Source organism: Bacillus sp. ME78, assembly GCF_903970865.1.
Taxonomy (GTDB): domain Bacteria; phylum Bacillota; class Bacilli; order Bacillales; family Bacillaceae_G; genus Bacillus_A; species Bacillus_A cereus.
The window spans coordinates 1-57,671 of the sequence record NZ_CAJCKK010000024.1; the positions used below are offsets into that span (position 1 = coordinate 1).

The window sequence follows — 57,671 nt, forward strand, 5'->3', positions numbered from 1 at the left end:
AATTTCTCCAATTGTTTATTTATCAGGATTGGGATATGTTATTGGACAAATATGTATAGGTACATTATCACAAAACGGTTTAGCGACGGTCTTAATTTTAGTCTTTTCTTTATTGGCTGTTGTGTTTAGTATATCTGGAGCGTATATATGCATATATATTGATTTAAAGAGAGAGGAAATGGATGGGATGCATAATGGACAAATATAATGGCAACAACATAGTGGATTGTATACGAATATTAATACCATTTGATATAAGGAATGTTGTAGGGGCCTTTATGTGGGTTATCATGAATTTTATGCTACTTATCATTTTATTCATATTTCCACCGTTCAATATATACTCTTACGTAGCCTTACCATTTTATGTGATATGTAATCTATGGGGAATTTGGGTTTCTATTCATAAGCCTCGGCAGCCTCAATTGCAACATTTACTATATTCTGGATTTGTTGCTTTAAGTATTTCATTTTGTAGCTTCATAGCTGTACAAAAGTTAGCTTACGAATTCGTAGAAATAGAGTCACCTTTATTTTTTACTCTATCGCTTATTGCATATAGTTTAATTGTTTATAAATCTGAATTATTCTGGATTAAATATTTTACAGCCCGCTTAAGGGGGACAACTGATCAAGATGTGAAAATTCCTAAAATTGTATATTTTTCTGGTTTAGGTTATATGATTGGTCAAGTTATTATTGGGATTTTGAGCCAAAAAGCTATGGCGATTGTGCTAATCGTTATATTGTCATTTATTTCAGTTGTTTTCCTAGCGCTAAGTACACATTTGTATTTTTACTTTGATTTCAAAAAACAAGGTATTACTTCGCGACATTTAAAAAAATTACATTCTCAAAAGAAGCCTAGACTGTCAAGAAAGGAAAGGAGACAATCCACGGCTGCTTCGGGACATGTAAATATACCACATTCTCAAAAGAAACCTAAACTTACAAGAAAAGATATACGAAATTAAGAATTTGTAATTAAATAAAACCTAGGTTTACGTAAATATCACGTCAAATGATAATAGAATTTTATCTTGTATGAATGGAAATTAAAGAAGTTAGATAGGAATCAGGCTGTACAGAAAAATTCGATAGGTTCAAATACTAATTAGTATGAGATATATAACTTATACTGGTTAAAGCTTCGTCGTACTGAAAAAATAATATTCACAAATATTAATAGGTTTGGTATGATTAATTTCGACAAGTTAATCGAGGCCGGAGATATTTGAGATAAGCCATACATTTATTTAGGGATACAGAAGTGTCCTCTAAATAAATTATGGCTTTTTTTATTGATGAACTGTAATCAATAAGGAGTTACATGTGAATAGGAGGGATATGGAAAATAAATAGTATAGTAATAACATAGGGGAATTGTATTTGTAAGATTGGAATTTTCATATAAGCTTATAAAAATAATGAAAGTATATCTTCTATTTCGTGTAAATCTCATTAACTTGTTGAAATTTGCAACGTAGGAAGGGTTAGAAGGATGAGAAAAATTATTAGCGTTTTAGTTATTTTCTTTATGACGGGAAGTATCTTTGCTGGGGGAGCTGTTCATGCGAAAGCAGAAGGGAAGCATGAATGGAATACGAATAAGTTTTTAAATATTGCACATCGCGGAGCAAGTGGACATGCACCTGAGCACACTTTTGCTTCTTATGATTTAGTGAAAAAAATGAAAGCGGATTATTTAGAGTTAGATATTCAATTAACAAAGGATGGCCAATTAATTGCAATGCATGATACAGCGGTTGATCGCACTACAAATGGAACAGGCGAAGTACGTGATAAAACGTTAAGCGAAATAAAGAGTTTAGATGCAGGATCATGGTTTAATAAAGCGTATCCAGAAAAGGCTAAGCAAGAGTATGTTGGGCAAAAAGTTCCAACTCTTGAAGAAATTTTTCGAAAGTATGGAAGAAGTATGAAGTATTATATTGAAACAAAATCACCAGATGTGTATCCAGGAATGGAAGAGAAATTGTTGGCGTTGTTACAAAAATATAATTTAGTAGGTCAAAACATGTCTTCTAGCCGTGTTATGATTCAATCATTTAGTAAAGATAGTTTGAAAAAGATTCATAGTATGAATGAAAATATTCCGTTAGTTCAATTGCTTTGGTATTATCCAAATGAAAACAATGAAATTGTCGAATGGTCTGGCATTACACATGAACCGAAAAGTGTAACGAATGATGATTTTCAAGAAATTAAAAAGTATGCAGCTGGTATTGGACCAAACTTACGTAATGATAACGGAGAACTAATTATTGATGAGTCATATATGAAAATGGCTAGGAAAAATGGACTGTTAATTCACCCTTATACAATTAACGAGAAACCAGATATGAGATTGTTAATCAAATGGGGTGCTACAGGAATGTTTACAAATTATCCGGATCGATTACATAGTGTATTGAAGGAAAAATAAGTGGAAAAGGGTATACCAGTGTTTTAGGTATACCCTTTTTAATTTAACTCCCCGATAAACAGAATCTCTTTTTCATAGCATTCATCTTCATCATAAATAATTTCTTGAAAGCGAAGTGTTTGGAAGGAATGATAAACTGAAATTTCCTATGTCTCCCCAAAATCAATTTCATTTGAAAGAAGGATCCATTTTTGACATTCACTATTTCTATTAAAGAAATTATGAAAATAGTCCTCATTTTTAAATATAATGATTTGCGAATCCCACAAATTATTTATAGAAATCAAAACAACAACTCGATATGTATGTGTATCGCTCGGTTTCATATTTATTAAATGATTTGCTTGATTTAATAAGGTTTGAATACACAATCGCTTTACTTTTCTAGGTGTTTTACGAGAGTCAATAAAAGCTTGCGAAACTGGCAATAGCATATTCCAATATTCATCGTTATAGAAAGTAGAAGGGAATGTTTTTGTATGTTCCTCAATTCGCTTTATCATAGTGTTTGTTTTTCGTTTCATACCACGTATTTTCTTTTCACGCATTGAGAGTCATCTCCATAAATTTTTGTAATGCAGCAGAGTGATATATATCTTTTCTAGTAATAAAAGTAGTAGGAACTTTTTTGAAGCTATTTGGTAAAGGATTGAATGATATGTCATGTTTGTGACCATTTAAAATAGACTTCATCATAATTGCTACGCCCATACCTGATTTTACACATGCGAGTATCGCTTCAATTGTTCCAAACTCTAATACTCGTTTAGGTGAAATTCCTTCTTCTTGAAGCCAATCTTCTAATAAATTTCTATAATAGCACCCGTGACTAAATGCAAGTAAATTCATGTCTCCTATGTCTTTAAAGGAAGATAAAGGCTTTTTGCTAATGAGAACTAATTCTTCTTCATGAAATATATTTGTATGAAGTTCAGCATGCTGAGTGGTTCCAGCGATAAACGCCCCGTCTAGTTTTCGTTCTAATACAAGTCTAATCAATTGTTCCGTCGTATTTGATTCTAAAATCAATTCGACTTTTGGGTATTCCTCATAATAGGCCGTTAATATAGATGGAAGTCTTACAGCGGTTGTAGATTCTGTACATCCAATTTTTAAAGTGCCTCTTGGTTCGATCCTATTACTTTGAACTGCTTTAACAGACTGATTCATTAAGTGGATAATTTGTTTGGCGTATGGTAATAAAATCTCACCGTTAGAAGTTAAAGTTACACCTTTTCCGTTTCGGTAAAATAAAGGCACACCTAATTCGTTTTCTAGTTGTTTCATACGCATTGTCACGCCAGACTGTACATAGTTTAAATTTTTAGCTGCGTGAGATATGTTTTTTTCTTTCGTAACTTCGTAAAATACAGTTAAATCTTTTATATCCAAGTATCATCCCTCCATAAAAGGTATCATTTTTTTTGATGGATTATATGATAAATCTTTATTTTATATGATATCAGAACTTTCATACAATGGAAGGGGATGGAGGGATTATTGTGTTAATGGAAGAAAGGATGAATGGTACTTATAAGTGGGTTATGTTAATTTTTGCGACAGTTGCTCAAACAACAGCGACACTTATAACGTATGGTGTTGGAGCATTTGCTTTATTTTGGAAAGAAGAATATGCACTTACGAATACGGAGAGTGGATTGTTAGTAAGTGTTGTAAATATAGGACCGCTATTTTGTATGCTTTTTGTTGGGCGGCTACTGGATCAATACAATGAAAAGTTGTTAATTTCGATAAGTTTATTTTTACTAGGGGGTTCGTTTTTACTGACTAATATGGTCAATGGATTTAATGGGTTACTCTTTGTACTTTTATTAGTAGGAACGTTTTATAGTGTTTCGCAGCCAGGAGGAAGTAAGGTGATAATGAAGTGGTTCTCAAAAGAAAATCGCGGGTTAGCGATGGGGATTAGACAAGCCGGTATACCGATTGGTGGTACATTAGCGGGAGTATTGATCCCGTTTCTTACAATAAAATATAATATGGCCTATGCGGTAAATAGCATTGCATGCATTTGTATAATTGGAGGGTTTTTATTTTTTATATTTTATAAGGAACCATATATTCAAGAGAAAGTTAAACAAGAACGTAGTAAACTTTCTTTTTGGATGCAGTTAAAAGAAGTGATGTGTAAAAAAGAGTTGTATGCAATTTATATAACTGGCATTTGTATGATTTCATTGCAAATGGTGTTAGTTGCACATTTTATAAAATTTTTAGTATTGGAACAATCAATCACGCCAATTTTAGCTGGAAAAGTATTTTCCGTTATGTTCTTTTCTGGAATGGTTGGTAGGGTTATATTAGCAGCTACTAGTGATTTATTTTATAAGGGGAATAGGCGTACCCCCTTATTTATAACTGTTTGTATTTCTATTTTCTTCATTCTAATATTAGTAATGAGCATACATACAATAACGAATGTATTGTATGGCGTAAGTGCATTGTTAGGGTTCTTTTCAATTGGATGGTTTAGTCTTTTTATAACTGAAGTTGCGGAATCAGCAAGTGAAGAATCGGTAGGGATGACAGTGAGTTTTGCACTTACATTAAATCAAATTGCTATTATTGTTGCGCCTGCTTTATTTGGTTATATTGTAGATAAGAAGGGATATACGTACGCGTGGTTATGCATAGTTGTATTACTAACTATTTCAGCGGTTAGCTTATATAGGAAGTATAGAAAATGAAGGAATGTTAGCAATGTAAATTTTTTATGAAGAAAGTCTAAAGAAATGTTGAATGAGCGACATTTCTTTTTTATTTGTTGTATAATCAAAATGTAAATGAGATTCGTTTTCAATTTCGTTCATTACCTCTTTTGAAATTACCTGTAATTTTAGCCATAATTAGCTGTTTTTCTTTATCGTTATTTGCATGATTTATTTTATTTAAAAATTTTTCAGCATCATTTCCTTTTAATACCATAATCTGTTTTCCGTAATATTCAATTAATACCATGTTGTTTTTTATTATCCGATAATGAAACATTTTATCATCTAAACGATTGCGTTTATCGGTATTTTTCATATTACATCTCCATTCTTTTTAGTATGTAACAAATGTTACAAAAGAATTTGAAATTATAGTTTAATGCATCCGATTGTATGTTGGAAATTTTGCAAGAAAGAAATACAATAGAGAGTAGTAAAAATTGAAAATGAGAAAAAGGAATCTAGTTTTAACAGAGTGAATATTAAATAATATTATAATATACTTGATAATTAAAAGATATAAAATAGAATGGATGTACGTTAAGTGAAACTAGATAAAAGAGGGTTCCTAGTATGTTAAAGAAATGGTTAATCGTTTTCTTTATTTTTGCTGTTTTTTGTGGAAGTGTTGTTACACTAATACATGCAAATAAAGGAAAAAAATATGATACAAAGGCATTTTCTAATGTAAATAGTAAGCAAAAAGATGTTAAGCAGGAAGTTGATGCGAATGAGAAAAAGCGTTATGAAATTGCAGCTGGAAAACTAGATCAGTACTTAAAAGATAAAGGATTTAATGGGAGTGTTCTTGTAGCAAGTAAAGATCATGTCATTTTACGAAAAGGCTACGGTTATGCGAATATGAAAGATCAAGTATTAACAACGCCAAGAACGAAATATCGCATTGGGTCTATTACGAAAACAGTAGTTGCAATATCTATTATGCAACTAAAAGAAAAAGGGAAGTTGAACATTGAAGACAATGTAAATAAATATATCCCATCGTTTCCAGCAGATAAAAATATTACGTTACGAAACTTGTTAACACATACGTCTGGATTACCAGAACAGGGACAAGGTAGTGTTGACGCAGCATCACGGTTAAAATTAGTAACGTGGATTGGGGCACAAACGTTACAATTTCCAGCAGGGACAGGCTGGAAATATACAGATTATAATTATATGGTGCTTGCATATATTGTAGAAAAAATATCGAATAAACCACTTGCTGAATATGTGAAAGAAAATATTTTGACTCCTGTTGGAATGCATGAATCTGGAATGGGCGCAACACTCCCAGAAGATATTTTCTTAGCAGAAGGGTATACGAAAAAAGATAATAAGTTAATAGCCACGCCTCGCTTAAAAATGAACTGGTTGTATGGCTGTGGTGAAATGTATACGACTGTTGAAGATATGAAAAAGTTAGATGAAGCTATTATGGATGGTAAACTACTTTCTAAACAGAGTATATCAGATATGTTTTCTGCATCACCTGCAAGAAAATATGGATTTAGTTTCTATATTTACCCAGATTATTATCATAACCACGGTGTATTAGCTGGCTGGAACACTTTTAATAATTTTAACTGGGATAAACGAACGTTTGTCATATTATTTTCTAACGTCCAAAATGGTATGAATGATGCATTTAATCAAGAATTTAGGAAAATGGCGAATGATTTAATAGAAGGAAAGTAATTATAAAAAAATCGGTATTGATATGTAATTATCAATACCGATTTTTTTATTTTGTAAAGTTTTACTTACTGAATAAAGTGAAACTTTAATCAGCAGGGCCCCACCTAACTTCTTTGCTTTCGCTGAATTTTGAGGTGGGGGTCTTACTGCCCACAAATAGCGGGATAAATAGGTGAAAAAGGTGATTGGCATTTGAATAAATCTAAATAGGTCGTTAAATGCTAAGTAATGCAAAGAACAATTGGTAATTTTTACATTGATAAAAAAGCTTGAGCTTCACACTATGTGAAGCTTTACAGTATTGGAGACAAGAACAGGAGGTTGAAAAAATGAAAAAAGCAATAAAGTTTTGTTTAATAGCTACATTATCTACAACGATTATTAGTGGATGCTCTTTTGAGGGTAACAATGAAAATGTTAAAGGGAAAGAAGGAGAAAAAGTAGAGGTACAGAAAAATGCTGGGAAATATACGATGCCAGATGAAAAAGATAAACATGAAGGTACATGGCTACAATGGCCACATGAATACACATATGGTGAAGAGTATAAGCAGGAAGTTGAACCTATTTGGGTTAAGATGGCAAGTGCTTTAACTGAGGGTGAGAAAGTCCACATTGTTGCATATGACCAGGAAGAAAAAGAAAGAATCAATAACCTTTTAACAGATGAAGGGTTAAATATGGAGAAGATTGATTTCTTTATCTCGCCTACTGATGATGTATGGGCAAGGGACAGTGGACCAATTTTTGTTTATGACAGCAATAAAAATCTCAAAATATTAGATCCAGCATTTAATGGTTGGGGGAAGAAAACACCTTATAAAAATGATGCTCAAATACGTAAGAATGTGAGTAAACAATCAGGAATTGAAAGAATTGATTGGGGGAAATTTGTCCTTGAAGGCGGCGCAATTGAATTAGACAGCAATGGGACTGCGTTATTAACTCGAAGTGCGGTAACGAATAAAAATAGAAATCCTGATTTATCAGAAAAGGAAATTGAAAAATATATAAGTGATCTTGGGGTATCAAACTTTATTTGGTTAGACGGAGTACCTAATTTAGATATTACGGACTTTCATATTGATGGATTTGCTAAATTCCATAATAAATCTACCATTGTAACGATGAAAGAAGATGACCTAGCTGAATGGGGTTTATCCAATAAAGATATGGATACATTGTTAGATGCCAAAAATGCTTCAGGACAGAAATATAAGTATGAATACTTGCCGCTTAGTAAAGAAAAGGTTGCTTTAGAGAATGGAAAAACTCTCGATTATAAGGGATCGTATATCAATTATTATATTGGGAATACAGTTGTATTAGTGCCTAATTATAATGATCCAAATGATAAAATCGCAAACTATACGATTCAGAAGTTATACCCAGATCGTAAAGTAGTCGGTATTGATGTGAGGGAGTTGTATAAAAACGGCGGTATGATACATTGTGTGACACAACAACAACCAATTGCATTGAAGTAATTAATTGTAATTTCGTTGTGCTGCTATATAGACAAAATAGGTGAAATCTTATCTTTACCTATTTTGTCATTCCTTATTATTTGTAAAAATAAAATTTAAATATGATGATAATTGAATTGTAGTGTATGTTCGCTTTTCGTTTTATATGGTAAAGGAGAAAAATGTTTGTGTTAAAGAATTTTAAAATAGTGTTTTCGTATTTCCCTATCGTTTTACAGTACATTTTAAATGTAGCTTTAATTTGCTTAGGGGTTGTTCTAAGTGTGTTTCTTATGAAAGAAGTCATTCAGTTTATACAAGAACTGAAATTGGATAGTAATGAATCTAGTTATCATTTAATTGATAGTATCGTCGTATTCTTTTTGTACTTTGAATTCATCGTAATGATTATAAAGTATTTTCAAATGAATTTTCATTTTCCATTACGATATTTTATATATATATAGGTATAACAGCTATTGTGCGTCTCATCATTATAGATCACGATAGTCCGTTAGATTTATTGTTATATGCCTGTGCAATCTTTGTATTAATTAGTGCGTTGTTCATTGCGAATTCTAAAATGATGCGTCGGGATTTAGAATAGTGAACATTTGTTGTTGAATTAAATAAGATATTTTATCTTTTTGCAAAAAAGGAGTAACGGTATTGAAAGAAATAATCTTAACCAGCCTCATAATGATAGGGTTTATGATTCTATTATTTAATTGTATACTTTCGTGATTTAAAAGAATAAAAGGTTAATAGAGAAAGAGGTTTTTGTAAATATGGTTCATTACAATAATCAAAATAGTTTACATTTATAAGTTTTGCATTCATAGGTATTGAAGCAATAGGGGGTGAAATTGAAGATCCCTTTGGTCAGGATCCAAATGATCTTCCGCTAGAAGGAATTTGTATAGGAGTAGAAGCGCATTTAGTGAATTTATATAATCAAAACGATCTATTAGAAGTAATGGGTTTGAATCTTGATAAAAAAATCATTTAATCATTTATTGTTGTTTTAAAATATGGTATTTAAAAAACTTGTCAAGAGTCAATTTAAGGCTTAACGTCAGCTTTATATTTTTTATATAAATATATAATATTTCTCCATGCTATAATCCATTCATGAAATATACGCGGTTCATGAGTTGTAATGAAAAGAGAAATGAATTGAGGAATAGTTGGCTTTGTGAAATCAGTTATGTAACTACTATTAAAAAGCGAGGTAAATAATATGGAACAAAAACATAATGGGATTATTTTTACTGCAATACCAGACGAATCGAATGAATATTATCAACCATTTTATGAAGACTTGATTTACTTTAATGAATGTTTAAATGAAAAGAAATCAATTGCGGATCAACTTATATCTTTATCTGTTGAAGAACAAGACTTTCATACGAGCTGTTTTGAGTATGATGATATTTGGCTAAGAGATGTTGCACCGGTTGTCACAAATCATCTAGTTAAATTTAAATATCGACCAAATTATTTGCCAGATGATCAAGGGCGATATTTAGATCAACAGTTTAATAAATGGTTGAAAAAGAATGACTTTGAATATGTGAAATCCCCATTAATATTAGATGGTGGTAATCTTATTTGGAATAAAAAAGATACCGTAATATTAACAGAACGTATATTTGATGATAACGATGATTGGACAGAAGAGGAAATTATTGAGCAGTTAGAATGGGATTTAGATGTGAGTCGAGTTATTATTATTCCTGCTGAAGAAGGGGATGTACTAGCACACGCAGACGGAATGGTTAAATTTATTGATGAACATACAATGTTTATTAGTGATTTTTTAGGGGATCATGAATTTAGATATAGTGTTCAAGAGATTATTCAAGAACAAATGCCAGAAGCTGAATTTATAGTTGTTCCTTCATCATATACAGAGAAAGGACAATATGATCAAGAGATAGCATCAGCAAAAGGGTTGTATATAAATATGTTAGAATCATGTGATGCTCTTTATGTTCCTAAGTTTGGACTAGCCAAAGATGAGGAAGTTTTACGATATATTCAACAGTATACGGAGAAGCAAGTTATTCAAATTCATGTAGGAGAAATATCAACAATGGGAGGCGCAATGAATTGTTTAACGTGGTATTGTCCAAGCCATTTGTTACCTTCGAAAATGAGAAGATTGAAAAATCAGAATGAAGATTTTTCAATGAAGAAGATTTTTGATTGGTTTTAATAAATAAGTAATGAAAAGAAAATATATTCAAGGAGTATTGATATGTATACCATCGCTGAGTTTTCTCGGATTTGTAAAATGAGTACGCGGATGTTAAGACATTATGACAAAGAGGAGATATTAAAACCGGCATATGTGAATCCGGTTAATGGGTATAGGTATTATGAACAAGAGCAGCTGGAAGTAGCATTGAAAATAAAAAAGCTAAGGGAGTATAAATTTCCTCTTCCAAAAATTAAAATTGTTTTGCAGTCATCGGATCAAGATTCGTTTGTTCAACATATACAATCACAAATTATCGAGTTGTCTCATGAAGTGAAGCAAAATTTACAGGTTATTTCAGAAATGAATGAAATGGTAATGGTGAATAGTAGTCTAAATATTGCTCGCCATAGAAGTTACGATATATTAATGGGAATGAGGAACGAAGTAACGATAATTACTCAAAGAGTAAAAATAGATATAGATGATATGGATGATTATTTTTATGACTTATATGAAGAGGTACAAAAAAATAACTTTCAAATAGTCGGTTCTCCATCTGCAGTCTTTTATGATGAAGAATATATTCCAAGTAACAGTGATATTGAGTTAAGAATTCCGGTTATGCAGGGGAATGATGAAGACGTAGCACCAAAGTATGAAATGAAACAACTAAGTCCACATCATATCGTTACTACTATGCATTATGGAAGTTATGACTATATAGGTTACGCTTATATAGCGTTAGAAGAATGGGTTGAAAAAAATGGGTGTGTAATAGTTAATTCGCCATATGAGGTTTATATAAAGGGACCTGAATGTGATTGTTTAGCAGAAGAGTATGTGACACAAATTTGTTTTTTAGTTACGAAAATAGAATGAGAATAAGGATTGACATTAACATTATGTCAATCCTTATTCTATGTACGAAAGCAATTTATCATAATAAAAAGGCGAAATAAAGAGTCACCTTATAAAGTTGCTACAAGTAAATGAAGATATTCCTGTTGACCTTAACACGATGTCAAAGTATAGACTGTACGTACATTCATATAAGGGGTGAACACGTATGAGAAATATAGAAAATAGTTTGTTTTATATGCCTGCGGAATGGGGGAAACATGAAGGTACATGGCTCCAATGGCCACATGATAAAGCACATAGAGGTGAAGGTTATAGAGCTAAGTTAGATGATATTTGGATATCGATGGCAAAGGAGCTTCACTATGGAGAAAATGTCCATATTGTTGTATGTGATGAAGAAGAGAAAATACATGTCCAATCGAAGTTAATGGAAGCTAATGTAAATATGGATAAAATTGATTTCTTAATTCAAGAAACTGATGATATTTGGATAAGAGATAACGGACCAATCTTTGTAACGGATAAGGAAGGGAATCGCTGCCTAACGCACTGGATATTTAATGGTTGGGGAAATAAATATCCGTACGAAAAAGACGCTAATATTCCGAATAAAATAAGTGAAATGTATCGCATTCCAAAAGTTGAATCTAGTGTCTGTCTAGAGGGCGGGGGAATTGAGATAAACGGAAACGGGACCTTAATGGCGGCGAAAACGTCTATTATAAATGAAAATCGAAATCCCACACTAAGTCAGAAAGAAATTGAAATGGAATTAACGAAATATTTAGGAGTAACGAATTTTATATGGATAACTGGTATACGCGGAGAAGATAATTATGATGAAGATACGGATTATCATATTGATGGCGCGGCACGGTTTGTAAATGAAAATACGATACTGTATGAATATGATCCTTTCGGTGAAGGAGAGCCATACCTTTTGGAGGCGTACGAAAAGCATTATCAAGAATTACGACAAGCGAAAAATATAGATGGAAAGCCATTTCAGCTCATTCCAGTACCAGTAACAAGAAAAGTGGTAAAAGAAGCAGACTGTAAGGGTTCATATTTGAATTTTTATATTGGTAATGAAGTTGTATTAGTTCCTGTATATGGTGATGAACATGACAAGTTAGGGCTGCAAATTATTGAAGGTCAGTTTCCAGGAAGAAGAATTGTCGGTATTTATGTGAATGAATTGTATGCGTATGGTGGTATGATTCACTGTGTGACGCAGCAGCATATAGAATAGAGTAATTCAAATGAAAAAGCATGCAGAGCATATACTCTGCATGCTTTTTATAATGCTGAAAACTCCTCAACAAGTTGAGTGAATTGTTTCAATGCACTTTCAATCGGTTCTGGCGTAGTTAAATCAACACCAGCTTTTTTCAATAGGTTTAGTGGATAATCAGAACTTCCACCTTTCAGGAATTCAATATAATTTTTCTGAGCATTCGGATCACCGCTTAATAGTTTATCAGCGATTTGAATGGCAGATGCGAATCCAGTTGCATATTTGTATACGTAAAACGGGCGGTAGAAATGAGGGATTCTAGCCCATCCGTATTTTACTTCTTCATCAAATACAAGTGAATCACCGTTATATTCTTTAAATAGTTTTTCATAAATTTCACTGAAGACTTGTGCATTTAATGGTTTACCTTGTTCCGCCATTTCATGTGTGATTTTTTCAAATTCTGCAAACATAATTTGTGTAAAGAAAGTACCTTTGAATTTTTCAATAAAATGGTCAACTAAATGGTTACGCACGTTCGTTTCTTTTGCTTCTTTTAATAAATAGTGAATTAATAACACTTCATTTACTGTAGAAGCGACTTCTGCCACAAAGATAGAATAATGTGCAGAAATTCTTGGTTGGTATCCATGTGAATAGTGCGTATGCATACCGTGCCCGCATTCATGAGTAAGAGTGAACAGGCTATTTAAATCATCGTGATGATTTAAAAGAATGAAAGGATGAACACCATATACACCAAAGTTATAAGCACCAGAACGTTTTCCTGGTGTTTCTCTTACGTCTATATATCGTTTATCTTTAAAACTTTTTAATGTCTCAATATATTCTTCTCCTAAAGGAGCTAGTGATGCAATCATAATGTCAAATGCTTCACTATATGGGATGTCTTGTTTTGCACCTTCTACTAAATCGACGCCTAAGTCGTATTGTCTTAGTTCATCTACGTTTAATTTTTCTTTTCGAATTTCATTGTATGTATGTAATGTTTGAATGTTTTTTTTCGTTGTATCAATAAGGTTTTCATATACTTCTTTCGGAACCATATCGCCAAATAATGATTTCTCTAGCGCTGATGGATAGTTTCTTAGCTTCGAAACGGTAACATTATTTTTAATAGCAGCGGATAAAGTAGATGCGATGGAATTCTTTAACTGAACATATGGTTTGTAATATGCTTTATAAGCTTCTTTACGCTTTTCACGATTCGTATCTTCTATTAACTTTGCATACATTCCGCGTGTTAAGTTCACTTTTTCTCCATCGTCAGTCGTCACTTCACCAAATAATATATCTGCATTGTTTAACATACCAAATGTGTGCTGTGGAGAAGAAAGAGCTTCACCCATCTGTGATAAAATTGCTTCTTGGTCCTTATTCAATACGTGTTTTTTATAACGATATAATTCAAATAAGTCTTCTTTATAATATTGTAAGCCTTCTGTTTCTTCTATGTAAGAATGTAATGTGCTTTCGTCTATGCTAAGTAAGAAGGGGGAAAAGAAAGATTTAGCTGCACTTACTTTTACGTGTAATTGTGATACTTTATCGACAAGAGACTGCGCGTCAGTATCGCGTGTATCAAGGTCAGATTGTAATCGTGCATAAGCGAACATTAAAGATATTATGCTAGAAATTTCTTCACTCTTCGTTAAATAAGCTAATAAACTATTGCCATCGTGAATATTGCCATTAAACTCGTGTAATTCCTTCGTTAATACTTCAATTTTATGAAAATCACTTTCCCAATCTTCAATTGTATGGTAAATGTCTGTTAAATCCCATTTTTCTATATCAGCTACTTGTAATCGATCTTTAAGTTCTGTCATAATCATTTCCTTTCTAAACATGTAGTTATATTTCTATATAACTATGAAATACAACAAATTGCAAAAAATCCCTGCTGAAAATTGAAAAGCCTTGCTAAAATAACAAGGCTTACATACTTATAGTGTAATTCCAAATTTTGAATGTAAAAGGTTTGTAAATTGCATGTCTGTAACGGTTTCTTTCGTTTTTTTACCATTTTTCGCTACTGTAAGGCTATCTTTCGTTAAAGAGGCATGCCCATCTTCAGTTAGTTTTACAATAAGAGGTAGTTTATTAAAGGGTGACCCTTCATGTTCAACGATAATTTTTTGTGCTGTATTTGCTTTTTCTTCATCCACTTCTTCTATATAAAATGCATAGCCTAACGTCCAATCATCAGCAGAAGATTGATCCGAGAACTCATTGTTTTTCCGCATCTCTAAAATGTAGTTTCCCTTTTCGGTCATTTCTTTACGAATACGATAATCTCCTGTAACAGAGTGAATGACTTCACCTGAGAAAGGGACAGGGGTAAGAGGTAAGTATAATCCGAATCCTACTTCAATTAAATAAAGTTCATTATGATGTGTTAAAACGGTTGCGATATGGCCAGAATCAACAGCCCATATGGAGTTTGCAGCGTTATAAACTGTTCCTGAAACGAGATGAACATCGAATCCAAAATCTTTCAGGAAGTAATACATAGTAGGATTGAGTTCATAACAAAGACCGCCACGGTTATTTACTAAAATTTTCTCTTTCAAATTTTCTTTTGATATTTCTTTAAAATTCTTTTCGAGAATATTTAAGTTTTCAAAAGGAACAGTTTGTGCCATTGCGTACATAATGTTAGATAAATCTTCAAATGAAACTGTGTCTTTTTCTTCTATATGTAATCGTGCGAAAAATTGTTTTTGAAAGTCTGTCATAGAAATCCCTCCGTTATGTTTTTATAGGTAAATTGTAAACAATCTTGAATAGGATGTGAAATTAAAACTACGTTGAATATTTGAAGTGAGATTAAAAATAATGTGGGAGAGTGAGAGATTGCTACTTTACTAACGGTGGGACGAATATTATAATAATTCTGATAAACTATGCAAACGCTTTCTTAGAAGGGGATGGTGTACAGATGTTTAAAAGAATAACAATAGTCGGATTGTCAGTTGTTTTGTTTTTACCTAGTATATATGAGGGGAGTAAAGCATATGCAGATACAGTTAACAATGGAACGTTAATGCAGTATTTTGAGTGGTATGCTCCGAATGATGGGAATCATTGGAATCGTTTGCGTACTGATGCTGAAAATTTAGCGCAAAAGGGAATTACATCTGTTTGGATACCACCTGCATATAAAGGAACTACGCAAAATGACGTAGGATATGGAGCATATGATTTATATGATTTGGGGGAATTCAATCAAAAGGGAACAGTGCGGACGAAATATGGGACGAAAGCACAATTGAAGTCTGCAATTGACGCTTTACATAAGAAAAACATCGATGTATACGGTGATGTAGTTATGAATCATAAAGGTGGGGCTGATTATACGGAAACTGTCACAGCAGTTGAAGTAGACCCGAGCAATCGAAATGTTGAAGTATCAGGTGATTATGAAATTAGTGCGTGGACAGGGTTTAACTTTCCAGGGCGTGGAGATTCTTATTCTAATTTCAAATGGAAATGGTATCATTTTGACGGAACAGATTGGGATGAAGGAAAGAAATTAAACCGAATTTATAAATTTAGGGGCATAGGTAAAGCGTGGGACTGGGAAGTGTCTAGCGAGAATGGGAATTATGATTATTTGATGTACGCGGATCTTGATTTTGATCATCCAGATGTTGCGAATGAAATGAAAAAATGGGGAACGTGGTATGCGAAGGAATTAAATTTAGATGGCTTTCGTTTAGATGCTGTTAAACATATTGATCATGAATATTTGCGCGATTGGGTAAATCATGTTAGACAGCAAACGGGGAAAGAAATGTTTACAGTAGCTGAATATTGGCAAAATGATATCCAGACTTTAAATAATTATTTAGCGAAGGTCAATTATAATCAATCTGTGTTCGATGCACCACTTCATTATAATTTTCACTATGCTTCAACAGGAAATGGGAATTATGATATGAGAAATATTTTAAAAGGAACGGTAGTTGCGAATCATCCTACACTTGCGGTTACTCTAGTTGAAAATCATGATTCACAGCCTGGTCAGTCATTGGAATCTGTAGTGAGCCCTTGGTTCAAACCGTTGGCATATGCATTTATTTTAACGCGTGCAGAGGGATATCCTTCTGTTTTCTATGGTGATTACTATGGTACAAAAGGAAATAGTAACTATGAAATTCCAGCGTTAAAGGACAAAATTGATCCGATTTTGACGGCACGAAAAAACTTTGCATATGGTACGCAGCGGGATTATTTTGATCATCCAGATGTAATTGGCTGGACAAGAGAAGGTGATAGTGTACATGCTAATTCTGGTTTAGCAACATTAATCTCTGATGGACCAGGAGGGTCAAAGTGGATGGATGTTGGGAAGAATAACGCAGGGGAAGTATGGTACGATATTACGGGTAATCAAACAAATACTGTAACAATTAATAAGGATGGTTGGGGACAATTCCAAGTAAGTGGAGGATCAGTTTCCATATATGTTCAGCAGTAATTTGGTGATGAAAAAGAAGAGGTAGACTGAAACATAAGTCTACCTCTTCTTTTTATATTGTGCATATTTATCCCGCTATTTGTGGTCAGTCCGATTGGTGAGGGCTTATTAAAGTTTCACTTTATTTTTCCTGAATCTTTATTGTAATAAAAGAGTTAGTCGACCTTTATAACAACAAGAGAGGCATTGGAATATATAATGTCACCCGTGGCTTCTCTTATTCGTACTCGAAGAACGTCCCCTTGATTTAAAGGTAGTAAATCAGTTCTGGCGGATGTAGCTCTCACCCCAGAAGCACCACCAACTCGCGTTTCAATTGCGAATTGAATGGAATCGTTTATTGTAAGATTTAATATACTAGACGATATAGTTTGTATTACAAATACAATTGAAAAGGATACAGAGTACACGCCAGTGGTATCAATTGTAATAGAATTATTTAATGGATTTAGGGTAGTTCCACTAGCAGGTCCTGGAATGGTAAAATTAATATTTGTATTAACTACTGCTGAAAAACCGATTCCTACTTCAGAAGTTATTGCTCCAAATATGGGAAGAATCCCTAAACCGGTTGCGCCAGTAGGACCAGTTATTCCGATTCCGGTAGAACCTGTAACCCCAGTAGGACCAGTTATTCCGATTCCGGTAGGACCTGTAACCCCGGTAGGACCAGTTATTCCGATTCCGGTAGGACCTGTAACCCCGGTAGGACCAGTTATTCCAATTCCGGTAAAACCTGTCGCGCCGGTAGGTCCTGTGATTCCAGTAGGTCCGGTGGGGAATGTAAATGGTGGAATTGATGGTAGTGTGGGACCGATTAAATTTGGTTCCAGAGCAGGTCCATGTAAAATATTATATTCTTCACTCATATAGTAAACCTCCTATCATTGCTTGTCATAATTATTAAATGTATTAGGGGAAGTAAATGACATTCGCAATAGCGGAGGCGCTTCTTATAATTTCTCTTCAGTGAATATAGACCTAATTTAAGCAATATTGAAATCTATAGTTACGTACTACTAAAGTATGACACCTTTACTTCTCACGTAACATATAGTATGATGATTTCAATAAATTAGATTTCAATGACTATAATATAAATTAATGAGAGGTGCTTTTTGTGAGTGCGGTAGGTATTAAATAGGAAAAATTTAATGAAATAAATCGGATAAGACCAGGGGATTTTTATGTACATCATACCCCTAATTTTGTCATGCGTTTATTTCAAAACCTATGAAGATACCTACAATACTTTATAAAGCGTGTAATAAGGGACTGCCATCTATTTTTATGGCTTATTTCCTCATACGTTATTACACATGCCTTGTAAATGTAAAAGCTGCGGTATCCCCGCAGCTTTTTTGTATATATTTTTAATGTATAAAAATGGTAATTAAATAATGTAGAGCTCATTGGAATCTAATGAGTAGGTATCTTCATTTATGATAAAAATCAATCATAGTGAGGAGAAACAAAATGAATACGATGACTTTTGAAAAGTTACAATATAACGAATTAAAGGATATAGTGAAATCTTATTGTGTAAGTGGATTAGGTAAGGAATTAGTAAACAAATTAGAGCCGAGTACGAGTATAAAAGTAGTGAGAAATCGCTTGAATGAAACGACAGAAGCACGAGCTATATTAGATGCAGAAGGGCATGTTCCTTTCTTCGGCATTTCTAATATTGCTAGTACAATTCAAAAATTAGAAAAAGGGATGATTTTAGATCCAGAAGAATTAGTAAGTGTTTCAGACTTTTTACGTGGGTGTAGAAAGATTAAAAAGTTTATGTTAGATAAAGAATTTTTTGCACCAGTATTAGCTTCTTATGCAAATTCAATGACTGAATATAAAAGTATTGAAGAGGAAATTAACTTTTCAATTAAAGGAAATAGTATTGATGTAGCTGCAAGTAAAGAGTTAAAACGAATTCGAAATAATATCGATTCTGTAGATGGGAAAATAAAAGAACGTTTAACGAAGTTTTTAAATAGTAGTGCAAATAAGAAATTCATTCAGGAATTCTTTATTAGTAAAAAGGATGACCGTTATACGATTCCAATTAAATCTTCCTATAAAAATCAAGTTGCTGGAAGTATTATTGAAGCCTCGGCAAAAGGTTCTACTGTATTTATAGAACCGCATACGGTTACGAAATTGAATGCAGAATTAGCAGGTTTGAAAGCAGAAGAAGCGGTTGAAGAGTATCAGATTTTAGCGACTTTATCAGGAATGGTGTTAGAAAACATTTATAATATAAAGATTAACATGGAGCTAATTAGTCAGTATGATATGGTATTTGCGAAAGCGAAGTTTAGTAAATCGATTGATGGAATAGAACCGAAGTTAAACGATCATGGCTACATTCATTTAGTGAATTGTAAGCATCCGCTTTTAACAGGGCAAGTTGTACCGTTACATTTTAAAATTGGTCAAGAGTATCGTAGTTTAATTATTACAGGGCCGAATGCGGGCGGAAAGACAATTGTGTTAAAAACGATTGGATTGTTAACATTAGCTACAATGTCAGGTCTTCATATTGCAGGAGATAAAGGTACAGAAATCGCTATTTTCGAAAATGTATTCGTAGATATTGGTGATAATCAAAGTATTGAAAATGCACTAAGTACATTTTCGTCTCATATGAAAAATCTGTCTGAGATTATGAGGATGTCAAATAATAATACGTTACTTTTATTTGATGAAATAGGGAGCGGTACAGAACCAAATGAAGGTGCAGCACTTGCAATTTCTATTTTAGAAGAGTTGTACTTTGCGGGATGTATTACCGTTGCGAGTACGCATTACGGAGAAATTAAACGATTCTCAGAAATGCATGATGACTTTATGAATGCAGCGATGCAGTTTAATAGTGAAACGCTAGAGCCGCTTTATAAATTAGTTATCGGAAAATCAGGAGAAAGTAATGCACTTTGGATTGCGAATAAAATGAGCGTAAAAGAACATGTACTGAAAAGAGCGAAAGAGTATATGGGAAATAAAGAGTACGCTTTAGAAAAAGTGAATGAAAGTAAAATTAGAAAACCGAAATTTGTACAAGAAAAAAGAGAATCTCATTATGAGTACAAAATCGGCGATCGTGTGAATTTATTGGATCATGATGATTTTGGTATCATCTATAAGGAAAAAGATAATTTTTATAACGTTGTTGTATATTATAACGGTGAATTCGTTGAAGTAAATGTAAAACGTATTACTTTAGAAGTAGCAGCGAAGGAGTTATATCCAGAAGGATACGATTTAAATACACTATTTGTTGATTATAAAGAAAGAAAAATGCAACACGATATTGAGCGCGGATCGAAAAAAGCACTGCGTAAAATTCAAAAAGAAATAAGAAAGAATAGAGGATAAGTTAAAATGGTAACGATTAGACAAGAACAAAAAAATGATTATAGAAAAACAGAAGAAGTCATAAAAGAAGCATTTTTAAAGGAAGAATTTAGTGATAAAACAGAACATGAACTTGTAAAACGTATTAGAGAATGTGACGCGTTTGTTCCAGAGTTATCAATTGTTGCGGTAGATGAAGATATAGTTGGTCACATTATGTTATCGAAAATTACAATAGAACAAGATGGAACTTCTGTAGAATCGTTAGCACTTGCACCAGTTTCAGTTGCTAGGGGTCATCAGAAAAAAGGAATTGGTGGAAACCTGATTGTAGCTGCATTAGAAAAAGCGAAAGAACGTGGATACGGATCAGTTGTAGTATTGGGACATCCAGAGTACTACCCGAAATTTGGTTTTAAGAAAGCAAGTGAGTGGAATATAAAAGCACCGTTTGAAGTGCCTGAAGAGGTATTTATGATAATGGAATTAACAGAAAATTCTCTTCGAGGTGTAGAAGGAATTGTACAATATTCGAGTGCTTTTGCTGAGTAGGAGTAACGGTTAAGAAATGTAATCATAAAAGATGCTATCTTTTTGTATGGATATACAGAAAGATAGCTTTTTTTATTAAGCGGATCTACTGACGTATATTTTGCTCAATGAATAATTGAGGTGGTAAAATTGATATAGAAACGTAAAGGGAGAGAATGAAATGAATAAGCGAGAAACAGATAGCAATGAGAATGCAGTTACGTTATATGTTACAAGACACGGTAAAACAATATTAAATACGAATCATCGCGCGCAAGGTTGGGCTGATTCTCCATTAGTAGAAAAAGGTGTTGAAGTTGCCACAAATTTAGGAACAGGATTAAAAGATATTCATTTTATGAATGCGTATAGTAGTGATAGCGGCCGAGCGATTGAAACTGCTAATTTAGTATTAAAATATAGTGAGCAATCAAAATTAAAACTTGAGCAAAGAAAAGATTTGCGAGAATTAAATTTCGGTATTTTTGAAGGTGAAAAACTTGAGAATATGTGGGATGTGGTTGGAAAAGCTGCAGGCGTTGCATCACCAGAAGAACTTATGAAGTTTTCTATTCAAGAAGTGATTAATCTTATTAGAGTAGCAGATCCTACAAAACAGGCGGAAGATTGGGAATTATTTTCTACTCGTATAAAAGCTGAGATAGATAAAATTAGTGAAGAAGCTGCTGGAAATGGTGGCGGTAACGTTTTAGTTGTCGTTCATGGGCTTTTGATTACTACCTTAATAGAAATGTTAGACAGTAGCAAAACAAAACTTGGGGTGGAAAATGCTAGTGTGACGAAGATTGTATATCAAGATGGAACATATACAGTCGAGTCGGTTGGAGATATGAGTTATGTTGCAAAAGGGAAAGAAAGTGTGGAAATATAATTAAATCTCAAATAGAAATAAGAAAAGGAAGGTAGAGAAATCTAGCTTCCTTTTCATTTTGTGAATTATGGGATTAATAAAATCTTCCCTGTGCTTTTACGGCTCTCTAATAATTCATGAGCAAGAGCACCGTCTTGTAAAGAGAATGTAGTAGGATTTGAAATGTTTAATTTTCCAGTTGCGATCCAATCGAATAATTGAGTAGATCGTTTTTTACGTTCTTCATAAGTGGTAAGAACGTTCCAAAGGTCTCCGCCAGTTAAAGTTTTTGAAGTATCCATAAGCATACGTGGATCAACTGGAGCAGGATTACCACCAGCCATTCCGTAAAATACGACAGTACCGCCAATTTTAGTAGCGTTAAAACTTTCCTCTAATGTAGAACCTACTGATTCATATACAAGATTTACTCCAGTTCCATTAGTCATTTCAAGTACTTTCGTATGCCATTCTTCGTTATATAAAAATACGTGATTGGCACCAGCTAATGTAGCTATCTTTGCTTTTTCTTTTGATGATGTAAGACCAATTACTGTTCCGCCCTGTAGTTTAATCATTTGAATAAGAAGTTGACCGACGCCACCAGCTGCAGCGTGTACTAAAGCTATATCACCTTGTTTTAGTTGATAGCTATCGTGCGTTAAATAATGTGCAGTTAATCCTTGTAATAAGACAGAAGCGGCTGTTTCAAAAGAAATAGAATCTGGTAGTGGGATTACTTTTTCAGATGGAACGGCAACTAGTTCTGCATTTGCAAATGGGACGTCCGCAAATGCAATACGGTCTCCTAGGTTGATAGTAGTAACGTCAGCTCCTACTTTTTCAACAATTCCAGCTCCTTCATAACCTAATACATAAGGCGGATTGCCAGCAAGATGATAATCGCCGCGGCGTCTATAAATATCAGCGAAGTTTAATCCGATTGCTATCGTGCGGACAAGAATTTCATTTGGACTTATGATTGGATCGTGTATTTCTTTATAGTGTAGAACATTAGCGTCTCCGAATGTTTCGAAACAAAGTGCTTTCATATGGAATACCTCCATTTATATTGTTTATAGATGTTCTTTATCATACAATACAAATATCAATAGACAAAGAGGATTATTTCGATGGAATCAATCGGAAATATCGATTGAAAAGAGGGATGATAAATGGAAATAAAACAGTTAATTACATTTAAAGTAGCGGCACATACTTTGAACTTTACACAAACTGCGAAGAAATTAAACTTTGCTCAATCGAGCGTGACAGCGCAAATTAAAACGTTAGAAGCTGAGCTCGGTACACCGTTATTTGAAAGATTAGGAAAACGTCTTTTCTTAACTGAAGCAGGTAGGAAGTTTCAACTATATGCCGACAAGATGATTGCACTCAGTAACGAAGCGAAAATGGCTGTGAAAGATGATGAAGAAATAGCAGGTACGTTAATAATTGGTGCACAAGAAAGTCAATGTACATACAGACTGCCTTCTATATTAAAGCGGTTTAAAATAAAATTCCCAAAAATAAAACTTATATTTAAACCAGCACATTCCAATAAAGATGCGAAGGAACAATTGATGGAGGGGAAAGTAGATCTTGCATTTATTTTGGACGAATGTAAAACAGAAGATGTTTTACATGTGGAACCACTTATGAAAGAAGAATTAAAAGTAGTAGCTGCTCCTACGCATCGTTTACTTGAACAACCTTCAGTTTCTATAAAAGATTTAGAGAGTGAAACACTTTTACTAACAGAATTAGGCTGCTCGTATCGGACTTTATTTGAAGAGCTATTTCGCTGGGAAGATGTATATCCAGCAAATAAAATTGAGTTTGTTAGTGTTGAAGCAATTAAACAATGTGTTATTGCAGATTTAGGCATAGCCGTTTTACCAGCAATAGTAGTAGAAAAAGATATACGAGAGGGGACGATAAAAGAGTTACATTTAGAAAATACAATCTCTCCGATTTATACGCAAATCGCTTGGCATAAAGACAAATGGATGACAGTGCCACTGCGACAATTTATTGATGTAACGAGGGAGTTTTTTGTAACGGATTAAGTGGAGAAATATTTATTTTATATAAAAGAAAAAATGGCAATTTTGTATAAAGAACCGATGCTTGAATATAACAAGTATTGGTTCTTTTATGTTTTAAATATAGAATGCTATAAAATGTGTATTTCTCAACTTTTTTTCTTACAAGGATAAGTAAAATTCTTCGTATATTCCAATAATCATAAGGGAATTTACAACGTTTATTCGTTTCTGTAAGATGCCTCTAGGAAGCGTGAAAGGAGGACTTACATAGCAGTATAGCTTGTCTTTAGTATACGTACTTATTGTGAGGAGGAATTTAAAATGTTTAAAAAGTTAATGAAAGTATGCGTGTTAAGTGCGGCAAGTATAGGTGTATTATTTAGTTTTCAAGGAAGTACATTTGCAGCTACTGATTTAAGTAGTTATTATGACGGGAAAAATCCAGCAACAACGAAAGTATACGGGGGAAGTACAACGTGTGATGCAGATGGATTTAATGCAAAGTCTACAGCAGTTTATGAAGGTAGTAAAAAAGTAGGGACAGTGTATTTACGTTACAGTAATAAATGTCATGCAGCGTGGTCTAAGCTTGTTTTAGATCAACCAGCTCCTTCTGTTTCTGGAGGGGTATATGCTTACGCTGTTATTAATAAATATAAAAATGGTGTATTCCAAAAATCAGTAGACTCTAATAGTGGCAATGGGGCAATTAAAACAGGACAAACGAGTACGTATACAGGAATGGTGTTTGATTTAACTGCTGATTTTGGTTATACAGCTGATGCCGAAGCGGTGACGATTAATAATGGTTACGGGAAAACAGCACGTTATTAATAAAGGAGTGAAATGATATGAAACTTTTAAAAAAGACGAGTGCATGTTTATTGCTATCTTTACTCGTTGTAACTAGTATGTTTAGCACGACTAATAGCGATAAAGCATACGCAGAAGACCATTCATATGATGGGAAAAGTCCTTATTATAACAGCTGTGATCAATCCGCAGTAACGAAAGAAAAGAAGTGGATTGATTCAAATTCTTATGTGGAATTAAAATTTAGCACGACGTGTAAGACAGCGTGGGCAAAAGTTACTGTAACTCGCCTGGCAGTTTATAATAACGAAGCTGATGCAAGGATTGTTAGAAAAACAGATGGAAAGGCATACACTTGTGGAAGCGCTGGAGGAAATGGTGTTGTAAATAAAGGGCAAACATCATGCTATACGCCAATGGTATATGACTTAGATCCAAGAAAGGCGCAAGCACAGGGGAAACATGCAATACCAAATAGTGATGCTTATAATTATGCGGAGACTATTTGGTATTGATGAGGATATGGAGATTGTAAGATAGAATATTTTAAGAGCATGTTTTGATTGGATTTCAAAACATGCTCGTTTTGTATTCATTCTAATTTTTTCTGTAATCATGGACCATTGAATTAACTAAGGTCTGTATCAGGAGGATTGTATCCAAGGTGACGAGCCATTGATACAATTTGTCCTTTATGATGAAACTCATGAGTCTCTGTATGAGTTAAAAGCCATAGCGGAGTTGTGCTCCAAGGTTCTCTTTGCCATTTCACTTCATTTGCTATGTTTTCAAGCCAACGATCATTGTATTCATTTAAAAAACTTTGTACAGTCTCATCTACTAATTTAAATCTAGCACGGACTTTCGCGACATCTGCATGCTCAATTTCGTAATCGCTAGCAAATGAAAAATCTGCTCTTTTTTGCTTGAATGCGAATGACCCAAGCCAGTATCGATAGCAATCGGCTACATGAATATGTGTCTTTATAATGCTACCGCTCCCGAAATTCGGAACAGTGCTATGTAATTTTTCTAATGGGATTTCTTCTAAAAATGTGAATAGAGTTTCTCTTGTAGAGCTAATAAGATTATATTGCTGTTTTAAAATATGTAACATGCAAGTACACTCCTCTTTTATTTACATAGTAAGTAATTCTATATTTACGAGGAGTGAACCTTTTTATTATTTTTAATAAGCATATTAGATGTATTTCTTATTTGTTTCTGATAGATTAAACAAGGTGAAACTTTAATAAGTTGAACATTATTAGTTCATAATAAATTGTACATCAAGAAGGGGAACGATAAAATGAACAGACTAGTGGGTTTAAAACAATTTGAAATAACGCGCGGGGCGTTACTTAAATTTATGGAAACGTTAGATGATAAAACTGCGGATACGCAGCCAGAGGGTTTTAACAATACAATTCGTTGGCATATCGGTCACGTGTTAACAGCAGCAGAAGTTTTCATGTTTGGAAAAGAATTCAAACAATTACCAACTGAATATCCAGGTATGTTTGGGTATGGATCACGACCATCTAAATGGAAAACAGAAGGACCATCGTTAGAAGTGTTAACGGCTCAATTAAAAGAACAAGCAAAACGTATTAACGAAATTCCAGCAGAAGCATTTGAAAATAAACTACCAGAGCCATTCCTAGGATTGGAAACAGTAGGGGAGCTTTACGGTATGATGCTTTATCATGAAGCTGATCATATTGGGCAAATGAAAGCGATGGAACGTATTATTAAAGCTCTTTAGTCTTAATTGCATATAAAACAAGCAATACAGTTGTAATGTTAAATAATATATACAAAAAAGGTAGATAAATTATTATCTACCTTTTTTGTATAACTTCTTGAAGGATTAGGGATTATCATCGTGGTGCTGATGAAGAAGGATAAGAGAATTTTATAATTTTTATGGTGTGATTATTAATTATAGTATTCCTAAATATGGAATATACGTATAATAATAGAGAAGAACTAGAAATAGGGGTGAATACTATGATTACATTAGAGCAAAAGTTGGAGCAATATAAACATACATATGTACAGTTAAAGGGAGAACTAAAATGGAAAACGAGTGATTCTCGAACAGGAATGATGATTGCTGCTATGTATGCAGGTAGTGATAAATTGTTTGATCTCGGACGTTTTTTAGAAATTAGTAGTTATATTAAGAATCAGGTAGGGATGTTTTCATACTTAAAGTCTTATCATCGTTTTGTAGTGGCCGCAACATTAGATATTCACTTTACAGATTACAAGGAAGTTTTTCGGAAGTTTTTAGATTTATATGAACAATTGGTCACTGGTGGCTTTAGCCGGAGTATATTTACTTATCTCGCAGCAGCTGTGCTTTTAACAGAAGAAAATGAACAGCATGGCGCGCACATTCAGCGTTCGATGCAAGTATATAAACGCATGAAAAAGGATCACCTCTTTCTTACAAGTACAAATGATTATCCGCTCGCAGTTTTATTAGCAGGACAATCAGAGCATGTAGAAACACTTATGGACCGAGTGGAACGTCTTTACCAGAAACTAGCGACAGCTGGTTTGCGTAAAGGGAATGATCTTCAATTTTTGAGTCATATTCTTTCACTAAAGAAGGATGTCAGGGAAGAACTATTAGTTGCAAAATGTACAAATATATGGAATTTGTTAAAGCAAGAAAAGGTAAAAGTAAAACAGATGCATTACCCAGCTATCGGGCTACTAGCGTTACTCGAGGACGGAGAAAAAGAGATTCATTCTATTCGAGCATTTATTGAAAAATTGCAGGGGGATAAATTGTTCCGTTGGCATACAGATACAACTATTCTTATTGCTATTCAACTGTTCGTAAGTCAGAAAGGTGAGGAAAGTAAAGCTACTAACACAGGTTTACAAACAATGATAGAAGTCCTCATACAAGCACAACAGGCAGCCATGATGGCAACGATTGCCGCTTCATCTGTAGCAACATCTTCTGCTAGTAGCAGTTCATAATGTGTAATTGCTTATAATCTTGTAAATTATAACTCCCTTGATAAGGACGGTTTAAAAAATATTACTAAAAACAGTTAGCTCATCACTCTCTAATGAGTGATGGGCTAACTGTTTTTACATAATCAGCATTATCTTTTTGATTCCTTCAAATGTTTGAGCTGCGTGACAATCATAATGCTAATAACAACGAGTAAAAACCATGAACTAATTTTGCTTAAGTGAACGAGACTCCATGCTTCCCGTTGATTTGGATATTGCCATGCTCCGAAAAATGTTGCGATGTTCTCTGCAATCCAAATGAAAAATCCGATAAGGAAAAAGGAGAGAACGAGTGGCATTTTATATGTAACGCCTTGTAATGAAAATTGTACAAATGTGCGAGAGAAAACAATGAATAGTAGTAAAGTTAATATCCATCTAAAATCGTATGTAAAGTGGTGTGTGAAAAAATTGAAGTAAATCATAGCTCCTAACGGCACGGCAAAAATAGCTTTCGGCCAATGATGCATTTTTAAATGCAACCTTCTCCACGCTTGACATATGTAACTCGCGACACTCGCATACATAAAACCGCTGTAAAGCGGAACTCCAAAAACCTTCGAATATGCCTCTTCGGGATAACTCCATGAACCGAAATGTACTTTATATATTTCTAGTAAAAGGCCGATGAGGTGGAAGATGGTAATTACTTTTAGTTCGTCTTTTGTTTCAAGACCCGTCTTGTACATAATCCACTGCATAAGAAGGCATACGATGAGTATGAAATCATAGCGGTATAACTCTGGGATTGAAACAATTTTTGAAAGGGCTAGTGTTAAGAAAATAATGACTGGGAATAAGCAAGATAATGCTTGTTCGTAAGTGAAATGTAGTAGTTGTTTTATATAGAACATTGTGTCACCTTCGATGTTTTTTTATTGGAAAAATCAAAATAATCAATAATTATACTACGATTTAAAAAATAATCCAGTAGTCTATTTTGCATGTATTTGTAAGTTTTAGAAGGGAATTGTAATGAGTATTTTAATATTGTAGAAAAGTAAAAAAATAGTTTGCTATTTAAAAAAAGTGGGGATATAATATCTAAATGAAAATGATAATTATTATCAATAATAATTACAAATAAAAAATAATTATAAAAAACAACTGAATATAAAGGATGAAATGAAACATGTTACATAAGTCTACTGTACATGCTGGTAATAACCGCTGGATACATATTAAGTTCATATGTTTCATGAGCTTAACAATTTTATGTTTAATTGGATCTATATTTTTAGCCATTTCATTTGGTGCAAAAGATATTCATTTACAAACGGTGTGGGTAGCGGTTTTGGATTACGATCCGAAATTAACACAGCACCAAATTATTTATGAATTAAGGCTCCCGAGAGTAATTGGAGCAGCAGTTGTAGGGGCAGCTTTTGCGGTTGCTGGTGCTGTTATGCAAGGTGTAACACGAAATCCTTTAGCTGATGCAGGTGTACTTGGCATAAATGCAGGAGCGATGTTTGTAGTAGCACTTAGTTTTGCTTTTTTTCCGCATATGCCGTATTCCTATTTAATGATTGTTTCCTTTATTGGAGCAGTCTTAAGTACAGTACTTATTTTTGTTATTGGATCAGCAACATCAGGCGGGTTAACACCAATGAGGTTAACGATTGCTGGAGCGGTTATGGCAGCGCTTTTACATTCATTAAGTTCAGGTGTTGCGATTTATTATGATTTAAGCCAGGATTTAGCGTTTTGGTATGCTGGTGGTGTTGCAGGGGTTAAGTGGGAACACTTGAAATTTTTAGTCCCTATTATTCTTATAACGATTATTTTTGCAATAGTGTTAGGGCGATCTATTTCACTCATATCAATGGGGGATGATGTTGCTACAAATTTAGGAGTAAAAACGAACCGAACGAGAATACTAGGGATGATTATAGTAGTCATTCTTGCAGGTGTATCTGTTTCAGCTGTTGGCTCTATTGGGTTTGTAGGACTAGTTATCCCGCATATTGCTAGAAAATTAGTTGGTGTGAATTATAGACTCATTATTCCTATGTCAGCATTATTAGGAGCTATGTTATTAGTTGTAGCTGATTTAGGGGCAAGAACAGTAAATCCTCCTAAGGAACTTGCGATAGGGATTATGGTAGCTCTTGTTGGAGTTCCGTTCTTCCTCTATATAGCACGTAAAGTTGGGAGGGAGTTGTAAGTGAAGGATCTTTTGAACACAGATAAAAAGAGAGCCATTACTGTAACTACAATTTTTGGTTGTATTAGTATCGCTGTCATTTTAATTAGTTTAAATACAGGGACACTGAGCATTGCACCGCTCAAAGTAATTCAAACGCTTTTCGGTTATGGTGATTTTGAGAGCGAGACCGTGCTATATGATTATCGTATGCCAAGAATAATAATCACAATGTTAGCCGGTATTGGCCTTGGGATTTCCGGTGCGATTTTGCAAGGGTTATCACGTAATGCACTTGCAGACCCTGGTATTTTAGGATTACATGCAGGTGCATCTTTCGGGCTAATTATATTCGTTACTTTCTTTCATTCTATTAATGAGAATGCATCGATTTTAATACCGTTATTTACATTTGGCGGGGGAGTACTAGCTGCATTTTTAATTATTATACTGGCGAGTGATCGGTCAAAAGGTTTACTTCCTATTAGACTTATTCTCGTTGGTATTGCTGTTTCAGCTGGATTTAGTGCGATTTCGTTATTTTTCTCTCTCAAGTTAAATGATGAGACGTATACATTCGCTTCTAGATGGTTAGTTGGTAACGTGTGGGGAAGGGATTGGATTCATGTCCTTGCATTATTACCTTGGATTTTCATACTAACCCCGTATACATGGATAAAATCTAAAACGTTAAATGCATTGTCACTAGGTGATAGTGTAGCAGCAGGGCTTGGTGTTTCTGTTCAAAAAGAACGGTTACTACTTTTAGCTACAGCGGTTGGATTATCTTGCGCGAGTGTATCGATGGCAGGAGGAATTGGTTTTATCGGTTTAGTTGCTCCGCATATCGCAAGGAAGTTAGTAGGTACTACATATCAAGACTTTCTTCCTTTAGCTGGCATTATCGGAATGATTATTTTAGTGCTAGCAGATACGATAGGTCGTTCTATATTTGAGCCAAACTCTATTCCAGCTGGTGTAGTAGTGGCGGCATTAGGAGCACCGTATTTTCTTTATTTACTTACAAAAACAAAATAAATACTTCAAAGAGGAGAACATATGAAAAAGAAACTTATTATTTTATTTAGCATGATGTGTATTTTAGTATTAGCAGCATGTGGTCAAACGAAAGCTAATGAAGAGGCAACGAAAAAAACGGAAAAAAGTAATGATCCAAAAATCGCCTCTATGTCCATTCATTTAACAAATAATTTACTTGCATTAGGAATTACACCAGTAGGTTCTGTTATTGGTGGAGATTTAAAAGATTTCTTACCGCACGCTAAAGAGAAGTTGAAAGATACGAAGAAGCTTGGTGTTGTAACAGATCCGAATATGGAAGCGTTACTTCAATTAAAGCCAACGGACATTTATGTTGATGAAAAATATGCTGGTAAAGATGTAGCGAAATACGAAAAAATTGCAAAAACACATTCTTTCAATTTAGATGAAGGTACGTGGAGAGATCATTTAAAACAAGTTGGTAAACTTGTAAACCGTGAGAAAGAAGCAGATAAATATATTCAAGATTACGAAGAGCAATCAAAACGAGTAAAAAGTTTAATAGATAAAGAGCTAGGTAATAACGAAAAAGTAATGGCAATTCGCGTTACTGCAAAAGAATTACGTGTATTTAGTACAAAAAGACCGATGGGACCAATTTTATTCCAAGACTTAGGATTACAACCTGCAAATGGTGTAGAGAAAATTGATGGAAACCGTCCTTTCGAAGTCATTTCACAAGAAGTATTACCTGACTTTGATGCAGATGCTATTTTCGTTGTCGTTAATAGAGATGATAAAGCGAAAGCTGCATTTAAACAACTTCAAGAAACACCAATTTGGAAAGACTTAAAAGCTGTTAAAGGTAAGCACGTATACATTATTAATGACCAACCATGGCTTGACTATTCTGCTTTAGGTAACAAAATGGCAATGGATGAAGCGGAGAAAATGTTTACGAAATAATATAGTTTCGCTATTAGGAAAGGCCCTCTAAATTTGGAGGGCTTTTTATTATTGTTAGAATAAACGAAAAATTATACAATGAAGTTAATTTCGTGTAGAGGAGATGTGCCAATGTCAGCGCTTATTGTAAGTATCCCGTGTATAAAGCAGTTTATAGAATAAGGGGATAAATAGGCTAATAATTATCCCTGTTATTAAAAAAGGGGGAGTTTGAAATGACAATGAATCTTTTTCAAAATAAAACGATTAAATTATCAGCTATTAGAGAAGCAGATGCTGAAGTAATGGCTATGTGGCAAGAAGATAGTGAGTATTTAAGGAATGTAGATACAGATGTAGCATTCCCGCAATCGATACAAGAAATAGCAAGTGATGGGCTATTAAAGGGACGGAGATCGAATAGTGTTTCTTTCATGTTAAGGACAGTTCAAGATGATCGCTTAATTGGTTTTGTTGCAATTCATGGCATAGAGTGGAATAACAGAACGGGTTTATTAGCCATTGGTATAGGAGATGCAAATGATAGAGGAAAGGGATATGGAAGAGAAGCAATCCATCTTATCTTAAAATATGCTTTCTATGAATTGAATTTACACCGCGTCGGTCTGGATGTGATTTCTTATAATAAAGCAGCCATTGCGTTGTATAAAAAGATAGGTTTTCAGATGGAAGGGTGTATGAGAGAAGCGGTTCAAAGAGATGGGAAGTGTTTTGATCGTATCATTATGGGGATATTGCGGGATGAATGGATAGGGTTGCAAGATTAGCGAATACATTCAATATTATATATGTAGTATGCAGGAGATATAATGATAATTGGCGAAAATTTACAGTGAACTGATTGAATTTATAAGGAGTTATGTAAAATGAATTTAGAAAAAGCAAAACCAGTAAATGAAGAGGTCGCTGAATTAAAGGAACTAATTAAAGAGTTACACGGAAGTGTACATCAACTGCAAAGCGAAGTGCAACAACTAAGGCACGAAAGACCAGTTGTTGAAGTGAGAAAAGGTGTTCAATTATCACCAACAATTGTCGGACAAATTGGTGGTATGATTTTAGGTGGGTTAGCAATTATCGGTATATTTTGGTGATGAAAAAAGGTTTGCAGCACGATGCTGCAAACCTTTTGGATTTGACGATATAATTTCATGCAATACAACTTTTACATTAAATAACGTAAATATATATAAGCATGTGATAACAAGAGTGCAACAATAGTTAATGGTAAACCAATTTTTAAGAAGTCCATATAAGAGAAAGCATGTCCTTCACGTTTTGCAATACCAGCAACGACTACGTTTGCAGATGCTCCGATTAGCGTTCCATTTCCTCCTAAGCAAGCTCCAAGAGATAACGCCCACCATAGTACTTCGATTTGCGGAGAATCGACAGATAGTCCGAGTCCTGTAGCTAAGTCTTGAATAAGAGGAATCATCGTAGCGACAAATGGGATGTTGTCGATTGTCGCAGATGCGATGCCAGATACCCATAAAATCAGTATAGCTGCGAATCCGATGTCACCGTTTGTTACGCCGATTACTTCTTTTGCAAGTGAAGAGATAAGTCCGATATCAATTAACCCGCCAACGAGAACAAATAGTCCGGCGAAGAAGAAAATGGTTACCCATTCAACGTGGGCAAATACATCTTCAATATCATGTTCTTTCACGCCGATTAACATAAGAAGTGTAGCGCCTGTCATCGCGATAACAGCAGCGTCTACATGAATAATCGAATGAAGTACGAAGCCTAAAATAGTTAGTCCTAAAATCGAAATAGATTTTAAAAGGAGGCTTTGATCTTTAATGTAATCTTTTTCGTTTAATGCCATTAGTTTTTCGATTTGTTCAGGTGTTGTTTTTAGTTTGTTACGGTACATGAAGTAAATAATGCCAAGTGTCACAATAGAAATAATAATTACGATTGGAGCTAAGTTAAGTAAAAAGGCGTTAAAGTCTAAATGCTTGTTTGCTGATCCAATCATAATATTAGGTGGATCACCGATTAATGTTGCTGTTCCGCCTATATTTGAAAACAGCACTTCTGAAATCAAATAAGGCACAGGATTTACTTTTAAAATACGTGTAATGGATAATGTAACAGGAACGATTAATAAAACAGTCGTTACATTGTCCAAAAATGCTGATCCGACAGCAGTTAATAGGGATAGTAATAATAAAATGCGAATCGGTTTTCCGCCAGCTGCTTTTGCCGCTTTAATGGCCACAAATTCAAAGACGCCTGATTGACTCGTAATATGTACGAGAATCATCATCCCAATTAAAAGGGTAATCGTTTCCCATTGAATATGTGATGTGAAAGCAGTATGTAAATCTACAACTCCAAAAATAATCATAATAGCAGCACCGAATAGTGCGATTACAGCACGATTCAATTTCTCAGAAATAATAAATCCGTACGTGATTAAAAATACGGCAATTGCAAAATAATATTGCCAATTTGCTACTTCATGTGCTGACTGTTCCAATCATGTCACCTTCTTTAAATTATGTATTCAATTGTCGAAATGTATCTCGCTGCAATAATACGGGATAAAATATATTGTAGCAAATTCAAAAAAGAAAGAAAACTATTTAACAAAGTGAAGGAAAAAATGTATTTTTTACATATCATATAAAAAATATAAAAAACACAGTGCAAATTATTAGGAAAAGTGAGCGTTGTCCTCTAATATAGAGATAGCAATTTACATTATTTTTGCGTAAAATGGTTTAAAGAGGTGAATTCCGATGGAAATAGTAAAAGATAGTTCTCTTATTCAAAATGAAATTGAACGTTTTGTAAATAAAGATGTATATATTCATTTAGAAACGACAAACGGAGCGTATGCATCACACATAAATGAAAAGATGATGACAGTTGGTGCTTTCATTCGAAATGCAATTATCCGTTTTGAACGCGGGAAGATAACTGGAACAAATCCATACCGAGTTGGTCTAAAAATGGATCATGGTTGGGTATATGCTGAAGGTATTACGCACTGGGAAGTAGATGGTCAAGAGCGTTTATTACTAGCTGGACATGATAATTTAGGTCGTCTAGCAGTTGCACTTGAGTTAAGCTTAACACCATTTAAGTAAGAAGGAGGGAAACTTATGGAGAGACATGTACTTGTTGTATTTCCGCATCCAGATGATGAAGCATATGCTGCGGGAGGAACAATTCGCTTATTAACAGATCAAGGAGTACCTGTAACATATGCATGTGGTACTCTAGGACAAATGGGACGTAACATGGGTAAGAACGTATTCGCTAACCGTGAAACGATCCCAAATATCCGTGAGAAAGAATTGAAAGATGCTTGTGAAGCGATGGGCATTAAAGATTTAAGAATGCTTGGCTTCCATGATAAAACGTTAGAATTTGAAGATGTTGATTTCGTTGCTGACAAAATTGAAGCAATCATTCAAGAAGTAAATCCATCTCGAATTATTACATTTTATCCAGAGCACGGTGTACATCCAGATCATAATGCATTTGGCCGCGCTGTCGTTCGCGCTGTATCACGTATGCCAAAAGAAGAGCGCCCAGTTATCCATGCTGTTGCGATTACGAAAAATCGTGAGGCAGTATTAGGAGAACCGGATGTTGTAAATAACATTAGTGAAGTATTTGATCATAAATTAACGGCACTAGGTGCGCACCGTTCACAAACAGAAGCAATGCTTGAAGACACGCATGCAAAAATAAAAAACAAAGATGCAGCAACATTAAAATGGCTGCAACTTGAACAGTTTTGGACTTATAAATGGGAGTAGGCTAGAAGGATATCTTCTAGTTGCTCTTACATAGAAAAAGCGCCGTCACTTGTGATGGCGCTTTTTCTTGTTGAAGACTATATATTTTTTAGGGTGCTTCAAAATTTAAAAATTAACGTGCAGTATAGCCTCCATCAACAAGAAGTGTTGTACCGTTAACAAAACTAGCATCATCACTTGCTAAAAATAAGACAGCTTTAGCGACTTCTTCTGGTGTTCCAAGTCTGCCTTGTGGATGAAGTGAAGCTAAATATTCTTTCTGTTGAGGATTAACACTACCTAGTAAAGGGGTGTCAATATAACCAGGGCACACCGCATTAATACGTATTCCATATTTAGCGTAGGCAGTACATAAATTTTGAGTTAATAGTTTCACACCACCTTTTGCAGAGGAGTATGCTGTTGGGGTAGGTAATGAAACAAAACTATGAATCGAACCAGCGTTAACGATGACACCACCTGTACCTTGTTTAAGAAATTGTTCAATCGAATATTTATCAGAAAGGAATACCCCAGACAAATTAATATCAATAGTTCTTTTCCACTTTTCATAGGATAATTCGTTTGCCGGTGCATCATCAGCAACGCCGGCATTGGCATACATAATATCTAAATTACCGTATGTACTTACTGTCTCATGAATTAGCTGTTTAATATCTGCCTCTTTTGTTACATCGGTTTTAATAAATAACGTATTGTATCCATGTGCATTCAATTCATCTGATAGTTCTTTTCCACGTTCAGAAAAGTCAGCAATAACTACTTTTGCACCTTCTTCGATAAAAAGACGAACAGTAGATTCGCCAATTCCACTTGCACCACCAGTTATGATTGCTACTTTGTCTCTTAATTTCATATAAACCTCTCCATTCATCAATGAATTTAAGTCGAATTTTTAAATCTTGTTACTAAACTATTAACCTTAAATAGTAAGTAGATAGAAGAAAAAGCTCGCGTTTACTTAATCGTGAGAGTGCTATTTTTCTTTAGTGTACTTTTTGATACAGTTATGGACGAAAATATTAATTTGGTCAATTTTATCATTAGATTGAATATTTGGTAAAGAGCTCTCGAACAGAGCGAGTACGGATGCTGAAAAATTAAAATAAACATGCAGTATTATTTGTAGGGTAAGGAACAAGGGGGGGAGAGAAGCATAACGAAAACTACTACTCTAGTTAAATAGGAAAAAGCCTTGCAGGGGGGCAAGGCTTTAAACAGGGTATTAAAAATTATTGATTTATTAAGAATAACTTCTTCTTGTGAATAAACTAATTTTAGCATGATAACTCATATGTATGTGTTACGAATTTGTGAATAAAAACTCAATGATAAAAGTATGAGTGAAAGGAAATAATTTATTTGAAATATGTATTATTACAGAAAGTTCAGTTGAAATAGTGAGGAAAATAAAAAAGTGCAATGAGCAAAATAAGTAAGAGACGAATTATACCAAAGATTAGTGGAACGCCTACTATGTAATTTCTTTTTGAATTTAATTCTTTAGAACTGATTTTTAATAATGTACATAAGAAGCGTATATTTTGAATTATTTAATAGGATAATATATATTTATATTGATTTAATGATTTTAGTTTGTTAAAAATGGGGAAATCGATATGAAGGTTAAATTTGCCGTAATAAAAGATGAGAATTTTGATTGTAGTTTATTGGAAACAAAATTATTGAAAACTTTTAAAGAAGTAGATTGTGAAGCAGATATTGTAAAGGTTGAGGATGAAATTTTTGAAAACAATGATATACAAACGTATTTATCAGAAATAACCATTCATGTTACTGGAAAAAATATTGGATATAGATCCGTTTCAGCCAGTATATTTATTGTTCTAGAGAGTTTATCAATACAGCTATTTCATATTCATATTAGTATACTTTAAACAGTTCAAAAAGTGGATTTATATTGCGTTGTAAATATGAAAATGGTGATGAAAACAATAGAAATTATCGTATGTGCTCCCGAATGTAGGATTGCACTTTGTTTGTTGTTAAATAAGCAAGGGGTCCCTTTTTAAATTTTAATCTATCTTAACGCTAATTTATAAATAGAAGAATGGAAACATGTGAGTAATTCAATTAGATTGTACAAAAAATTTGGTACGCGGATATACGCAATGTATTCACAGGTAAGAGGGTTGTCTCATAATATATATAGATTTTTCTATTAAGATGAACAGAGGGTGTGAATATATGGAAGATGTTTTCGCTAAAATTGACAGTCTCAAGGCGGAGCAAAAAGAAATGATGAGAGACATTCGAAATTTAGAAACGCGTACTACTATTAATGAGAAAGATATAGCAACAATCAATAAGCAATTAGAAAAAATAAGTACAAACACTACTTGGATTTTGCGAATTATTATTAGTGCGATAATAATGTCAGTTTTAGGATTGATATTAAAAGGGATGATTTAAAAGAAAGAGGGGAGCTTCCTCTTTCTTTTATGTAAATGAGAAACTATAAATTTTCCGTTTCCTTTTCGTCTGCATACTTATCCTCTAAGGAAATTAATAGAGGGATTGATATAGTTACAAGAATGATTAAAGTGGTGATAAAAGATTTAGAAAGAGAAAAAGAACCTTCAATTAAAGGTGATAAAAACTTGAATGAAAGTATACTTGTTATGAAGGAAATTACTAAAAAGCTCAAAAGAGATATATTTTTATTCTTTATAGATGTCTCTATAAAGTCTTTAACACAGGTTATTACGACAAATATAGTTAATATGATAAGAGAAACAAAATAATGTGTTAAATTCGTCATACTAATAGTAGGATCGTCTATTATGTAAGCAAGTAACTTAGATACTAATATTCCTCCAAACAATAAAATAATAAAAGCAAGTAATCCTTCCGATATATAAGTGCTGAAATTGTCTTTCTTGTTAAAGAGTTTATAGTTTAGAGTAGATTGGGTTATTTGAATTAGGAATAGGGTAATAATCCATACATAATATACAAATGGTAATTCTCCTGAGAATAGAGAAATTAGAAAGTTTACTACTGTCCTTAAAATTTCAATCATTACGAAAGTCCTCCTACTTGTTCAGCTTTATGACATTAGGAATATATGAGTATATCATTTTATAATTAGGTTTATAGATTCAAACTATTTCTAATTATTCCATAATAAGGTGGTTATATCAAGTAGTTATCTTCTATGGCTTGTATTAGTTGTTCACTAATATAAAAAGAACATTTGAACGTTAATACTAGAAAAATAAAAGTAATATGTAATATAATTGAAAAAGTATATTTAAAAATCGATGTTAATATTACCCTCCTATAAGTATTAACATACGTAATTGAGGTGTTTTCTTTGTTGTTTTATGACCGGATTTCTATAATGGCCCCTCCTGTTCCGTAGCTAAGGAAAGTCTTTTTATTTCTGGGATTTTCAAAGTTATAGGAGGGTATGAAAAATGAAAAAAGTCTCAGTACCATCACTTTTGTTAATGATTGTTCTTGTCGCATTTCCGCAAATTAGTGAAACGATTTACACACCGTCTTTACCGGACATTTCAAAGGCGTTACATGTAAGTAATAATGAGGTGCAGTTAACGCTTAGTGTGTATTTTGCTGGATTTGCTTTAGGTGTATTTTTTATTGGATGGCTATCAGATATAATTGGCCGTCGCCCAGCAATGTTATTTGGAATTGTAATATATGGCGCTGGGAGTTTCTTATGCTATATTGCAAATTCCATTGAAGTTTTATTGGTAAGTCGTTTTATTCAAGCGTTTGGAGCAAGTGCAGGATCCGTGGTTACACAAACGATTCTTCGGGAAAGTGTAGAAGGGCATAAGCGGCATGTTATGTTTGCTCAAATCTCGGCAGTCATTGCTTTTACACCAGCGATAGGACCGTTAATTGGGGGCTTTCTTGATCAAATGTTTGGTTTTAAAATAGTATTTTTAAGTTTAGTAGTTATGAGTGTCGGAATTTTTCTGTATACGTTTGTTTCTCTTCCCGAAACAAAGACGGGATCAGTAACGAATAAAATAAATGTGTTTTCAGTCTTGAAGAGGCTAATTACAAATCCGAAAGTAGTAACATATGGGCTATTAATTGGAGGAGCAAATGGTGTTTTATTTAGCTATTATGCAGAAGCGCCGTTTATCTTTATTGAATACTTTCAATTATCGCCTAGTATGTATGGATTTCTAGGAATTGTTGTTGCGTCTGCTTCTATTATTGGGGCGAAAGTTTCAAAACGATTGCTTGCCACGTATAGACCAGAGAAAATTATATATATTGGTTGTCTTGTAATGACAGTGGGAGCTATCCTTTTAACTGTTATTACAGCATTGGGATCAAACCAAAACATAATATATATGATTGGATTTTTAATAGCGATGTTTATATTGCTATTAGGAATTGGAGTAGCGTTACCTAATTGTTTAAGTTTAGCGTTAGTAGATTTTCAAGATGTCATTGGTACAGCTGGAGCGTTGTTTAGCTTAGGATACTATGTAATTGTAACGATGACAATTTGGGGAATGAGTCAATTGCATACGGGCTCGTTACTGGTGATGCCACTTTATTTTCTAGTTATTGTAGTTATAATGGCAGTGTTTACTAGGATATTTATCTTTGGTAAGCAAACTTCGAAATCGATTTAAATATGAAATTGTAAAAGAGTCTCATTTTTTAATGAGACTCTTTTATATTTTGGCTGGGGTAAAGAAGTTAGTAGTTTATTAATATATTAAATTTCTCATTGGTATATAAATCGAATGTGTGGGAAATTACGTTATCAACTATAAAGGTTGAAGTATTTGACATATGAAACCGAGGAAGAAATGCTCTCCTCTGTTATTTATATTGTAATAATATACATGCCGGAATCATATTGAATAGATGTATTTTATTGTTAATTTAGTTAAAAATTAATCAGACTTATGTATAATAATTTATTGAAAAAATAATTGAATTTTTCAGATTAATGAATTAATATAAGGTAAGTAATTTTAAGATTTATAGAATATTGGAAGATGAAAGGTTTTGAGAATTTTATTAGGAGCGCAAAACGATTTTAGGATAGCTTTAAAGCTAGTGTAAAATGACGTTTGCTTCATCATTTTCAGGGCCGAAAGGAATTAGGGGAAAGCATCTTGTTTTAAATGCGGCTATGAATCATCTAAGAGGGGGAAGTGAAGTGGCAAACAAAGAATTGAAAAGAGGTTTAGAAGCACGTCATATTCAAATGATTGCTTTAGGCGGAACGATTGGTGTTGGTTTGTTTATGGGGTCAGCCAGCACAATTAAATGGACAGGTCCGTCAGTAATGCTTGCTTATGCAATTGCAGGTATTTTCATCTTCTTCATCATGCGTGCCATGGGAGAAATGTTGTATATGGAGCCAAGTACAGGCTCATTTGCGACGTTCGGTCATAAGTATATTCATCCGCTAGCTGGTTATATGACAGCTTGGAGTAACTGGTTCCAGTGGGTTATTGTTGGGATGTCAGAAATTATCGCGGTTGGAGCGTATATGCAATATTGGTTCCCGGACTTACCAGCTTGGATACCAGGTATAATCGCAATGGTCATTCTTGGCGCAGCTAACTTAATTTCTGTTAAGTCATTTGGTGAATTTGAATTTTGGTTTGCGATGATTAAAATCGTTACGATTCTATTAATGATTATTGCGGGATTTGGTCTTATTTTCTTTGGAATTGGTAACGGTGGAGAAGCGATTGGCATATCTAATCTTTGGTCAAATGGCGGTTTCTTTACAGGTGGTTTTTCAGGATTCTTCTTTGCATTATCACTTGTAGTTGGAGCGTATCAAGGTGTGGAATTAATCGGAATTACTGCTGGCGAAGCGAAAAATCCGAAGAAGACACTTACAAGAGCGATTCAAAGTACAATTTGGCGTATTTTAATATTCTATATTGGTGCTATTTTTGTTATTGTAACTGTATATCCGTGGGATCAATTAAGTACAATTGGTAGCCCGTTCGTAGCGACTTTTGCGAAAGTTGGTATTACGGCAGCAGCTGGACTTATTAACTTCGTTGTAATTACAGCGGCAATGTCTGGTTGTAATAGTGGTATTTATAGTGCTGGACGTATGCTTTATACGTTAGGTGTAAATGGACAAGCACCGAAATATTTCACGAAACTTTCTGGAAATGGTGTACCTTTATTCGGTACAGTTGGCGTAATTATCGGTCTGGCGGTTGGTGTTGTTTTAAGTTACATCGCACCGAAAAATTTATTCGTATATGTATATAGCGCGAGTGTACTCCCTGGTATGGTACCATGGTTTGTCATTTTAATTAGTCAAATTAATTTTAGAAAAGAAAAGGGAGCAGAGATGAAAGATCATCCGTTCAAAATGCCATTTGCTCCTGTAACAAACTATTTAACAATTGCCTTTTTAATTATGGTATTAATCGGTATGTGGTTTAACGACGATACGCGCATTTCACTAGTTGTAGGTATTGTTTTCTTAGCTATCGTTACAATTAGTTTCTATGCTTTCGGAATAGGGAAGCGAGCTCCGTTAGACGTTCAAAATAATAAAGAGATTTCAAGTAAATAAAGAAAAGGCTGTTCATCTGGAACAGCCTTTTCTTATTGTTGCTATTTGTCGATAAATCGATATACCTTGACGAATCGTTGATATAATTTGATTTGTGATAGATATATTTGAAAAATCGTTGATATATTGTACGTTATGATAGATATATTCGAAAAATCGTTAATATAATTTTACATACTATCTGTCACTATCATGATTAAAATTTCTCTAATACGATTTTTCCAATGGTGTGCCCGCTTTCAAGTAGTGCATGTGCTTTCTTTAAGTTTTCAGCGTTAATCGGTGTTAATGTTTCATTTTTATGTAAGCTGTACTGATAGTCTAGAAGGAGTTTATTTCTAAAAAGAAGAATTTTTTACTGTATTACTTTATCCAAAACTAAATGTAAAGGTGGATACATAATGACAGTAAAGAAACTTTATTTCATCCCAGCAGGTCGTTGTATGTTAGATCATTCTTCTGTTAATAGTACACTCGCGCCGGGGAATTTATTGAACTTACCTGTATGGTGTTATCTTTTGGAGACAGAAGAGGGGCCTATTTTAGTAGATACAGGTATGCCAGAAAGTGCAGTTAATAATGAAGGGCTTTTTAACGGTACATTTGTTGAAGGACAGATTTTACCGAAAATGACTGAAGAAGATAGAATCGTGAATATATTAAAGCGTGTAGGGTATGAGCCGGACGACCTTTTATATATTATTAGTTCTCACTTACATTTTGATCATGCAGGAGGAAACGGTGCTTTTACAAATACACCGATTATTGTGCAACGAACGGAATATGAGGCAGCACTTCATAGAGAAGAATATATGAAAGAATGTATATTACCGCATTTGAACTATAAAATTATTGAAGGGGATTATGAAGTGGTACCAGGTGTTCAATTATTGTATACGCCAGGTCATTCTCCAGGCCATCAGTCGCTATTAATTGAGACAGAAAAATCCGGTCCTGTATTATTAACGATTGATGCATCTTATACGAAAGAAAATTTTGAAGATGAAGTGCCGTTCGCGGGATTTGATTCGGAATTAGCTTTATCTTCAATTAAACGTTTAAAAGAAGTTGTGATGAAAGAGAAGCCAATTATTTTCTTTGGTCATGATATAGAACAGGAAAAGGGATGTAAAGTGTTCCCTGAATATATATAATGCAAAAAGTCATGAGCTTACGTGCTCATGACTTTTTCGTTTAAAAAATTTTTTTAAATAAATTATAAACTTTTTTTGAACTATCTTCGTTTAACTGATAGTACGTAAGGTTTACATCATCAGGAGTATCTTGCTGAGCAATCATCACTTCGCTGCTGTGATGATCAACTACCCATATGAAATATTTTTTATAAGTTCCATCCTCGAAAGTAATCCACATATCACAATCTATTAAGTCTGATCCTTCTTCATCTAATGTTAATTTACCTTTTTTTGCGGTATTCATACTGTTAATAAACGTTTTTAATTCATCTGTTTTTGTGAGAAAGATATCCTGTTTTGTTTTAATTGATTCTACATGTATATCTTTTATTTCCTGTTTTCCTAAAAAAACAGGGGGCTCATTTGGATCTCGCGAGCTTGAAATAATAGTAGCTTTCTTTTTCGGTTTATTTGCAGTATAGAGATCTTGAATAGATTTTCCCGAGTTTATAAACCATGCAATTCCAGAAATAATTAATATGCTACCTAGCAATAAAATAATTTTTTTAATAGGATTTTCTCCTCTCTATTACTTCGTGTGAAGAGCTTTTCTATTAATATATGATAGGTAAGCGTAAAGTATTATAGTTGAACTTGGTTATGCTTCACAGTTTTTATCGGGCGATCTATGAGTAAATTGTAAGTGAGCCCAATTAATACGAAAATGCCACCGATAACTTTACCAATTGAGAGTTCATTTGTCAGGAAGAAATCAATAATAGTCCCCGCAAATAATTGTCCGATAAAGATGAGTAATGTTAAATAAAAGGCTGATATTTTAGGAGTAATATAGTTGGATAATGAAATAACGATAACTCCTACTAATCCGCCTAAGTATACGGCGATAGGAATAGATTGCAACTTATGAATAGGGATATACAATGAATCTGAACTGAAAATTAAAAATAACATAGAGAAAAATAATCCAGTAATATAATTGAAAAACGTGCCTTCCCAGTTTCCAATTTCCTTTGCTAAATTCGCGTTAATAATTCTAGCAACAACGATAGAAACACCAGCTAAAATAGCGATCGTAATATATAACATTTTCTTGCCCCCATTAATAAATTGTCATGATTATAATTCCAGAAGAGATGAAACATAATCCAACTAGTTTTTTCTTTTCAAACTTTGCAACTTTCATTCCTAATAAACCGAAATGATCAATAACGATGGAAGCAATGGATTGACCGAGTAAACTTAATGCGATCGTAATAGAGGCACCAAGGACGGAGAAACTTATATTGTTAAAAAGAACAGTGAATACTCCAATCGCCCCAGCGCTATATAAAAAAAGTGAAATACCTTTATCGAAATGAATTTTATGTTTGTTTAAGATTAAAACGAAAATAACTGCAATTAAACCGACAAGGTGAATGACAACACTGGCTGTATACTTCCCAATTAACTCGGATAAAATTCCATTCAATGGAAGCATAACGGCGATGAGCACACCAATAAAGACAGAAAGAAAGTTATACAATGTAATATCCCCTTTATATTTCATATTTGTAATGACTGTATCATGCTGAAATTGTGTATTGTTATGACATATGTCATAGTGGAAGAAGAAAATTTTGATTACAATGGGGATGAGTTGTAAAGGTGGGGGACTATGAAGAAAATATGTAATTCAATTAAATTGGCAGAGTATATAAAGCAAAATAACATTGATTCATTTTTTACTAATAATATGAAACCATATATGGAGCTTATATTTTTTAAGAAGAATGAGTTTATTTGTAGAGAAAATGAAGAGATAGATTATTTATATTTCTTTGTTGAAGGAAAAGCGAAAGCGTTTAACACATTAAGTAACGGAAAATCGGTATTATTATGTTTTTACGATAGTTTGCAGTTACTTGGAGATGTGGAGTTAATTCATTCTCAAAGAATCACTTCAAACGTACAAGTGATGGCAGATTCGTATTGTGTGGGGTTACCTTTAGGAAAAGTGAGAAATAAGCTATTTCATGATGCGAAATTTTTAAGATGTATTTGCGGATCATTAGCACATAAATTAAACCGACTTTCCAAAAACAGTACAATTAATTTATTGTATCCACTTGAAAATAGACTAGCGAGTTACATGTTAGCAGCAGGGGAACGAGCAGTTCAGCATGAAAATAGAATTGTATTTAGTGGGAATTTAACGGAAACAGCGGAATTGTTAGGAACGAGCTATCGGCATTTGTTGCGCACATTAAATGTTTTTTGTGATAAAGAGATAATAAAGAAGAATGATGGTTGTTTTGAAGTAGTAAACGTGGAAGTTTTGAGAGAATTGGCAGCAGATGTTTATAAATAGGAGGAGAGTATAAATGATAACACCTATATTTAGAATTTTTGATATTGAAAAAGCAAAACTATTTTACTTAGGTTTTTTAGGATTTAAACTGGATTGGGAACATCGGTATGAGGAAAATATGCCATTATATTTGCAAATTTCGTTACAGGATGCTGTGATACATTTATCAGAACATCATGGTGATGCCTCACCAGGTGGTGCGATTCGGATCAAAATAGATGATGTAAAGGATTATCATTCTGTAGTATTAAGTAAAGAATATGCTTATTCGAAGCCGAATATAGAAAAAACACCTTGGGGTACAATTGAATTAACTGTAATTGATCCGTTTTCAAATAGAATTACACTATACGAGGAAAAATTGTAGAAATGGAATGAAGAGTAGTTCATAGAGCAGTGAACTGCTCTTTTTTATTTTGAGTAGATATTGAATCATATAAAAAGAAAATGTTATGATTATGGAAACGTATGAATATATGAACAAGTATTCATGTGTTTAAGAAGAGGAGGGATTAGAATGAAAGATCTAATTATTATTGGGGCGGGTCAAGCTGGATTAACAATGGGATATTACTTGAAGCAAGAAGGGTATAATTTTTTATTACTTGAGGCAAGAAAACGAGTTGGTGATTCATGGAGAAATCGATATGATTCTTTGCAGCTTTTTACCCCAAGGTCTTACAGTAGCTTGCCGGGTATGGCGTTAATAGGTGAAAAAAATGAATTTCCATATAAAGATGAAATTGCAACTTATTTAGAAGAATATGCAAGACATTTTCAATTACCGGTACAATTACAAACGGAAGTTCTAAAAATAAAGAAAGAAAAAGAAATATTTGAATTACACACTCCTACAGAAATTTTACAAACGAAAAAAGTTATTATCGCATCAGGTGCTTTTCAGCAACCGTTTATTCCCTCAGTTTCAGCAAATCTATCATCACATATTTTTCAAATACATTCATCACAATATAAATCACCATCACAAATTCCTAAGGGAAAAGTACTAGTAGTAGGTGGTGGGAATTCAGGAATGCAAATTGCAGTAGAACTGGCAAAGACTCATGAAGTTACGGTGTCTATTAGTCATCCTTTAACGTTTTTACCGTTACAACTTTTTGGAAAAAGTATTTTTAATCTGCTAGAAAAAGTGGGTTTATTGTACGCTGAAATAAATACAAAGAGGGGAAGATGGTTTCAGAAGAGAAAGGACCCTATTTTCGGTTTTGAAGGTAAGAAACTTATTCGTAATGGAGCAATACAACTACAGGAAAAAGTAGTAAGTGCATCAGAAAATAACATTATGTTTCAGAACGGTGAAACATATAGTGCAGAAAGCGTTATATGGTCAACTGGTTTTGTTCAAAATTATAATTGGATTGAAATTGAACAAGCAGTGAATGAGAAAGGATTTCCTAATCATATAAAGGGAATAAGTCCAGTAAAAGGATTGTATTATATCGGATTGCCGTGGCAGTCTCAAAGGGGTTCTGCACTTATTTGTGGTGTAGGAAAGGATGCAGCATATTTGCTTTCTGAAATCAAAAAAATAGATCAGTAGCAGCGACTACTGATCATCCATATGTACATGAATTAGGAGAGGTCAAACATTTATTAACTTTATTATAATTGATTTTCATAAGAATAAAAGCTGAAAATTCTAATTTTATGTTGAGAAAGTTTTTTGTATCGAAATATATGAAAGAATAGGGGGTTTTTAGTAAAAGGAAATATGATATTTATATTTTACTAAAGTGTGATATAGTCAATATAGGATTTATTTCCTTAAATTGGTTTTTGTAGTCATTACATTTTTAAAGCAGAAAGGAGAAGTAATTATGAAGTTTGATGATCAACGCTTACTAGGAGTCCGATTAGGTTCTGTACTTGTGACAGAGGAAAATCAATATTTAGTAATTAAGAAAAAAGATCATTATGCACTGTTAAATATACATAATTTAGAATGCACTCATGTTGAAGTGCAGTTAGAACATTTGGAAGAAATGTTGCGGGAAGATTTCCAAGAAAGTATAACGGAGATTATCGCACCAGAACATATAAAAATTGTTGCGAAAAATGTTATATAGATAAAGAAGCTGGAAGGAACAGCTTCTTTATTTTCATTATAAGGATAACGTTTTTACAACCTCACCAATGAAGTGTTTTCTTTTTTAGTTAGTTTGAAGTGAACTTTTGAAAAAATTTGTCTCGGTACATGTACATAACCCATGAGATTGTTATTAAAGAAATGATGATTTGTTTGTTTTTAATTGGTGCATTGAAAACAAGCCAACCAACTATATCAAATAACAAATGTAGCACGATTGAAAGAACTACAAATTGAAGTAACGTATTTAAAAATCTTTTCATAAAGTGTCCCCCTAAAATAATAGGTTTTATTAACAGTTTGATATAGTGATATTATACATTAAATGTTTAATGTGGTAAAATTTACATAAGTTAGTGGGATAAAGCAAATGAAAGTTAGTAAGGGGGAACATTCATGGAATTCTGGATGGTTATACTGATAGTAGCTGTTGGTTTCATTTATATCGCTGAAAAATTAACTACAATTGAAAAGAAAAATGATGCGCGTTTAAAGAGAATTGAAGATAGATTACAATTAATTACGAAAGAAATGGGAATTATAGAAAGAGAACCTGAAATTAATAAAGAACTACGCCAGCTTGTAGAAGAAGGCAAAAAAATTACAGCAGTTAAGAGAGTAAGAGAAGCTTTTGGTTTTTCCTTACTAGAAGCGAAGCAATATGTTGATAAATTATAAACAAGATCATCCATTTGGGTGATCTTTTTTACTGCACCATGCGTGTATTTACATAAGCCGCGATTATAAAGTGTCCAATTAGAGTGATAGGAATAACGATTGTGACATTAGGCGTAGTGAAGACACTACCGATTGTCGCAATGACACCAGCAATTAAATTATAAAGACCTACTATTTTTGATAGTTTCACTTTATCAGGCACGTGGCGTTCGTTGAATCCTGATAAGAGCCAAGTGTACTGCTTTACTCCGATGAAATAAGCTAGTGCAAATGAAATGATTGCTACTATAAATAATGTTGGTGAAGCGAAGAGAGTCATTGCAAACACCTCCGTTAATGGGCTATAAATAAATTATAGTCCGAATGTTATAATTTAACAAAATATAATTTGGGTTTTAAGTGTAATAGAAAAATGGAGTATTGGTAATGAGGGGAGATTAAGTATGAATATTGTGGAGTTTCAGAGGTATGTATCAAATTTCAGTAAAGAAAAAGGATTTCAAGATACAACAATTGAAGAGCGTACGATATATACGATGGCGGAATTAGGTGAATTAGCAGAAGTTATATTAAAGCGTGATAAAATACAAGATTCGAAAAGAGAGATTGGTTTAGAAATGTTTGATGTCATTTGGAATGTATGTGATTTAGCAAATAAGTTAGAAATTGATTTGGAGAAGGCATTTGAAGAAAAAATGAGGATAAATAAAAAACGTGAATGGTAAGTGGAATATTAATGTGTAAAGAAGGGGGATACGAGTGAAAAGGAAGCTTTTTATAGGAGGAATCTTTACCTTAATTAGTGTAATGAGTGTTGTCGCTTACTTAGTTTTTCAGGGTATATTCATTCCGAATCAAATAAGTGCGGATAAGTATGAAATAAAAGGTGTAGATGTTGCGTCGTATCAAGGGGATATAGATTGGAGAGAGTTGGAAAAGCAAAATATGAAGTTTGCGTTTATAAAGGCGACTGAAGGAAGTTCGTTTGTGGATGAGTACTTTTCGAAAAATTGGAGGAATGCGAATAAGACAGATATGCGCATCGGAGCGTATCATTTTTTTAGTTTCGATAGTAAGGGTGAAACACAAGCAGAACAATTTATACGAACTGTTCCAAAATATAAACAAGCACTGCCACCCGTGATTGATGTTGAGTTTTACGCTAACAAAAAAGATAATCCCCCTAAGCGTGAAGATGTTACGAAAGAGTTGTCGGTTATGATTGAAATGCTAGAAAAACATTACGATAAGAAAGTAATATTGTATGCAACGCAAGAGGCGTATGATTTATATATAAAGGATGCGTATCCAAAATGTAATATATGGATTCGTAGTGTTCTTACAAAACCGAGTTTATCTGATGAGAGAAAATGGACGTTTTGGCAATACACGAACCGCGGGAGATTAAGCGGTTATAATGGAAAAGAAAAGCATATTGATTTGAATGTATTTTATGGGAATGAGGAAGAGTTTGAGAGTTATGGAATGAAAGATTAAGTTTTAAAGCGTACAAAATTTTGTACGCTTTTTTGTTAATTACATAAAAGTATGCAAATGAAGATGGAACAAACATTTGAGATAAATTGTCTAATATAGGTAATAACTATTTAGCTTGAAAGAAAGGGTTGATGACATGAAAAAGAATACGTTGTTAAAAGTAGGATTATGTGTAGGTTTACTAGGAACAATTCAATTTGTTAGCACAATTTCTTCTGTACAAGCATCACAAAAGGTAGAGCAAACAGTAATCAAAAATGAGACGGGAACCATTTCAATATCTCAGTTAAACAAGAATGTATGGGTTCATACGGAGTTAGGTTATTTTAATGGAGAAGCAGTTCCTTCGAACGGTCTAGTTCTTAATACTTCTAAAGGGTTAGTACTTGTTGATTCTTCTTGGGATGACAAATTAACGAAGGAACTAATAGAAATGGTAGAAAAGAAATTTCAGAAGCGCGTAACGGATGTCATTATTACACATGCGCACGCTGATCGAATTGGCGGAATAACAGCGTTGAAAGAAAAAGGAGTTAAAGCGCATAGTACAGCATTAACCGCAGAACTAGCAAAGAACAGTGGATATGAAGAGCCGCTTGGAGATTTACAAATAATTACGAGTTTGAAGTTTGGTAATACAAAAGTAGAAACGTTCTATCCAGGGAAAGGACATACAGAAGATAATATTGTTGTTTGGTTGCCACAATATCAAATTTTAGCTGGAGGCTGTTTAGTAAAATCTGCGGAAGCTAAAGATTTAGGAAATGTTGCGGATGCGTATGTAAATGAATGGTCTACATCGATTGAGAATGTGCTGAAGCGATATGGAAATATAAATTCGGTAGTACCTGGTCATGGAGAAGTAGGAGACAAGGGATTACTTTTACATACATTGGATTTATTAAAATAAGAAATTGTAGAAATACAAAAGAAAGGAGAAATAATTTTCTCCTTTCTTTCTTCTAACTATATTTAAATGCTGAATCTGTCGATTACGTCAGCATATATTACTGAGATTTTAATTCCAAGTATACAAATACTAGTACTGTCATAATTGCAATAACAACGTAAGTAGCATCAAGCATTATAAGTGTTTTTAAAGTTTCAGTCATCGTAATTCACCCCTGTTATAAAAATATAACATGATCTTTTTATTGATTAGATTAGAGATCATAAAGATAAAATGTATATGAAATTTCTTAAGTAGCTTCTATATAAATATATCATATAAATAATGTAAGTAATGTTAAGATAGTGTAAATGTATTGTAAATAAAGAGGTTTACAATGAAGGCTTTAATAAAAAAATGATAGTTCCTTAAAATAAAAAATACGCTATTTTCATATGAGATGAATTGCAATTATTTGTATAAGGGATTCAAAAAAATTTTTTTGTTGTATATATTTCTCCAAATTAATTATTTAGCTATTTAAAAGTATCGAAAGATGTGTGCACACTAATGTATATTTTTTGGATGTCAATAAAAGTATTATGTCAACAATATGAACTGTCACAAATCTTTATATATTATTGTGATTGATATCACATCACTTTTTTTCAATGGGTATTATGCTTAAGGTGTAATGAATGATTGGGAGAGGGTGGGATGATATGTTTTGTTATCAATGTGAACAAACGCCAACAGGCGGATGTAAAGTAATGGGTGTTTGTGGCAAGAATGAAACGATTGCGAGTCTACAAGATACGATTGTGTTTGGGCTAAAAGGAATTGCAGCTTATCGCACACATGCTGCTCAGCTAGGGTATACGGATGGATTTGTAGATGCTACAACACAAGAAGCTTTATATATGACATTAACAAATTCTAATTTTAACGAACAAGAGCATATTGATATGGCTATGAAAGTGGGGAAATCAGCTTTACGGGTGATGGAATTATTAGATGAGGCACATACGAATCATTTTGGTGTGCCAGAACCTGTACAAATTACACAAAATCGTGTAGAAGGTAAAGCAATTGTAGTTACGGGCCATAATTTATTTGCATTAGAAGAACTATTAAAGCAAACAGAAGGAAAAGACATTAATATTTATACGCATTCTGAAATGCTACCAGCACACGGATACCCGCAACTGAAAAAATATAAACATTTAAAAGGAAACATCGGTAAGGCATGGTATGATCAAAGACGCCTTTTTGAAAAATTTACTGGTGCCATATTAGCTACAACGAACTGTGTTATGCCAATTAAAGGATCATACTCTGATCGATTCTTTTCATATGACATTGCAGGTTTAGAGGGTGTACAAAAAATTGAAAATGATGATTTTACACCATTGATTCAAAAAGCACTAGAACTTTCAGAAGTACATATGGAGTCGGATGAACAGTTAGTAACAGGGTTTCATCATAATACAGTATTATCATTAGCTCCGGAAATTATTAATGCAGTAAAAGAGGGGAAGATAAAGCGTTTCTTTGTTATTGCCGGTTGTGATGCACCGGGAAAAGGTGGAGAATATTATCGTGAATTAGCAACGTCACTTCCGTCAGAAACAGTTATTTTAACAACTTCTTGCGGGAAATTCCGCTTTAATGATGTGGATTACGGTGTTGTACCTGGTACCGAGATTCCGCGCTACATCGACTTAGGACAATGTAATAATTCCATTTCTACAGTGAAAATAGCAGCTGCATTAGCTGATGCTTTCCAATGTGAAGTGAATGAATTGCCAGTAAGTATTGTGCTATCATGGTTTGAACAAAAAGCGGTTGCCATTTTACTCGGGCTATTTAGTCTTGGAATTCAAGATATTCGCATCGGTCCAAAGGCTCCTGAATTTATTTCACCTGGCGTGCTTGATGTATTACAAGAAACATTTGGTTTAAAACTAATTACAAATGCAGCAGAAGACATGGCTATGATGTTATCGTAACGGAAAAGATGTTTTCACTTAATTGTGGCTTTATAAATCATTTGTATGTGTGTGAGTAAACGCACATACAAATGATTATTAATAAAGAAAATCGCTATATCTATAAAATTTATAGAGCTTTTAAAGTATAACACCACATGCCCATCACCTTAAGTTTTTAAGTATCCCCAAAACGAAATTTCTACATGAATATCTATAATTTTACCTCTTTTTCATTTGATTTGAAAATAAGCTTTCTATTTTTAAAAACCAACGATACCACCTTAAATTATAGGAATAAAATCCATTCATTTATTAGGAAAATGGATTGAAAATAATAAGGTAGACTAAAAAGTAAAATATTATTTATGATAATCATTCTTTTATAAAATTTAAATTGGAAATAGCCCTACTCATTTTGATTGCGCATTTTCAAAATGGAGGGGCTTTTTTTACTGTAAAATCAATAACTGCATCTTATTTTTGTTGAAAAAATTCTCATTCTTATTTTGAAAGTGATATGGGTACATTTACATGCACATCAATCTTTTATTATGAAGTGGACCTTGAATATATTGTTTTTTATTGACAGACATAAAAATGAATTATTTGCTGTATTGATAATTTATAGACGTTATAATAAAATGTTTATGTATATGTAAACTTAATTTATTTTCGTTTGGTTTTATTGTAAGGTTAGGCAGTGTTGATAACAATAAAATAATGAATATATCACCTGTAAAAAGAATGAAACCAATACGGAGAAGATGATTTCGTTAAAAATTCGAAAAATAAGCGTTATTAGCTCTTGAAGAAAAATGACTAGAAAAATTACAAGCATATGGAAAATAGGGTTATACAAAAAGTCCTAAAGGGGGACGGAATTATGGAGAAAAGAAAGTATTCAGTAACACCACAAGATCGAATGAATTATGTATTAGGTCTTTATTCTGCAGATCAACAAATTAATGCAGTTCTTTATTTTCCTGTAGGTATATCCAAGGAAATACTTGAAGAATCAGTAAGGATAACGTTGCAATTGCAACCAGTTTTGAACAGCCGGTTTGTAGAAAATGATATTCCTTACTGGGAGGAACATTCATCTGACACTAACTCATCTATTTGCTTTTTTGCAGAAGGAAATAATCAAGAACTTGAAATAATGGCAATAGATTTTATTAAGGAACCTGGTGATCGTATTCAGGGGCCTATGGTTCAAACGAAATTATTACGGGGCACTACAATAGATATTTTAGTTGTGAAATTGTCTCATCTATGTTCAGATGGTGCAGGAGTCAAGGAATATATAAAATTGCTTGGAACAATATATACTCACCTTTCATTGGGACGGTCTAAGAAGCAAATTATAAAGGAATTTGATGAGGGAAATGAGAGTTGTCGAGATCAATCACATGTATTCAAATACGCTGGAATATCGGACATAAAAAGTGCGTATCGTCCTAACCAAGAACAACAGGCATCGTTATGGTCTTTTCCATCTCAACCTAACAAAAATAAATTTCCCCAAATGTCCGTACGGCGATTGAGCCATAAGCAAACTCTACGTTTAACCCAATGGACAAAAGCACAACAGGTTACCTTGAATGATGTAATCATGACTGCTTACTTCCGAGTTTTATCACATTTCACTGTGTATGCAGAACCTCGTACTGCAGAAAAAATGATTGGTTTGACAATTGATTTACGTCGATATCTGCCTAATAATACAACTGGTGCTATTTGCAACTTATCCGGTATGGAAATGCCAGTGATTAAAATGGAAGACGATGAAACATTTAAGCAGACTCTTGTTCGAGTTAAACAATCAATGGATAAAATAAAGTCTCAAAATCCAGGTCTTTCTTCAGCAGCAGGAATGGAGTTACTGGCAGAAATGAAGCTATCTACAGTGAAGGAAATGTATAATCAGCAATATGAACAGGCTGTACAGATGGGGATGGCGTTGCCATTACTGACAAATTTGGGAGTGATTGCTGAGGAACCTATTCAGTTTGGTCAAATTCAAGCTGAGGACGGGTATATGGCATCACCTATTATGTATGCACCATTCTTTTCAATGGGAGCAAGCTCTTATAATGGAAGGCTTACATTTACGATCGGTTATCATGCGCCGGATACATCAAAAGAAAAGGTAGAAAAATTTTTAGATAGTGTTGCTAATCAACTATCAGAAATAAAATAAAAGAGAATATAGAGAACAGATTTCTAACAGAATTGTATTTTAGGGGCTCGTATCATGTACGGATAATCTCTGGAAATTTTCTCTGACCGCACTTGCCTTTATGCTTTATATACAATGGGAATGGTAGTGAGAAACAATTTGTATCGTGAAAAAACAAGATATATCGGTATAAAAACAATAAAACAGAGCTGATTTAAATTACACTTTGAATCAGTTCTGTTTTGCTAGTGTGATGGTCCTTACAACAAAAAAAGTAGGCTGTATCCGGTTAGGGTAAAGCGGATTTTTAATTTTTTTGAAAATAAAGTTGACATCCATAACTACTTAGTCATACAATGTAGATGTAATAAGTGATACTGAATAGTTCGGATTCACAAAAACTGTTCAGTAAAAAATTCGCCTTAGTACTCTGTGATACTGAATATAAGTCAGACAGAATAGGGGGTAAAGGAGGATCAGGACATGGAAAATTTAACTGAAATGCTGAAAGGTTCACTGGAAGGGTGTGTACTGGAAATCATTAGTCGCCGTGAAACGTATGGCTATGAGATTACCCGTCACCTGAATGATCTTGGGTTTACCGAAGTTGTGGAAGGTACGGTGTATACCATCCTCGTACGATTAGAGAAGAAAAAGCTTGTGAATATTGAAAAGAAACCATCAGATATGGGACCGCCTCGTAAGTTTTATTCATTAAATGAAGAAGGCCGCCAGGAGCTTGAATTGTTTTGGAAAAAATGGGATTTTGTATCGTCAAAAATTAACGTCTTGAAGTCAAAATAGGTTCATAAGATAAAATGTTCCGGCCGATATTTTGAGAATTTCTTGTTCGGTTTTATAAAAAAGGAGGAAAATAAGATGTTAGAAATGTTCAAAAAGTTAATTGGTGATAAAAAAGAGTACAAAATGATGATGGCACGAGTTGAGGCTCTGCCAGAGGACTACCAATTTGTATTTAAGAAAATTCAAAACTACATGTGGAATTTTTCAGCGGGTAACGGGATGGATATGTTACACATACAGTATGAATTAATCGATTTGTTCGAAGCGGGTGCAGCGGAAGGAAGACAAGTGCTTGACATTACTGGGGATGACGTGGCTTCCTTTGCTGACGAACTAGTGGCAAATGCTAAAACTTACGTCTCCAAGTATCGTGAAGATTTGAATGAAAGTATTATGAAGAAATTGAGAAAAAAATAAATGGAATAAGTAGTACCGACTGATTAGCTGGTTACACATATGAATTGCCATCATAGCTATTCAGTTATATTTTTAACTCGGTACTAAGTAATACAGAATATCAGTGATACTAAATAGATAGAGGTAAATAAATAGTCTTCGCAAAACATTTTTATAGGGAGGAAAAAAGTATGAGTCATGCAGCGATTTCTGTAAAAGGCTTGAAAAAATCCTTTAAAGACAAGGAAGTTTTAAAAGGGGTAGATTTTGAGGTGCAGCGTGGAGAAATTTTCGCGCTGCTAGGCTCAAATGGAGCTGGAAAGACGACAACGGTTAACATCCTTTCGACGCTAATGAAGCAAGATAGCGGTGAAGTAAGTATTTGCGGATTTGATGTACAGCGTCAACCAGACCATGTTCGTCAAAGTATCAGTTTGACAGGGCAGTTCGCAGCTTTAGACGGTATGCTGACAGGGAGGGAAAACTTGATAGTGATCGCCAAATTACGTGGTGTTTCCAATCCCGCTCAAGTTGCTGACAATCTACTTGCAAGATTTAGCCTGACTGATGCGGCAAACCAAAGGGCAGATCAGTATTCAGGCGGGATGAAGCGCCGGCTTGATGTCGCGATGAGTTTAATTGGGGCGCCAGCAGTTATTTTTCTTGACGAACCAACGACTGGACTTGATCCTGAAGCGCGAATCGAAGTGTGGGATACAGTCAAGGAACTTGCCGGTAGCGGCACAACGATTTTGCTTACGACTCAGTACTTGGAAGAAGCAGAACAACTGGCAGACCGTATCGCTATTTTGCATGGCGGAAAAATTATTACGACAGGTACTCTTGCTGAACTAAAAGAGATGTTCCCGCCAGCAAAAGTGGAGTATATCGAGAAGCAACCGACATTGGAAGAAATATTCCTTTCGATCATTGGCAAAAAGGAGGAGATGTAAATGAAAAGTAAAACAGGTGTATTACTAGGTCGTTTAATGCGTAACATTATGCGCAGTCCGGATACAATTATTACAGTAGCGATTACACCGATTATGATGATGCTATTATTTGTCTACGTGTTTGGCGGCGCAATAAAAACTGGAACGGAAAACTACGTTAATTATTTATTGCCGGGAATTTTGCTAATGGCTATCGCATCCGGTGTAGCTTACACTTCCGTGCGACTCTTTACGGATGTAAAGAGTGGGCTGATGGCACGTTTCATTACGATGCCTATTAAGCGCTCATCCATATTGTGGGCTCACGTTTTAACCTCTCTAGTTGCTAATGTACTTACTATCGGGGTGGTTATTCTTGTTGCACTCTTAATGGGCTTTCGTTCCAGTGCTAATATTCTAGATT

At 33.8% G+C, this 57,671-nt stretch carries 59 protein-coding genes and 4 pseudogenes (1 of these 63 running past the window's edge); 46 read left to right on the forward strand and 17 right to left on the reverse strand.

Annotation, left to right across the window (positions count from 1 at the left end; translation table 11 throughout):
* From H6481_RS21335 to H6481_RS21345, 3 genes and pseudogenes are all read left to right on the forward strand, one after another.
* A pseudogene (locus H6481_RS21335) lies at positions 1–208 on the forward strand (hypothetical protein); the annotation flags it as partial.
* Entirely contained in the window at positions 183–974 is a 792-nt protein-coding gene (locus H6481_RS21340) for a hypothetical protein (RefSeq protein WP_016512497.1), read from the forward strand. The pseudogene H6481_RS21335 and the gene H6481_RS21340, both read left to right, overlap by 26 nt.
* 527 nt (positions 975–1,501) lie before the next feature.
* Positions 1,502–2,446 (forward strand): glycerophosphodiester phosphodiesterase, encoded by a 945-nt coding sequence (locus H6481_RS21345; protein ID WP_001226345.1) that lies wholly within the window; start codon positions 1,502–1,504, stop codon positions 2,444–2,446.
* Positions 2,447–2,484: 38 nt separating this feature from the next.
* On the opposite strand, the pseudogene H6481_RS21350 reads toward H6481_RS21345, so the two are convergent.
* Positions 2,485–2,994, reverse strand: a pseudogene (locus tag H6481_RS21350) (DUF3916 domain-containing protein).
* Complete coding sequence (locus H6481_RS21355; RefSeq protein ID WP_182813155.1) at positions 2,987–3,838, reverse strand: LysR family transcriptional regulator; 852 nt, start codon at positions 3,836–3,838, stop codon at positions 2,987–2,989. The pseudogene H6481_RS21350 and the gene H6481_RS21355 overlap by 8 nt, the downstream one beginning before the upstream one ends.
* 86 nt (positions 3,839–3,924) lie before the next feature.
* On the opposite strand from H6481_RS21355, the gene H6481_RS21360 reads away from it, so the two are divergent.
* A complete protein-coding gene (locus H6481_RS21360; RefSeq protein WP_033657483.1) occupies positions 3,925–5,154 on the forward strand; it encodes an MFS transporter in 1,230 nt (409 codons plus the stop codon).
* A gap of 109 nt (positions 5,155–5,263) precedes the next feature.
* On the opposite strand, the gene H6481_RS21365 is transcribed toward H6481_RS21360, so the two are convergent.
* Positions 5,264–5,494: a hypothetical protein gene (locus tag H6481_RS21365; protein ID WP_000798786.1), complete on the reverse strand. Its 231-nt coding sequence runs from the start codon at positions 5,492–5,494 to the stop codon at positions 5,264–5,266.
* Positions 5,495–5,751: 257 nt separating this feature from the next.
* Here H6481_RS21365 and H6481_RS21370 point away from each other — a divergent pair, with 257 nt between their 5' ends.
* From H6481_RS21370 to H6481_RS21400, 7 genes and pseudogenes are all read left to right on the forward strand, one after another.
* Positions 5,752–6,879 carry a serine hydrolase domain-containing protein gene (locus tag H6481_RS21370; protein WP_182813157.1) on the forward strand — a complete coding sequence of 376 codons (1,128 nt, stop codon included), beginning with the start codon at positions 5,752–5,754 and terminating at the stop codon, positions 6,877–6,879.
* A gap of 329 nt (positions 6,880–7,208) precedes the next feature.
* Positions 7,209–8,366, forward strand: coding sequence for an agmatine deiminase family protein (locus tag H6481_RS21375; protein WP_063548202.1), 1,158 nt, complete (start codon positions 7,209–7,211; stop codon positions 8,364–8,366).
* Positions 8,367–8,533: 167 nt separating this feature from the next.
* A pseudogene (gene psiE / locus H6481_RS21380) lies at positions 8,534–8,952 on the forward strand (phosphate-starvation-inducible protein PsiE).
* A 210-nt stretch (positions 8,953–9,162) separates the two neighbouring features.
* Positions 9,163–9,354, forward strand: a pseudogene (locus H6481_RS21385) (bestrophin family ion channel); the annotation flags it as partial.
* 231 nt (positions 9,355–9,585) lie between these two features.
* Entirely contained in the window at positions 9,586–10,563 is a 978-nt protein-coding gene (locus tag H6481_RS21390) for an agmatine deiminase family protein (protein WP_000435519.1), read from the forward strand.
* Between the two features lie 42 nt (positions 10,564–10,605).
* Positions 10,606–11,427 carry a MerR family transcriptional regulator gene (locus H6481_RS21395; protein ID WP_182813159.1) on the forward strand — a complete coding sequence of 274 codons (822 nt, stop codon included), beginning with the start codon at positions 10,606–10,608 and terminating at the stop codon, positions 11,425–11,427.
* 187 nt (positions 11,428–11,614) lie between these two features.
* Entirely contained in the window at positions 11,615–12,661 is a 1,047-nt protein-coding gene (locus H6481_RS21400; protein ID WP_182813161.1) for an agmatine deiminase family protein, read from the forward strand.
* A 47-nt stretch (positions 12,662–12,708) separates the two neighbouring features.
* Here H6481_RS21400 and pepF read toward each other — a convergent pair whose 3' ends face one another.
* Both pepF and H6481_RS21410 read right to left on the reverse strand, forming a co-directional pair.
* Complete coding sequence (gene pepF, locus H6481_RS21405) at positions 12,709–14,496, reverse strand: oligoendopeptidase F (protein WP_182813163.1); 1,788 nt, start codon at positions 14,494–14,496, stop codon at positions 12,709–12,711.
* A gap of 117 nt (positions 14,497–14,613) precedes the next feature.
* Positions 14,614–15,405, reverse strand: coding sequence for an arylamine N-acetyltransferase (locus tag H6481_RS21410; protein ID WP_182813165.1), 792 nt, complete (start codon positions 15,403–15,405; stop codon positions 14,614–14,616).
* A 203-nt stretch (positions 15,406–15,608) separates the two neighbouring features.
* Here H6481_RS21410 and amyS point away from each other — a divergent pair, with 203 nt between their 5' ends.
* Positions 15,609–17,150, forward strand: a complete 1,542-nt coding sequence (gene amyS / locus H6481_RS21415) for an alpha-amylase (protein WP_071731248.1) — start codon at positions 15,609–15,611, stop codon at positions 17,148–17,150.
* A 155-nt stretch (positions 17,151–17,305) separates the two neighbouring features.
* On the opposite strand, the gene H6481_RS21420 is transcribed toward amyS, so the two are convergent.
* Complete coding sequence (locus H6481_RS21420) at positions 17,306–18,019, reverse strand: exosporium leader peptide-containing protein (protein ID WP_182813167.1); 714 nt, start codon at positions 18,017–18,019, stop codon at positions 17,306–17,308.
* Positions 18,020–18,626: 607 nt separating this feature from the next.
* Between H6481_RS21420 and H6481_RS21425 the strand changes: the two genes are divergently transcribed.
* From H6481_RS21425 to H6481_RS21435, 3 genes are all read left to right on the forward strand, one after another.
* Entirely contained in the window at positions 18,627–20,528 is a 1,902-nt protein-coding gene (locus tag H6481_RS21425) for an endonuclease MutS2 (RefSeq protein ID WP_182813169.1), read from the forward strand.
* A gap of 6 nt (positions 20,529–20,534) precedes the next feature.
* The gene (locus H6481_RS21430; protein ID WP_075718569.1) at positions 20,535–21,059 is read left to right on the forward strand and encodes an N-acetyltransferase; all 525 of its coding nucleotides are present in this window, start codon (positions 20,535–20,537) and stop codon (positions 21,057–21,059) included.
* A 160-nt stretch (positions 21,060–21,219) separates the two neighbouring features.
* The gene (locus tag H6481_RS21435; protein ID WP_001042044.1) at positions 21,220–21,930 is read left to right on the forward strand and encodes a histidine phosphatase family protein; all 711 of its coding nucleotides are present in this window, start codon (positions 21,220–21,222) and stop codon (positions 21,928–21,930) included.
* 65 nt (positions 21,931–21,995) lie between these two features.
* On the opposite strand, the gene H6481_RS21440 is transcribed toward H6481_RS21435, so the two are convergent.
* Positions 21,996–22,961, reverse strand: coding sequence for a quinone oxidoreductase (locus tag H6481_RS21440; protein WP_182813171.1), 966 nt, complete (start codon positions 22,959–22,961; stop codon positions 21,996–21,998).
* A gap of 123 nt (positions 22,962–23,084) precedes the next feature.
* On the opposite strand from H6481_RS21440, the gene H6481_RS21445 reads away from it, so the two are divergent.
* From H6481_RS21445 to H6481_RS21455, 3 genes are all read left to right on the forward strand, one after another.
* Complete coding sequence (locus tag H6481_RS21445; RefSeq protein WP_000403896.1) at positions 23,085–23,978, forward strand: LysR family transcriptional regulator; 894 nt, start codon at positions 23,085–23,087, stop codon at positions 23,976–23,978.
* A gap of 300 nt (positions 23,979–24,278) precedes the next feature.
* Positions 24,279–24,791, forward strand: coding sequence for a DUF2690 domain-containing protein (locus H6481_RS21450; protein WP_000473735.1), 513 nt, complete (start codon positions 24,279–24,281; stop codon positions 24,789–24,791).
* Between the two features lie 17 nt (positions 24,792–24,808).
* Positions 24,809–25,285, forward strand: coding sequence for a DUF2690 domain-containing protein (locus H6481_RS21455; RefSeq protein ID WP_000771162.1), 477 nt, complete (start codon positions 24,809–24,811; stop codon positions 25,283–25,285).
* A 113-nt stretch (positions 25,286–25,398) separates the two neighbouring features.
* Here the strand turns inward: H6481_RS21455 and H6481_RS21460 are convergent, their stop codons facing one another.
* Positions 25,399–25,887 (reverse strand): DinB family protein, encoded by a 489-nt coding sequence (locus H6481_RS21460; protein WP_000902416.1) that lies wholly within the window; start codon positions 25,885–25,887, stop codon positions 25,399–25,401.
* Positions 25,888–26,079: 192 nt separating this feature from the next.
* Here H6481_RS21460 and H6481_RS21465 point away from each other — a divergent pair, with 192 nt between their 5' ends.
* Together H6481_RS21465 and H6481_RS21470 are read left to right on the forward strand one after the other, a co-directional pair.
* Positions 26,080–26,535: a DinB family protein gene (locus H6481_RS21465; protein WP_001081119.1), complete on the forward strand. Its 456-nt coding sequence runs from the start codon at positions 26,080–26,082 to the stop codon at positions 26,533–26,535.
* Positions 26,536–26,729: 194 nt separating this feature from the next.
* On the forward strand, positions 26,730–27,767 hold the full coding sequence (locus H6481_RS21470; RefSeq protein WP_182813173.1) for a DUF4003 domain-containing protein: 1,038 nt from the start codon (positions 26,730–26,732) through the stop codon (positions 27,765–27,767).
* Positions 27,768–27,895: 128 nt separating this feature from the next.
* Here the strand turns inward: H6481_RS21470 and H6481_RS21475 are convergent, their stop codons facing one another.
* Positions 27,896–28,660 carry a DUF817 domain-containing protein gene (locus H6481_RS21475; RefSeq protein WP_078401451.1) on the reverse strand — a complete coding sequence of 255 codons (765 nt, stop codon included), beginning with the start codon at positions 28,658–28,660 and terminating at the stop codon, positions 27,896–27,898.
* 278 nt (positions 28,661–28,938) lie between these two features.
* Here H6481_RS21475 and H6481_RS21480 point away from each other — a divergent pair, with 278 nt between their 5' ends.
* The 5 genes from H6481_RS21480 (at position 28,939) to H6481_RS21500 (ending at position 33,014) form a co-directional block, all read left to right on the forward strand.
* Positions 28,939–29,973 carry an iron ABC transporter permease gene (locus H6481_RS21480; protein ID WP_182813175.1) on the forward strand — a complete coding sequence of 345 codons (1,035 nt, stop codon included), beginning with the start codon at positions 28,939–28,941 and terminating at the stop codon, positions 29,971–29,973.
* Positions 29,974–30,990 carry an iron ABC transporter permease gene (locus H6481_RS21485; protein WP_182813178.1) on the forward strand — a complete coding sequence of 339 codons (1,017 nt, stop codon included), beginning with the start codon at positions 29,974–29,976 and terminating at the stop codon, positions 30,988–30,990.
* Positions 30,991–31,011: 21 nt separating this feature from the next.
* Positions 31,012–31,920, forward strand: a complete 909-nt coding sequence (locus H6481_RS21490; RefSeq protein ID WP_098680001.1) for an iron-hydroxamate ABC transporter substrate-binding protein — start codon at positions 31,012–31,014, stop codon at positions 31,918–31,920.
* 215 nt (positions 31,921–32,135) lie between these two features.
* Positions 32,136–32,687: a GNAT family protein gene (locus H6481_RS21495; protein WP_065229144.1), complete on the forward strand. Its 552-nt coding sequence runs from the start codon at positions 32,136–32,138 to the stop codon at positions 32,685–32,687.
* Positions 32,688–32,786: 99 nt separating this feature from the next.
* Positions 32,787–33,014 (forward strand): hypothetical protein, encoded by a 228-nt coding sequence (locus H6481_RS21500; RefSeq protein WP_001047304.1) that lies wholly within the window; start codon positions 32,787–32,789, stop codon positions 33,012–33,014.
* Between the two features lie 71 nt (positions 33,015–33,085).
* Here the strand turns inward: H6481_RS21500 and H6481_RS21505 are convergent, their stop codons facing one another.
* Positions 33,086–34,411, reverse strand: a complete 1,326-nt coding sequence (locus H6481_RS21505; RefSeq protein ID WP_000437988.1) for an ArsB/NhaD family transporter — start codon at positions 34,409–34,411, stop codon at positions 33,086–33,088.
* Between the two features lie 262 nt (positions 34,412–34,673).
* Here H6481_RS21505 and H6481_RS21510 point away from each other — a divergent pair, with 262 nt between their 5' ends.
* Both H6481_RS21510 and bshB2 read left to right on the forward strand, forming a co-directional pair.
* Positions 34,674–35,024 carry a YojF family protein gene (locus H6481_RS21510; RefSeq protein ID WP_000407046.1) on the forward strand — a complete coding sequence of 117 codons (351 nt, stop codon included), beginning with the start codon at positions 34,674–34,676 and terminating at the stop codon, positions 35,022–35,024.
* A 15-nt stretch (positions 35,025–35,039) separates the two neighbouring features.
* Complete coding sequence (gene bshB2 / locus H6481_RS21515; protein WP_000439487.1) at positions 35,040–35,702, forward strand: bacillithiol biosynthesis deacetylase BshB2; 663 nt, start codon at positions 35,040–35,042, stop codon at positions 35,700–35,702.
* A 112-nt stretch (positions 35,703–35,814) separates the two neighbouring features.
* Here bshB2 and H6481_RS21520 read toward each other — a convergent pair whose 3' ends face one another.
* The gene (locus H6481_RS21520) at positions 35,815–36,558 is read right to left on the reverse strand and encodes a glucose 1-dehydrogenase (protein WP_182813180.1); all 744 of its coding nucleotides are present in this window, start codon (positions 36,556–36,558) and stop codon (positions 35,815–35,817) included.
* A gap of 763 nt (positions 36,559–37,321) precedes the next feature.
* Here H6481_RS21520 and H6481_RS21525 point away from each other — a divergent pair.
* Together H6481_RS21525 and H6481_RS21530 are read left to right on the forward strand one after the other, a co-directional pair.
* Positions 37,322–37,600, forward strand: a complete 279-nt coding sequence (locus H6481_RS21525; RefSeq protein WP_088024301.1) for a hypothetical protein — start codon at positions 37,322–37,324, stop codon at positions 37,598–37,600.
* A 310-nt stretch (positions 37,601–37,910) separates the two neighbouring features.
* Complete coding sequence (locus H6481_RS21530) at positions 37,911–38,135, forward strand: hemolysin XhlA family protein (RefSeq protein WP_182813182.1); 225 nt, start codon at positions 37,911–37,913, stop codon at positions 38,133–38,135.
* Between the two features lie 43 nt (positions 38,136–38,178).
* Here H6481_RS21530 and H6481_RS21535 read toward each other — a convergent pair whose 3' ends face one another.
* Positions 38,179–38,745 (reverse strand): DUF5823 family protein, encoded by a 567-nt coding sequence (locus H6481_RS21535; protein WP_088024304.1) that lies wholly within the window; start codon positions 38,743–38,745, stop codon positions 38,179–38,181.
* 397 nt (positions 38,746–39,142) lie between these two features.
* Here H6481_RS21535 and H6481_RS21540 point away from each other — a divergent pair, with 397 nt between their 5' ends.
* From H6481_RS21540 to aiiA, 3 genes are all read left to right on the forward strand, one after another.
* Positions 39,143–40,342 carry a multidrug effflux MFS transporter gene (locus H6481_RS21540; protein ID WP_182813184.1) on the forward strand — a complete coding sequence of 400 codons (1,200 nt, stop codon included), beginning with the start codon at positions 39,143–39,145 and terminating at the stop codon, positions 40,340–40,342.
* A 536-nt stretch (positions 40,343–40,878) separates the two neighbouring features.
* A complete protein-coding gene (locus H6481_RS21545) occupies positions 40,879–42,270 on the forward strand; it encodes an amino acid permease (protein WP_140155582.1) in 1,392 nt (463 codons plus the stop codon).
* 401 nt (positions 42,271–42,671) lie between these two features.
* Complete coding sequence (gene aiiA, locus H6481_RS21550) at positions 42,672–43,424, forward strand: N-acyl homoserine lactonase AiiA (protein WP_000216591.1); 753 nt, start codon at positions 42,672–42,674, stop codon at positions 43,422–43,424.
* A gap of 40 nt (positions 43,425–43,464) precedes the next feature.
* On the opposite strand, the gene H6481_RS21555 is transcribed toward aiiA, so the two are convergent.
* The 3 genes from H6481_RS21555 to H6481_RS21565 all read right to left on the reverse strand — a co-directional run bounded on the left by H6481_RS21555 (position 43,465) and on the right by H6481_RS21565 (position 44,973).
* Complete coding sequence (locus H6481_RS21555; protein ID WP_000901530.1) at positions 43,465–43,959, reverse strand: hypothetical protein; 495 nt, start codon at positions 43,957–43,959, stop codon at positions 43,465–43,467.
* Between the two features lie 89 nt (positions 43,960–44,048).
* Positions 44,049–44,513 (reverse strand): DMT family transporter, encoded by a 465-nt coding sequence (locus tag H6481_RS21560; RefSeq protein ID WP_000965811.1) that lies wholly within the window; start codon positions 44,511–44,513, stop codon positions 44,049–44,051.
* 13 nt (positions 44,514–44,526) lie between these two features.
* Positions 44,527–44,973, reverse strand: a complete 447-nt coding sequence (locus H6481_RS21565; RefSeq protein WP_140155581.1) for a DMT family transporter — start codon at positions 44,971–44,973, stop codon at positions 44,527–44,529.
* 108 nt (positions 44,974–45,081) lie between these two features.
* On the opposite strand from H6481_RS21565, the gene H6481_RS21570 reads away from it, so the two are divergent.
* From H6481_RS21570 to H6481_RS21585, 4 genes are all read left to right on the forward strand, one after another.
* Complete coding sequence (locus tag H6481_RS21570) at positions 45,082–45,774, forward strand: cyclic nucleotide-binding domain-containing protein (RefSeq protein WP_000717647.1); 693 nt, start codon at positions 45,082–45,084, stop codon at positions 45,772–45,774.
* Between the two features lie 13 nt (positions 45,775–45,787).
* Positions 45,788–46,141: a glyoxalase superfamily protein gene (locus H6481_RS21575; protein ID WP_000632406.1), complete on the forward strand. Its 354-nt coding sequence runs from the start codon at positions 45,788–45,790 to the stop codon at positions 46,139–46,141.
* Between the two features lie 150 nt (positions 46,142–46,291).
* The gene (locus tag H6481_RS21580) at positions 46,292–47,335 is read left to right on the forward strand and encodes an NAD(P)/FAD-dependent oxidoreductase (protein ID WP_182813186.1); all 1,044 of its coding nucleotides are present in this window, start codon (positions 46,292–46,294) and stop codon (positions 47,333–47,335) included.
* Positions 47,336–47,612: 277 nt separating this feature from the next.
* The gene (locus H6481_RS21585) at positions 47,613–47,861 is read left to right on the forward strand and encodes a hypothetical protein (protein ID WP_000666948.1); all 249 of its coding nucleotides are present in this window, start codon (positions 47,613–47,615) and stop codon (positions 47,859–47,861) included.
* Between the two features lie 88 nt (positions 47,862–47,949).
* Here H6481_RS21585 and H6481_RS21590 read toward each other — a convergent pair whose 3' ends face one another.
* Entirely contained in the window at positions 47,950–48,144 is a 195-nt protein-coding gene (locus H6481_RS21590; RefSeq protein ID WP_000819660.1) for a hypothetical protein, read from the reverse strand.
* Positions 48,145–48,277: 133 nt separating this feature from the next.
* Here H6481_RS21590 and H6481_RS21595 point away from each other — a divergent pair, with 133 nt between their 5' ends.
* Entirely contained in the window at positions 48,278–48,559 is a 282-nt protein-coding gene (locus H6481_RS21595; protein ID WP_000397724.1) for a hypothetical protein, read from the forward strand.
* Between the two features lie 28 nt (positions 48,560–48,587).
* On the opposite strand, the gene H6481_RS21600 is transcribed toward H6481_RS21595, so the two are convergent.
* The gene (locus H6481_RS21600; RefSeq protein ID WP_182813189.1) at positions 48,588–48,878 is read right to left on the reverse strand and encodes a DUF3784 domain-containing protein; all 291 of its coding nucleotides are present in this window, start codon (positions 48,876–48,878) and stop codon (positions 48,588–48,590) included.
* A gap of 124 nt (positions 48,879–49,002) precedes the next feature.
* On the opposite strand from H6481_RS21600, the gene H6481_RS21605 reads away from it, so the two are divergent.
* The 9 genes from H6481_RS21605 to H6481_RS21645 form a co-directional block, all read left to right on the forward strand.
* Positions 49,003–49,284: a MazG nucleotide pyrophosphohydrolase domain-containing protein gene (locus tag H6481_RS21605; protein ID WP_001028130.1), complete on the forward strand. Its 282-nt coding sequence runs from the start codon at positions 49,003–49,005 to the stop codon at positions 49,282–49,284.
* Between the two features lie 34 nt (positions 49,285–49,318).
* Positions 49,319–50,056 carry a GH25 family lysozyme gene (locus H6481_RS21610; RefSeq protein WP_053563906.1) on the forward strand — a complete coding sequence of 246 codons (738 nt, stop codon included), beginning with the start codon at positions 49,319–49,321 and terminating at the stop codon, positions 50,054–50,056.
* 136 nt (positions 50,057–50,192) lie between these two features.
* Entirely contained in the window at positions 50,193–50,966 is a 774-nt protein-coding gene (bla2, locus tag H6481_RS21615) for a BcII family subclass B1 metallo-beta-lactamase (protein ID WP_182813191.1), read from the forward strand.
* A gap of 701 nt (positions 50,967–51,667) precedes the next feature.
* A complete protein-coding gene (gene hcp / locus H6481_RS21620; protein WP_002204729.1) occupies positions 51,668–52,954 on the forward strand; it encodes a hydroxylamine reductase in 1,287 nt (428 codons plus the stop codon).
* Positions 52,955–53,819: 865 nt separating this feature from the next.
* On the forward strand, positions 53,820–55,136 hold the full coding sequence (locus H6481_RS21625; protein ID WP_182813193.1) for a condensation domain-containing protein: 1,317 nt from the start codon (positions 53,820–53,822) through the stop codon (positions 55,134–55,136).
* A 462-nt stretch (positions 55,137–55,598) separates the two neighbouring features.
* The gene (locus H6481_RS21630) at positions 55,599–55,919 is read left to right on the forward strand and encodes a PadR family transcriptional regulator (protein WP_000429488.1); all 321 of its coding nucleotides are present in this window, start codon (positions 55,599–55,601) and stop codon (positions 55,917–55,919) included.
* 75 nt (positions 55,920–55,994) lie between these two features.
* Positions 55,995–56,336, forward strand: coding sequence for a DUF1048 domain-containing protein (locus H6481_RS21635; protein ID WP_000891986.1), 342 nt, complete (start codon positions 55,995–55,997; stop codon positions 56,334–56,336).
* 170 nt (positions 56,337–56,506) lie between these two features.
* Positions 56,507–57,268, forward strand: a complete 762-nt coding sequence (locus tag H6481_RS21640) for an ATP-binding cassette domain-containing protein (protein WP_098678166.1) — start codon at positions 56,507–56,509, stop codon at positions 57,266–57,268.
* Positions 57,269–57,671 carry the 5' portion of an ABC transporter permease gene (locus tag H6481_RS21645; protein WP_098678165.1) on the forward strand. It continues 347 nt past the right edge of the window, so 403 of the gene's 750 nt are visible here — the first part of the coding sequence; its start codon is at positions 57,269–57,271; its stop codon lies off the right edge, out of view.

Coding starts and splice junctions, on each gene's coding strand:
- H6481_RS21340 (WP_016512497.1), top strand. CDS start 183: ATGGGATGCATAATGGACAAATATAATGGCAACAACATAGTGGATTGT.
- H6481_RS21345 (WP_001226345.1), top strand. CDS start 1,502: ATGAGAAAAATTATTAGCGTTTTAGTTATTTTCTTTATGACGGGAAGT.
- H6481_RS21360 (WP_033657483.1), top strand. CDS start 3,925: ATGGAAGGGGATGGAGGGATTATTGTGTTAATGGAAGAAAGGATGAAT.
- H6481_RS21365 (WP_000798786.1), bottom strand. CDS start 5,494: ATGAAAAATACCGATAAACGCAATCGTTTAGATGATAAAATGTTTCAT.
- H6481_RS21370 (WP_182813157.1), top strand. CDS start 5,752: ATGTTAAAGAAATGGTTAATCGTTTTCTTTATTTTTGCTGTTTTTTGT.
- H6481_RS21375 (WP_063548202.1), top strand. CDS start 7,209: ATGAAAAAAGCAATAAAGTTTTGTTTAATAGCTACATTATCTACAACG.
- H6481_RS21390 (WP_000435519.1), top strand. CDS start 9,586: ATGGAACAAAAACATAATGGGATTATTTTTACTGCAATACCAGACGAA.
- H6481_RS21395 (WP_182813159.1), top strand. CDS start 10,606: ATGTATACCATCGCTGAGTTTTCTCGGATTTGTAAAATGAGTACGCGG.
- H6481_RS21400 (WP_182813161.1), top strand. CDS start 11,615: ATGAGAAATATAGAAAATAGTTTGTTTTATATGCCTGCGGAATGGGGG.
- pepF (WP_182813163.1), bottom strand. CDS start 14,496: ATGACAGAACTTAAAGATCGATTACAAGTAGCTGATATAGAAAAATGG.
- H6481_RS21410 (WP_182813165.1), bottom strand. CDS start 15,405: ATGACAGACTTTCAAAAACAATTTTTCGCACGATTACATATAGAAGAA.
- amyS (WP_071731248.1), top strand. CDS start 15,609: ATGTTTAAAAGAATAACAATAGTCGGATTGTCAGTTGTTTTGTTTTTA.
- H6481_RS21420 (WP_182813167.1), bottom strand. CDS start 18,019: ATGAGTGAAGAATATAATATTTTACATGGACCTGCTCTGGAACCAAAT.
- H6481_RS21425 (WP_182813169.1), top strand. CDS start 18,627: ATGAATACGATGACTTTTGAAAAGTTACAATATAACGAATTAAAGGAT.
- H6481_RS21430 (WP_075718569.1), top strand. CDS start 20,535: ATGGTAACGATTAGACAAGAACAAAAAAATGATTATAGAAAAACAGAA.
- H6481_RS21435 (WP_001042044.1), top strand. CDS start 21,220: ATGAATAAGCGAGAAACAGATAGCAATGAGAATGCAGTTACGTTATAT.
- H6481_RS21440 (WP_182813171.1), bottom strand. CDS start 22,961: ATGAAAGCACTTTGTTTCGAAACATTCGGAGACGCTAATGTTCTACAC.
- H6481_RS21445 (WP_000403896.1), top strand. CDS start 23,085: ATGGAAATAAAACAGTTAATTACATTTAAAGTAGCGGCACATACTTTG.
- H6481_RS21450 (WP_000473735.1), top strand. CDS start 24,279: ATGTTTAAAAAGTTAATGAAAGTATGCGTGTTAAGTGCGGCAAGTATA.
- H6481_RS21455 (WP_000771162.1), top strand. CDS start 24,809: ATGAAACTTTTAAAAAAGACGAGTGCATGTTTATTGCTATCTTTACTC.
- H6481_RS21460 (WP_000902416.1), bottom strand. CDS start 25,887: ATGTTACATATTTTAAAACAGCAATATAATCTTATTAGCTCTACAAGA.
- H6481_RS21465 (WP_001081119.1), top strand. CDS start 26,080: ATGAACAGACTAGTGGGTTTAAAACAATTTGAAATAACGCGCGGGGCG.
- H6481_RS21470 (WP_182813173.1), top strand. CDS start 26,730: ATGGAATATACGTATAATAATAGAGAAGAACTAGAAATAGGGGTGAAT.
- H6481_RS21475 (WP_078401451.1), bottom strand. CDS start 28,660: ATGTTCTATATAAAACAACTACTACATTTCACTTACGAACAAGCATTA.
- H6481_RS21480 (WP_182813175.1), top strand. CDS start 28,939: ATGTTACATAAGTCTACTGTACATGCTGGTAATAACCGCTGGATACAT.
- H6481_RS21490 (WP_098680001.1), top strand. CDS start 31,012: ATGAAAAAGAAACTTATTATTTTATTTAGCATGATGTGTATTTTAGTA.
- H6481_RS21495 (WP_065229144.1), top strand. CDS start 32,136: ATGACAATGAATCTTTTTCAAAATAAAACGATTAAATTATCAGCTATT.
- H6481_RS21500 (WP_001047304.1), top strand. CDS start 32,787: ATGAATTTAGAAAAAGCAAAACCAGTAAATGAAGAGGTCGCTGAATTA.
- H6481_RS21510 (WP_000407046.1), top strand. CDS start 34,674: ATGGAAATAGTAAAAGATAGTTCTCTTATTCAAAATGAAATTGAACGT.
- bshB2 (WP_000439487.1), top strand. CDS start 35,040: ATGGAGAGACATGTACTTGTTGTATTTCCGCATCCAGATGATGAAGCA.
- H6481_RS21520 (WP_182813180.1), bottom strand. CDS start 36,558: ATGAAATTAAGAGACAAAGTAGCAATCATAACTGGTGGTGCAAGTGGA.
- H6481_RS21525 (WP_088024301.1), top strand. CDS start 37,322: ATGAAGGTTAAATTTGCCGTAATAAAAGATGAGAATTTTGATTGTAGT.
- H6481_RS21530 (WP_182813182.1), top strand. CDS start 37,911: ATGGAAGATGTTTTCGCTAAAATTGACAGTCTCAAGGCGGAGCAAAAA.
- H6481_RS21535 (WP_088024304.1), bottom strand. CDS start 38,745: ATGATTGAAATTTTAAGGACAGTAGTAAACTTTCTAATTTCTCTATTC.
- H6481_RS21540 (WP_182813184.1), top strand. CDS start 39,143: ATGAAAAAAGTCTCAGTACCATCACTTTTGTTAATGATTGTTCTTGTC.
- aiiA (WP_000216591.1), top strand. CDS start 42,672: ATGACAGTAAAGAAACTTTATTTCATCCCAGCAGGTCGTTGTATGTTA.
- H6481_RS21560 (WP_000965811.1), bottom strand. CDS start 44,513: ATGTTATATATTACGATCGCTATTTTAGCTGGTGTTTCTATCGTTGTT.
- H6481_RS21565 (WP_140155581.1), bottom strand. CDS start 44,973: ATGAAATATAAAGGGGATATTACATTGTATAACTTTCTTTCTGTCTTT.
- H6481_RS21570 (WP_000717647.1), top strand. CDS start 45,082: ATGAAGAAAATATGTAATTCAATTAAATTGGCAGAGTATATAAAGCAA.
- H6481_RS21575 (WP_000632406.1), top strand. CDS start 45,788: ATGATAACACCTATATTTAGAATTTTTGATATTGAAAAAGCAAAACTA.
- H6481_RS21580 (WP_182813186.1), top strand. CDS start 46,292: ATGAAAGATCTAATTATTATTGGGGCGGGTCAAGCTGGATTAACAATG.
- H6481_RS21585 (WP_000666948.1), top strand. CDS start 47,613: ATGAAGTTTGATGATCAACGCTTACTAGGAGTCCGATTAGGTTCTGTA.
- H6481_RS21590 (WP_000819660.1), bottom strand. CDS start 48,144: ATGAAAAGATTTTTAAATACGTTACTTCAATTTGTAGTTCTTTCAATC.
- H6481_RS21595 (WP_000397724.1), top strand. CDS start 48,278: ATGGAATTCTGGATGGTTATACTGATAGTAGCTGTTGGTTTCATTTAT.
- H6481_RS21600 (WP_182813189.1), bottom strand. CDS start 48,878: ATGACTCTCTTCGCTTCACCAACATTATTTATAGTAGCAATCATTTCA.
- H6481_RS21605 (WP_001028130.1), top strand. CDS start 49,003: ATGAATATTGTGGAGTTTCAGAGGTATGTATCAAATTTCAGTAAAGAA.
- bla2 (WP_182813191.1), top strand. CDS start 50,193: ATGAAAAAGAATACGTTGTTAAAAGTAGGATTATGTGTAGGTTTACTA.
- hcp (WP_002204729.1), top strand. CDS start 51,668: ATGTTTTGTTATCAATGTGAACAAACGCCAACAGGCGGATGTAAAGTA.
- H6481_RS21625 (WP_182813193.1), top strand. CDS start 53,820: ATGGAGAAAAGAAAGTATTCAGTAACACCACAAGATCGAATGAATTAT.
- H6481_RS21630 (WP_000429488.1), top strand. CDS start 55,599: ATGGAAAATTTAACTGAAATGCTGAAAGGTTCACTGGAAGGGTGTGTA.
- H6481_RS21635 (WP_000891986.1), top strand. CDS start 55,995: ATGTTAGAAATGTTCAAAAAGTTAATTGGTGATAAAAAAGAGTACAAA.
- H6481_RS21640 (WP_098678166.1), top strand. CDS start 56,507: ATGAGTCATGCAGCGATTTCTGTAAAAGGCTTGAAAAAATCCTTTAAA.